This is a genomic window from uncultured Bradyrhizobium sp., assembly GCF_947648125.1.
GTDB lineage: Bacteria > Pseudomonadota > Alphaproteobacteria > Rhizobiales > Xanthobacteraceae > Bradyrhizobium.
Map to the genome: position 1 here is coordinate 113757 of NZ_CANSMR010000017.1, position 56045 is coordinate 169801.

The following is a 56045-nucleotide window of genomic DNA, read 5'->3' on the forward strand; positions in this document are numbered from 1 at the left end:
CCACAGGGTCTTGTTGTTCGAGGCGCTGGAGCCGCAGCCTTTTCTAACGACGACATCCTGTGGTTATGGGTCCCTGCTTTCGCAGGGACGACATTGAGTTTGTGCCGACTGGCGTGGCTTTCACCGCCAATGCAGCAAGCGCACTTCCATCCAGTTGATCAGTCTCCCGACCGCAAGCCCGAACAGCGACAGGATCACGACGCCGGCGAGCAGCTGATCGGTCTGCATCAGATTGCCGGCCTGCAGCACGAAGGCGCCGATGCCGTATTGGGCGCCGATCATCTCGGCGCTGACGACGAGCAACAGCGCAACCGACGAGGTGATGCGGAAGCCGGCGAGGATCGAGGGCAGCGCGCCCGGCCAGATCACGCGGCGTACGATGGCGGGGAACGGCACGTTGAAGCTCTGCGCCATCCGGATCAGATTGCGCGGCACGGCATCGACGCCGCTATAGACCGAGATCGCGGTCGAGAAGAACACCCCGAGCGCAATGGTCGCGATCTTCGGCTCCTCGCCGATCCCGAGCCACAGGATGAGCAGCGGCAGCAGCGCGATCTTCGGAATCGGGAACAGCGCCGAGATGAAGGTGATGCCGACCCCGCGCGCCATGGTCGACAGCCCGATCGCGAAGCCGACGATGACGCCCGCTGCCGTGCCGATGATCCAGCCGGTGCCGATCCGCATGATCGACCACGACAAATGCTGCCACAGCGCCCCCGACATCGCGAGCTTATAGATCGCAACCGCGATCGCCGACGGCGCCGGCAGGAACAGCGGATTGACCCATCCTGCGCTGCCGGCAAGCTGCCAGACCGCGATGACGAGCGCGAGCGCGATCCAGCCGGCATAACGGCTGCCGCCCGGCGTGAAGCCGGCGCCACGAAATCCGACCGGCCGCGTCGCTTCCGCCGATTGGTCTTTCGTCTGTTGCGGTGCGCGATCAAGCATGCTGGACCTCGCGCTCGGCATCGATCGCTTCCTTCCGGATCAGCGACCACAACTCGCCCTGCATGGCGGCCATCCGGCCGCGGGCATCCGCCGTGCCGCGCTCGGCGCGCGTCATCGGGATGGTCACGATCTCCCTGATGCGGCCGGGGCGGCGCGACAGCACCACGACGCGGTCGGCGAGCCGCACGGCTTCCTCGAGGTTATGCGTGACGTAGACCGCGCCCATCGCACCGTCGGCGAGCAGGCCGACAAAATCCTCCATCAGAAGCTCGCGGGTCTGCGAATCCAGTGCCGACAGCGGCTCATCCATCAACAGGATCGCAGGACGAACCGCGAGCGCACGCGCGATGCCGACACGCTGGCGCATGCCGCCGGACAATTGCTTCGGGTAGGCGGCGCGAAAATCCGTCAAGCCGGTGCGGCGCAGCGCGTCGTCGATCACGGCGCGGCGCTCGCCGGCGCCCAAGGCGGCGTGCAGCAATGGAAACGCCACGTTCTCCTCGACCGTATTCCACGGCAGCAGGGCAAAGTCCTGGAACACGAAGGTCAACGGATTGAGGCTGCCGGCCGGCGGCGCGCCGCGCAGCTCGGCGCCGCCCGCGGCTGGCCGCAGCAGGCCGCCGAGGATCGACAGCAGCGTGCTCTTGCCGCAGCCGGACGGACCGACGATCGCAACGATCTCGCCGGCGCGAACCGTGAAGGAGACATCGTCGAGCACGTCGAGCGCGCCGAAGCGATGGCTGATATGGTCGGCGATCAGGTCCATGGCGTTACGAACTCGCTACCAAATCCGTCACCCTGAGGAGCCGCGCAGCGGCGTCTCGAAGGGTCGACGGCCCGGATGCATCAGCGCGCCCGTGCATCCTTCGAGACGCGCGCAAGGGCGCGCTCCTCAGGATGACGGGGATGAGTTGGCGTGCGTGGCGCTGCATGGTCAATCCGCCTTCACATAATCCTTGGCGATGATCGTGCCGGCGTCAAAGCCCTTGTCGACAAAACCCTGCCCTTGCAGCCATTTGATCTGGTTGTCGACATTGTTCACGTCGAGCTTGCCGTCGGGATCGATATAGGCGCAGTTGCCGACCACCTGCTCGACCGGCAGGTTGGTGTATTTGGCGATGATCTCGAGCAGCGGTTTTGTTTTCTCGTTGATCGGCGCCACGCCGTCCTTGATCGCGGTCAGGATCACGTCGTGATATTCGTGGTCCGCGCGGGTGAGCGCGGTGAGCAGCCTTGTCACCAGCTGTGCATTGGCCAGCGTCTTCGGCGAAGCGAAGATGGCCCCGAGCTGCCACGGCGTCTCGTCGCCGACCCAGCCCAAAAGTTTCGCGCCGTTGGCATCCATCAGTGTTCGCGCGGTCGAAACCGGCAGCAGCGCGGCGTCGACGGTTTCACCCTTCAGCGCCGCGGCCGCGTTCGACAGCGATTGCAGCGGCACGATCTTAACGTCGGACAGCTTGAAGCCGTATTTGTCGGCGAGCAGGCCGAGCGAATAGTGGAAGCTGGAGCCGACCTGGGTTACCGCGACGCGCTTGCCGGCGAGATCCTTCGGGGTCTTGAGGCCGGCGGCATAGGCGTTGTTGCTGGCGAAATAGCCGATCAGGGGATAACCGGCCTTCTCGCGGCTCATGCCGCCGATCACCTTCAGCGTGCCCTTGCCGGCGAGATTGTAGAGGCCTGCGGTGACGGCAGTGACGCCGAAATCGACATCGCCTGACGCGGTCGCGACCGCGATCGGCTGCGCCGCGTCGAAGAACTTCAGCTCGACATCGAGACCGGCGTCGCGGAAATAGCCCTTGTCCTGCGCGATGAACACCGGCGCCGAGGACGACAGCCGCAAGACACCGATCTTCGCCTTCAGCAGATCATCGGCCCGCGCGATACCGCTCGCGGCCCACACCAGGAGACCCGCGAGTGCGAGCCGCGCCCAACCCTTCATTGTTGTCCTCCGCCAAGAGCCCATTCCGTTCCGACTAGATCGGAATGGGGCTCCAGATTCCTGTTCTGACGCATCTTCTTCACGCGAACCGATGTCCACTTCGCTTGAAAACGCTCTAGATTCCCTCGGGAACGGCCTGATCGCGGCCGATGAACGCGCCCTGCTTGCCAAGCTGTTGTTGCAACTTTTCGACGGAAATGTCGCGCGGAATCGTATTGCCCGACAGCGCCAGCGCCGCCGCGGTTCCCGCCGCCTCGCCCATCACGAAACAGGCACCGGAGACACGCGCTGCCGATTGCCCCTCATGGGTCATCGAAGCGCAGCGGCCGGCGACCAGCAGATTGTCGACGCCGTCAGGCACCAGCATGCGGTACGGCAATTCGTTGAAGCCGCGGCTTTCCGGGATCGGCGGAAACTCGAAGATCACGTCGCCCGGCACGTGGGATTCCTTCGGCCATCCATTGACGCCGATCGAGTCCTCGAACGAGGCGCAGCCCAGTACGTCCTCGCCTGAGAGCATGTAGCCGCCGATCACACGCCGCGTCTCGCGGATGCCGAGTTGTGGCGGCAGATCGACGATGTAGGAATTCTCGAAGCCGGGCACCGTGCGCAGGAACTTGAACGCCTCGACCGCCTGGCGGCGGCCCTCGATCTCGCCGCGGGTCATGTCGTCAGGGTCGATGCCCGAGATGGCGCCGCCGTCGCTTCGCGTCACCTGGGTGAAATTCACCCGCCATTCGATCTGCGATTTCTGCGGCCGCACGATCGCCGACTTGCGCGGGAATGTGTGCGTGCCGGCGGCCTCGGCCTCCGCCATCAGCGCCGGGATCGTCCGCCACGCATCGCCTGCTTTCGCCGGATCGATGCCGTTGAGACGGAACATCATCGAGGGGTAGAGCATGCCGCCCTTGTTGTCGCCGACCTCATAGGGCGCGCCGGCCCATACCGCGAGGTCGCCGTCGCCGGAGCAGTCGATGAAGATGCCGGCCCGCACGGCCTGCCGGCCGGCCTTGGTCTCCACCATCAGCGCGCGGATGTGTGCGCCATCCATGACGACGCCGGCGCCGAGCGCGTGGAACAGGATATCGACCTTGTGATGCGCGAGCAGATCGTCCGCGGCGATCTTGTAAGCCGCGGTGTCGTAGGCCTGCGCAAGGATCTTGCCGAGGATCAGATGCGGCGCGTTCAAGCCGCCGAGCCGGTCGATCCGCGCCAGCAAATCGGAGGCGATGCCCTGCACCACGCGGTGCATCTCGCCGAAGATGTTGGCGTGCAGCCCGCAGAAATTCGTCACGCCCGCCGCGGTGCCCATGCCCCCGAGAAAGCCGTAGCGCTCGATCAGCAAGGTCCGCCGCCCGGCGCGCGCCGCGCCGACGGCTGCCGCGATGCCGGCCGGACCGCCGCCAAGCACCACCACGTCATATTCGCCATAGACCGGGACCTGCCGCGCAGGTTCTTCGATCGTGCTCGCTCGCATCATTTCCGCCCTGAACAAAGTTGATTGGGCCAACTATGAATTGATGCGGATTGCAGTACAATCCACCAAATTATGTAATCAGCTTTCGCGAATCGAGAAAGGCGCTTGGGAAGAGCAGATGGATACGCTGGTCAACCTTGAAGCCTTCCTCGCCACCGCCGACGCCGGCGGCTTTTCCGCTGCGGCGCGCAAGCTCAACGTCGCGACGTCAGTCGTCGCCAAGCGCGTCACCCAGCTCGAGCAGCGGATCGGCACCGCGCTGTTCCACCGCTCGACCCGCCAATTGCGGCTGACCGAGGCCGGGCAGCAATATGTCCATCGCGCCCGCGGCGTCGTTGCCGATGTCGGCGATCTCCTGTCCCGGATGGGCGAGAAGCAGCGCGACCTCACCGATCATCTGCGCGTGAAGGCGCCGACCTCGCTGACGGTGGCGCGGCTCACCGATGCCTTCACGGTGTTCCAGAAACAGAACAGAAGCGTGAAGCTCGAGATCGTGATGATCGACCGCCCGGTCGATCCGGTGACCGAAGGCTTCGACATCGCAATCGGCGCCTTCCCGCATTCCTTCGGCGGCGTCGTCGACGAGCCGCTGTGCCGGCTGCCGCGGCTGTTGTGCGCCTCATCGGCGTATCTGAAGAAGCATGGCACGCCGAAACATCCGCGCGACCTGGTCGATCATCGCTGCCTCAGCTTCCTGCCGACCGGACCGGAATGGCCATTCGAGGGACCGCGCGGCCGCATCAATGTCCAGGTCCGCCCGATCCTCTCGTCAAACGAGGGCCGCGTGCTGACGCAAAGCGCGATCGCCGGCAACGGGATCGCGCTGCTCTCGCATTATCTGGTCGCGGACGCGCTGCGCGACGGCGCGTTGCAGCCGATCCTCGCCGAGTTTCCGATCCCGGAACTGTGGGTGAAGGCCGCCGTTCCCGAACGCCGCGTCAATGCCGCCGCGGTGCAGGCGCTGCTGAAGACATTGAAAAAGTCGCTGTCGCAATCGCTGTGATGCGAGATGGTCTTGCCCCTCGCATACGGACCTGAGACAAGGACGGATAAGGATCGCCCGCTTTGAAACTCCTGATGTCAGTGTCACTTGGTCTTATCATCGTAGCGACGCCCGCGGCGGCGGTCGAGACCTGCCGCTTCATCGAGGCCAAGACGGAGCGCGAGGCCTGCTACCATCGCCAGGAGCAGGATCTGGCGGCCAAGCGCAAGCCCGAGCCGACGATCACCCAGTCGAGCGAATCGAAGACGTTCGATCAGTTGCAGCAAATGCGCCGTGACGACGAAGAGGTCTATCGCAGCATGCGCGGCATCTGCCGCGGTTGCTGAGGCGCTGCCGATGAATTTGTAGGGCGGATTAGCGAAGCGTAATCCGCCGATCATCCAACGGGATGAGAGCGGCGGGTTACGCCGGAGCCTGTCATCGGGCCGCGCTCCGCGCGGACCCGGTGGGCTAACCCGCCCTACTGATTGCCACCGCCCCACCGCCCCGCACGCTTCTCGGCAAAGGACGCAAGTCCTTCCGCGGCCTCGGCGGTCTGCCGCTTCGCCGAGTGCAGATGGACGAGGCGCTTGTAGGCCTCATCGTCGACGGCCATGCCGCCGAACGAGCTTTCCATCGCCAGCTTCTTGGTCTCGGCCATCGCATCCGGGGCGTTGCCGAGCAGCTGCTCCACGACCTTGGCGCCGGCGCTCGCGAGATCGGCAAGCGGCACCACCTCATGGACGAGGCCGATGCGGCGAGCATCCTCGGCGCCGAAACGTTCGCCGGTCAGCGCGTAGCGGCGCACCTGGCGCACGCCGATGGCATCGCAGAGCTGCGGGATGATGATCGCAGCCGTCAGGCCCCAGCGCACCTCGGTGATCGAGAAAAGCGCATTGTCGGCCGCGATCACGATATCGCAGGCCGAGATCACGCCGGTGCCACCGCCGAAGCAGCCGCCCTGCACCAGCGCCACGGTCGGGACCGGCAGCGTGTTGAGGCGCTGCACCGCCTCGAAGGTGGCGCGCGACGCCGCCTCGTTCTCCTCCGATGATTTCGGCCGCACGCCGTTGATCCATTTCAGGTCGGCGCCGGCCTGGAAATGCTTGCCGTTGCCGTTCAGCACGACGACGCGCACCGGCTTGGTCGAGAGATCGTCGATCGCGGCCAGCACGCCCGCAATCAGCGCGCCGTCATAGGCGTTGTTGACCTCGGGCCGATTCAGCGTGACGGTCGCGACCCCGCGCGCATCGAGGCTCCACAGGACTGGGCTGGCCGACATGACGTTTCTCCCTCGTTCGGCATTGCTGTTGTGGCTTGTACTAACCTTGCACTATGGCGAGAGGAGATGGCTTGATCCATCACTTTCGAGCGCGCGCGACCGCGCCGCATGCATGGCGGGTTGCGCAATGCCCTGCGCTTGTGGAAACTGACGCGACTGGCTGCAAGGAATTGTTCCACCCATGCGTATTTGCATTTTCGGCGCGGGCGCTGTCGGCAGCCACTTTGCAGTTCGGCTGGCACGCGCTGGCCACGAAGTGTCCTGCGTGATGCGCGGGCCGCATCTCGACGCGGTCCGCTCCAACGGGTTGACGCTGAAGGTCGGCGACAGCAGCGTCACCGCGACGGTGAAGGCGTCGGCCGATCCTGCCGATCTGGGGCCGCAGGACGTCGTCATCAGCACGCTGAAAGCGACCGGCATCGCCGCGCTCGCAACCGGGCTGCCGCCGCTGCTTCACCGCGAGACATCAATCGTGTTCGCGCAGAATGGCATACCCTGGTGGTACGATCTCGGCCTGCCCCCGCGGCATCCCGCCATCCCTGATCTGGGCTTCCTCGATCCCGGCGGGCGCCTGCGCGGCGCGATCCCGAAAGAGCGGATCATCGGCGGCGTGATCTTTTCCTCCAACGAAGTGATCGCACCCGGCGTGGCGGCGAACCTGTCGCCGGACCGCAACCGCCTCCTGATCGGCGAGTGCGACGATCGCCGGAGCGAGCGCATCACCGCTCTGCGTGCGGCGCTCAACGACGCCGCGATCGAATCGCCCGAGGTCACGAAGATCCGCGAGACGATCTGGTCGAAGCTATTGACCAACATGTCGATGTCGGTGCTCTGCCTGCTGACGGGGCTGACCGCGCGCGCCGTCCGCGACGATCCTGCGATGCAGGACGTGATCCCGCGCCTGCTCGACGAGGCCAATGCGGTGGCGATGCACTACATTCCCGACGTCAAGCGCGTCACCCGCTCAGGACCGGCGCCGGACCACAAGCCGTCGATCCTGCAGGACTACGAGCTCGGCCGCGCCATGGAGATCGATGTGCTGGTCCGCGCCCCGGCGGCGTTTGCCCGCACGGCCGGCCTTGCAACACCGATGCTCGACCTGATGGCCGCGCTCGCGATCCAGAAGGCGCGTGACAAGGGGCTCTATCAGAGCTGACAATCCGAACACGACGATATCAAGCGGGAACATCGAACCATGCAAGTCAAGGACAAGGTCTGTGTCGTCACCGGCGGAGCGAGCGGGATCGGCGAGGCGGTGGCGCGGGCCTATGCGGAGGCCGGCGCGCGTGGCGTCGTGGTCGCGGACCTCAAGACCTCGCGCGACCGGCTCGCCAGCGTCGCCGGCGATATCGACGGGCTCGCGGTCACCGCCGATGTCGGGCTCGAGGAGGACGTCAAGGCGCTGATCGCCGCGGCCGAAGACAAATACGGCCCGGTCGACGTGTTCTTCTCCAATGCGGGACTTTCGCGCAAGGGACAGGAGACCGCGTCCGATGCCGACTGGGATGTGAGCTGGCGCGTGCATGTGATGAGCCACGTGTTCGCGGCACGCGCGCTGGTGCCCGGCATGCTCGCGCGCGGCTCCGGCTATCTGCTCAACACCGCATCCGCCGCCGGGCTATTGGCCTCGCTGAACTCGATGCCTTACGGCGTGACCAAGAACGCCGCGGTCGCGCTCGCCGAACATCTCGCCATCCAGTATGGCGATCGCGGCATCCGCGTTTCCGTGCTGTGCCCGCAATCGGTGCAGACGGGGATGACCACGCCGGGCCCGAGCGCGGCGCGCGTCGACGGCGTGCTGCAGCCCGGCGAAGTGGCAAGGATGGTGATCGAGGCGATGGCCGAGGAACGCTTCCTGATTCTCTCGCATCCCCAGGTGCAGGAATACATGCAGCGCAAGGCCACCAATCGCGAGCGCTGGCTGTCCGGCATGCGCCGCCTGCGCGATCGGATCTATGGCGGCGCTGCATCAGGCTGACGCGTAGCCCGGATGCAGCGAAGCGCAATCCGGGACGGTGTCACAGGAGGAAAAACCTGCCCCGGATTTCGCGGAGCCTGTCATCGGGCGCGCGTTCGCGCGACCCGTTGGCTCCATCCGGGCTACAAGGCTACAAGGCAAAGACTTCACCTGCTACGAATGCTTCGCGACCCAGGCCGCGAATGCGTCCAGCACCTCGGCGATCACCTCGCGGTCGTTGCGGCCGGAGCGCTTCAGGACATGAAAGGAGTGATCGGCCTCCTGCACCAGCTGGAGCGTCGCCCGCGCGCCGAGCCCCTTCACCACGGGCTCGAGCAAATCGAGCTCGGCCAGCGCATCGCGCGTGCCCTGCAGGAACAGCAAGGGGATCTTGACCTCGGCGAGATGTTTGGCCCGCTCGCTCGACGGCTTGCCGGCGGGATGCAGGGGAAAGCCGAGGAACACCAGCCCGCGCACGCCTTCGAGCGGCGCTTTGGCCTGCGCCTGCGAGGTCATGCGTCCGCCGAACGACTTGCCGCCGGCGAACAGCGGCAGTTCGCCGCAACGGCGCGCGGCCTCCGCGACCGCAGCGTGTACCGTCGCCTGCGCGACGGCGGGCGGATCGGGCCGCTTGCTGCCCTTCTCCATGTAGGGAAATTGATAGCGCAAGGTCGCGATGCCGCGCTCGGCAAGGCCGACCGCAATCGTCTCCATCGACGGATGCGTCATGCCGGCGCCGGCACCATGCGCGAACACATATGCGGCGCGCGCCTGCGCCGGGCGCAGCAACAGTGCGGACACTGAGTTGTCGCCCGAGACCGTGATCGTGAGCGGTTGTGCACTTGGCGCGTTCAAGATGACATCTCGAAGAATTGTTGCTCCGTCACTTCTAGCCGCAGGCAGCCATGCGCGCAAATGCCGCCGAGGCGAGCACGCAGCAAGTGAACTGGCTCACAGCCAACCAACATTTCTTTTGCGACATTTCCTTTGCAACATTTCCGTTGTTAGACCGAGAGCCGCCACTGTAGGATGGCACAAAGCGCACCACACGCTTAACGCGAACCTGTTTCGGCTATTTTTAGTATCTCATCAATATATGACGCGCGGGTACCGCGAATTGGGGGATGGGGCATGCCTCGCAAGACGATCTTCTTCATCGGGCTGCTGATTGTCGCCGGCGTCCTCTACCTCAAGGACGATATCGAGACGGTGGTGAGCGGCTTCCGTGTCAAGGTCGTCGACTACCAGCCGCCGGCAAAGACGGTGTGGCTGGATCAGAATGTCAGCGCCGAACGGCTGCGCTGGTTCTACCACGCCGACCAGGGCACGCGGACCTTCGGCATTCCCATCGAATGGTTCATGGCGCTGGAGCAGCCGACGGTCTGGCCGGTGCTCACCGCGGCACCGCGGCTCAGCGAGACCAATTATCTCGGCCGCTTCGGCTTTATTCCCGACACCGTGATTCCAGGCAGCCCCGATCCGCTGCCGATCGGCTTTGCGCCGAGCGGCCCGATGGCCGATGCCAACGGCGCGCCGTGGCGCAATCCGCATAGCAAGGCCGACATGAACGGGGTCGGGCTGACCTGCTCCGCCTGCCACACCGGAAGCTTCAGCTATCGCGGCACCGAGATCGTGATCGACGGCGGCCCGGCCAACACCAACCTGTTCGAATTCCAGAAGAGCGTCGGCGTCTCACTGCTGCTGACGCGGTTCTGGCCGGGCCGCTTCGCGCGCTTTGCCGAGGAGATCCTCGGCAAGGACTCCACCGTTGAGGAGCGCATGGCGCTGCGCGGCCAGCTCGATCTCGTGCTGAAGCAATACGCCAACATCAACGCGTTGGAGACCAAAGTCGCCCCCAACAGCGTCGAGGAAGGCTATGCGCGGCTCGACGCGCTCAACCGGATCGGCAACCAGGTGTTCTCGATCGATCTGAACAATCCGAACAACTACGCCTCGCATTCGGCGCCGGTGCATTTCCCGCGGATCTGGAACGCGCCGTGGTTCAGCTGGGTGCAGTATGACGGCTCGATCATGCAGCCGATGGTGCGCAATGCCGGCGAGGCGCTCGGCGTCAGCGCCGAGCTCAATCTGCTCGACGAGTCCAAGGGCCTGTTCAAATCGAGCGCGCGGATCGACGTGCTGCACGAGATGGAGCGGATGATCGCCGGCGAGCCGCCCAGCGAGGACAAGGGCTTTAGCGGCCTGGCGTCGCCGAAATGGCCGGAGAACATCCTGGGGCAGATCAACATGGATCTCGCGAAGAAGGGTGGCGAATTCTACAAGACGCACTGCCAGGGCTGCCATGGCCCGGCGATCGACAGCAAGGCGCTGCCTGCAAGCGAAGCCTTTGCGCTGTTCAAGGACAAGAAGCGCTGGATCAAGAACGACGCCGGCCAGCCACTGCTCGACGTCGAGATGATTCCGATCAGCCATATCGGTACCGACAGCGCGCAGGCCGAAGGCCTCAAAAGCCGCACCGTCGAGACGCCGGCCAATCTGAAGATCAAGGACGGCGGTTTCGGGCCCGCGCTCGGCGAACTGGTCGAGAAGACCGTCGACTACTGGTACGACCAGAACAAGACCCCGCCGGAGGATCGCAAGCGCATCAACGGCTACCGGCCGAACGAGATCCAGGCGCCGCTCGCCTACAAGGTCCGGCCGCTCAACGGCATCTGGGCGACCCCGCCCTATCTGCACAACGGCTCAGTGCCGTCCATCTACGCGCTGCTGTCGCCGGTGAAGGATCGGCCCCCAATCTTCTATCTCGGCAACCGGGAGTATGATCCCAAGGATCTCGGCTATGTCTGGAAGGACAACATCAAGAACGCCTTCGTGCTCGACACCAGCAAACGCGGCAACAGCAATTCCGGACACGAATTCTCGAACGAGAAGCGCCTCGGCGTGATCGGGCCGGAGCTGAAGGAAGACGAGCGCCGCGCCCTGATCGAGTTCATCAAGACGCTGTAGCGCTCGCGGTATAGATCAAGCGTCCTTCAACTTCGGCACGGGCTGACGGCGCGCCGGGCGGGTCATGGCTTCGAGCTCGAGCAGCTGGTTGAGCTGCTCCTCGGTCAGCAGCTTTTCCTCCAGCACGATGTCGGCGACCGAGCGGTTCTCCTTCAGCGCGCGGCGCGCCACGCGCGATGAGGCCTCGTAGCCAAGCGCCGGCGCCAGCGCCGTGATCAGGCCGATCGAGCCCTGCACCAGGCTGCGGCAACGCTCGCGGTCGGCTTCGATGCCGTCGACGCAGCGCTTGGTCAGCGTATCGATCGCCGCCGTCAGCATGCGCAGCGAGCTCAACACGCAATAGCCGATGGTCGGCTCGAAGGCATTGAGCTGGAGCTGGCCGCCTTCGGCGCACATCGTCACCGTGAGATCGTGCCCGATCACGAGGAAGGCGACCTGGTTGACCACCTCCGGAATCACCGGGTTGACCTTGCCGGGCATGATCGACGAGCCGGCCTGCACCGCAGGCAGCCTGATCTCGCCGATGCCGGTACGTGGCCCCGACGACAGCAGGCGGAGGTCGTTGCAGATCTTCGACACCTTCACCGCGACGCGCTTCAGCACGCCGGAGAACAGCACGAAGGCGCCGAGGTCGGAGGTCGCCTCGATCAGGTTCGAAGCCAGCACCATGGGTTGGCCCGACAGCCGCGACAGCTCCTCGACCGCAAGCGCCGCATAGCGCGGATCGGCATTGATGCCGGTCCCGATCGCGGTAGCGCCGAGATTGACCTCGCGGAACAGGCTTGAAATCTCGTTCAGCCGAGCGACGTCCTCCTTCACGGTGGCATGGAAGGCGTCGAACTCCTGGCCGAGTGTCATCGGCACCGCATCCTGAAGCTGGGTGCGGCCCATCTTCAGGACATCGGCGAACTCCACCGCCTTGCCCTTGAAGGCATAGGCAAGATCATCGAGCGCGCGCACCAGCGGCTGGGTGGCAAAGATCACCGCGAGCCGCAACGCGGTCGGATAGGCGTCGTTGGTCGACTGCGCCATGTTGACGTCGTCGTTCGGATGCAGCGTGTGATAATCGCCGGGCTTCTTGCCCATCAGCCGTAGCGCGACGTTGGCGATCACCTCGTTGGCGTTCATGTTGGTCGAGGTCCCGGCGCCGCCCTGGATCGCATCGACGACAAAGGACTCGGCATAGACCCTGTCGGTCGCGATCTGGGTGCAGGCCTTGTCGATCGCATCGGCCTTTTCCGGCGAGAGATAGCCGAGGCGCTTGTTGGCGCGGGCGGCCGCCTGCTTGACCAGCGCCAGCGCGCGGACGAATTCGGGGAAATGGCCGACCGGCACACCGGTGATCGGAAAGTTCACCACCGCGCGCTTGGTGTGGATGCCCCACAGCGCATTGGCCGGCACATCGTCCTCGCCGAGCAGATCGTGTTCGGTGCGGGACTGCGCCTGTTCGATCGGCACGGTGCGGACGGTCGCGATCGCGAGCTCGCTGACGCCGCCGCCATCGCCGGAGGGCGGCGCGGCGCCTGCAGTGTTGGCGGTCTCAACCTTCGATTCGGCCATCAGTCCCTCCGTTACCTGCTGCACATTTCATCGTCAGCGACACCAGCCATGATGCGCCGGACAGGCAGCGAAAGCCAATGCCTATCGGCAACGTCCTGCGCACCGGCGAACGAGAAGACGCGTCAAAACGGGATCGGCATGCGCGCCGCACCGGGAATCGAGGAGTTATCTTATCCGTCACGATAACAACAACTTATAGCTCTATGCCGCGGCTCGTCCGGCGCGAGATGCGGCTGCTTTCTCCGTCCCGTCATCGCGTGCTAGATCAGCATCGACTGGCGCAAGGGCGCTGCCGACACTGAACGAACCAAGGGCCAAAGCCGTGTCCAACAACAACGAAGCGATAGCGATCAAATTCCGCTGCCCGGCGGAGCTCGAGGGCAAGATTCCGCCGCCGGTGCCCGCGTCATTGGGTCTTCCCGGATGGCTCAAGGCGATGCCGACGCAGGCCTTCAATGCGATGAGCAATCGCGAGGAAGATACCGTCAAGCGCTGCCCGCCATTCGTCGACGCAATGACATCGGGTTTCCTGATGCCGCTGATCTGCGACCTCAAGATCGAGAATGGCGAAATGACATGGGACAACGACCTTCCGTCCGGGGGCGTGCTCGAATTCCCGCGCTCGCCGGTCGGCTTCCACGACGAAAGCCAGGTGATCGGCTCGCCGCTGTTCGAACCGGACCGCTTCGTCATCAAGTTCGTCAATCTGTGGACCATCGAGGCGCCGGCGGGCTACTCGCTGTTCTTCACGCATCCGGTCAATCGGTTCGACCTGCCGTTCACCACGCTGACCGGGATGGTCGATTGCGATCAGTTTCACGACAGCTGGATTCATTTCCCGGCGCGCTGGCACGACACCAATTTCAACGGCGTACTGCCCAAGGGCACGCCGGTTGCGCAATGCTTCCCGGTGAAGCGCGAAAACTGGGTCGCGCAGACCGCAGCGATGACGCCGGATGAAACATCGCGCGCACAGGAACTGTCGAACAGGATGGCCCGCGAGCCCGGACTCTATCGCCGCCAGTTTCGGACGTAGATCAGAGCGCAGGAGACGGCGTTACGGCGTGCCTCCCTCCATTCGTCGTCCCTGCGCAAGCAGGGACGACACCGAGTGTGTTGCGCCGCTTGTGAGTCATACACCGACACGATTTGCCCGAGCTTCGCTAGCTCAAAAACTTCGCAGCTGCGCTGGGACGGAAGAAGAAGCGGCCGTGCGATGCCATGGCCAGCGCGGACGTCGTGCGGCCGATCATTTGCGGCCGGCCGCGCAACGCCAGACGCAGATTGGCTTCGCCGGCAGCACGGTCGCCCATTTCCAGAAGACAGGCGGAGAAGCTGGTGCGCGTCAGGGGATCGTCGGGGCGCTGCGCCAGCACCTGACGGTAGAGATCCGCCGCAGCCGCGTATTCGCCATCGAGCAGCAGCACACGCGCGAGCGCGGCCAGGATATCGGGATGTCCCGGCGCCACAGCGCGGAGCTTCTCGAGAATCTCGCGCGCGCGGCCGCGCTCATTGCGATGGGGCAGGATCTGCGCGAGCAATAGCTGCAATTCGAGGCTCGCGGGCGCGAGAGCAAGCGCGCTATCGATGACGGCAACCGCCTCGTCGAAGCGGCCGGCGGCGGCCAATTGCCCGGCCAATTCCTGAAATGCGGGCAGGAACGGCGGCCGCCGCGCGGTGGTCCGCCGCAGCACATCGATCGCCTCGCTGCGGCGACCGGCACCGGCGAGCGCCGCGCCGAGCAGGGTCTCGACGCCGGGATCCTCGACGCGGCGCGCAGCACGCTCGAGCGGCGCGATCGCCTCCTCGTTGCGCCGCTGGGCCATGAGCGCCCGTGCCAGGATCGTGGCCGCGCCGACATCGGTCCGGTTTGCCTTCAACACCTCCGCCGCCAGCCGTTCGGCTTCGACGACTTGCCCCATCTGCAACGCGACCATGGCGCGTTGCAGAACCGGGGATGGGCTGGGCCCGCGATGGGAAGGAGGCGGAGGTTTCGGCATGCGGCCCGTCGTGAGATGATCTTGTCAGCCGTTATCACTGCCGCCGACAGAGCTCCAGTGAAAGTCGCATCCGGGCGGCACACGCTTGCGACATTGCAGCGCTGCGCCGACCGCAACTCCGCTGCCATGGTCCGCAATCTCGGAATCAGCCGTCGATTGGCGCAAGGAAGCTCCGAACAGACAGGATGCCGATCTGCGGAGCGGGCCAGGCGGAAAATGGCGATCCCGGGAAGAAGGCGACGATCCTTTCCTGGCAATGGCTTACGGCGACTAACGCCGCTAACAGCGCCTCACGTCATTAAAGGGCTTTTTCGGCCTGTGACTAACGGACTTGAAGGGGTTTCTCTGCGCGCGGGATTGAGCACATGACCGGAAATCCCTTGCCCGCCACTAACCGCCATCCCGCCGATCTCCGCGCGCAGATCGCCGCGCTGAAGGCCGCCGAGGCCGAGCTGCGCTCTGCACCAATTCGGTAAATCGGGAAGCGATATCTTCCGGTGTGCCGGTGTGATGACTATTTGAGGATTCGAGCGACCGCGACGCATCCGGGGACGGGCAAACGCAGGGGTCGCAATCCGCAGATCAGGAATCGAAAGGCCCTGCCAGCTTGGATAGGGCCGGCAGGGCCTGATTGATTTGAGCAACGGCTACCACCCCGTCGCTCGGCACCATCACAGTGAGAGGCTGTGACATGTCTGTATCTAAAAATCCGTCTCCCGACATTCAAGCATCCGCCGCCGCTAAGGGCGACAAATTCACCCGCGATCAGTTTGATTGGCTGCGACAGGTAGCACTCGACAGTGAGCTGCCACCTACGGCCACGCGCGTCGCGATCGCGCTGACAAAGTACTTCAACCGCGAGCATGACGGCTGGGCCTGGATGTCACAGGCCAAGTTGGCGCTCGATCTCGGCATGCCGGAGCGCACGGTCCGGTTCGCGCTGTCGGCCTTGATCAAGGCCGGCCACATGATCACCAAACGGCGCGGGCGGATGGAAACGAGCCTGTATCACCTCGCCTTGAAAGACGAGAGTGACCGGCAACCCATTGCCGATCATGACCGGCAACCCATTGCCACTCACTCCGGAGTGACCGGCAAAAATCAGCAGAGTGACCGGCAAAAACCTGCACGAGTGACCGGCAACCCATTGCCTACAAACCCTCTGAAAGAACCCTCTGAAGAATCCATTGAAGAAGAGTCAGACTCTCCTCGCCTCGATCTCGGTGAAGAAGGGCGGCGCGTCGTTCAGGAACAGACTCAGACCCTCGATGCCACCTTTGAGTCGTTCTGGAACCAGTACCCCCGCAAGGTCGACAAGGGCGCCGCCAAGAAGGCCTATACCAGCGTCATCAGGAACAAGCAGGCGACGCCGGCCGAGCTCTTGACCGGCGCCATGCGCTACGCCGCGGAGCGCATCGGGCAAGATCCAAAATACACCAAGCATGCGACAACCTGGCTGCACGCTGAGAGTTGGGCGAACGAGCCGGCCGCCACGCCGATCGCCGACACCATCGAGGACGGCAACCCGACAGCAGCGCCGCCACCGAACCGGCCACCATCCGGCAATCCCCACGAAGCCCGGCTCATGGCCCGACTCGCTGCCCTCGCCGCGAAGGGGAGCCAGCAATGAACCAGATCACCGAGACGACGGGCCAGCAGATCGTCACCGCCACCACCGGCAACAAGATCACCTTGCCGATGGTGTTCGCGGCGGCCAAACCGACAATCGAGGCAATCAAGATGATGTGGACGCCCCTGCAGTGGTGCGCGCAGCACCACGACAGGATCGGCAACGTTGTCGGTGTCGACGTGCTGGACACTCGAAAGGAGGCCTGCGCCAGAAACCGCGACGCGGCGCGGCAATGGTACGACTATATCCCAGATTGGCCGGTGCTCGATCAGGCCGAGAAGCTGTTCACCGCCGCCGAGAACACCCCGGCGCCGGCCGACTGGATGCCGATGGCCTTCGACGCCATGCTGATGGCCATGCCGAACGCCAAGAACATCTCCGAGCACACCGTCGCCGCCTACCTCGAAACGCTCGACGATCCCGAGACGTGGCAGGGATACGGGCCGGGCTTCTCGGCCGCCGTCGTGGTCCGCTCGATCCGTGAGACCATGCGGGCAAGCACCTACGTGGCAACCCCGTGCGAGCTGCTGCAGATGTTGCAGAAGCACCGCAAGCTGTTCAGGACCTGGCAATCCGATGTGCAGTGGCTACGCGATGCCCGCGACCGCGCCGAGGACATCTTGCTGAACCTGGGCGAGATCAAATTCGACATGCCCGACGATGACAGCCTGATCCCGTTCTGAGGAGCGCGCCGCCCCGAGCGGGCATGACCAAATGGAGTGCTCCGCTTGAGCAATAATTCATTCCTCGAAACCTGGCGTAGACTGCCCCTGCTCCCGCCGGGTTTCGCAAGCCCCCCTTTGAAGCCTGTGGAGCAGGCGACCCCGCCAAGCGGCCGCTCGCAAGACGGGGTCGCTGCGTGTCGGGCACCCTCAGAGCCGCCGGCCGCTACAAGCTGATCGAGCTGCGCGACTGCATCGCGCGCGTGCACATCAGCGGCGGCTGCTCCAGCACGTTGTCGCCGTCACCGACAGCATGCCTGGGTCGGATGACTGGTAGCGCTAGAGAGCGAACGCGCCGGTCCCACATCATGTCCCAAGGCACGTCGCGTGAGCGCATGACATGAAAATGACGTTGCCGAGGTATTCGTGGGTATGCCGTTCGTCACTAAAAGGTTGGGCGCCACCTGTGCAGAATCACACGCGTCCGGGAAATTGCCCGCCTCGGAGACGAAACCAGCGCCGCCAGCGATCATACTACGCTGGCCGGCGACTGGCCTCCGTAGCGCGCCGCCAGAGCGAGTGCGCGGCATCACCAGCATAAACGAAACCGCAATCCACCTCAGGGTCAGGATCGCCCACCGGCCAGCGCGGTAACGTGAACCTTCACGCCTCCGTAGCGGACCTATCCGTGGAATCCTGCGGAGACCCAAACCGGGAGGTGCAACATGCGCAAGCCTAGATCATTTGTTGCGATGGCGGCGTCTGTGGCTGTGCTGGGATTGATCGCGAGCAATCCGGCACAGGCTGATCGATTCGACGTTTGCATGAGTAATTGTACGAAGAGTCAGAACCCCGCTCACGCGGACAGCTGTGATCGTGCTTATGGTGCCTTCGCCATCGATGGTGTTAATCTGGACCTCTACTGGCCTTGTGAAGACCAGCTCCGGGACACTTGCCAACGCACCTGTGCACGTTATCTCGACGATCTCGGGCAGCCAAAGCGCGGCGGCAGTTACGGCAACCCTCGGCATTGGCAGCGGGAGGTGCTGCCGTCTGATTGGTACAAACCTGGGTGGGGGCCAGGCCGCTAACCCCCCGGGCCACCGCACACATCCCCATGTCGATTATTTTTCGATGGCCATCGAAGTGTGGCCGCGCCGCGATCGTCAGAGCATAACGCCAAACCACAGCACGAGCGCGAACAGCACCACCAGGGCGGCGGTGATGATCACTTCGCTCGTGGGGATCTTCATCGACCCGGCCTTCGCGTAAGGGACGGTGCAGCATATCACGGATGGCGCGGTCGGACTTACCGGGCCGGCGGGCTCGCCTTATGCTCGAAGTTGTAGTATTATCCTGAGATAAAACTACAAATATTGGTTAAGGCTATGTCAGATCAAGAGAAACGCCAGCGCAAGCCAGCCATCGGTTACACACGGACCAGCTCGGCGACCAACGCCGGTGAGGACAAAGACTCCGTGATCCGCCAGCGCAAGGCCATCCAGGCTTACGCCAACCGCGCCGGCTATCGCATCGTTGCTTGGCACGACGATCCCGCGGTCAAGGGCGCCGACGCGATTGACGCGCGGCCCGGCTTCGCCGCGGCGCTGGAGCAAATCGCCGGCAACGGAGTCCGCACCATCATCGTCGAGACCGCTAACCGCTTCGCCCGCGATCTCATCGTGCAGGAAACCGGATTCCGGCGCCTGCAGGCGGACGGCATTACTCTGATCGCCGCCGACAAGCCTGACTCTTTCGTCGATGATACGCCAACCGCGGTGCTGGTTAGGCAAATACTCGGCGCCGTGGCCCAATTCGACAAGGCCATGACGGTGGCGAAGCTGCGCGGTGCTCGTGAGCGCAAGCGGCGCACCGGTGCCCGCGTGGAGGGGCGGAAGCCCATCACCGAGAGCCACCCAGAGGCCGTTGCGATGGCCCGACAGTTGCGCGCGCAACAGCCGCGCATGTCACTGCGCGACATCAGCACCGCGCTCTCCGACGCCGGCATCGTCACCAAGCCCGGCAAAGGCAAGAAGCGGCCGGGCGGACAGCCCTATAGCGCGAGCGCGGTGCAGGCGATGTTGATCTAGGTCGCTCGCTCGACCTACGCGAAGCAAACGTTGCCCACGCAAGCTTGCTGCCACAGGATCGGAAGGGATCCCTCGCATAGGGTCATATGCCAGCCCATGGGCAGGACGTAATCCTTGCCTCCCACAATCTGCTCGAGTTCATCCATCGAAACTTCGCGCGGCTTTGCTTCCGCTCCGGTTTTGAGATTCGCCACAATAGGTCTCCTTTGGTTCTGCACAGCGATGGGTTCGAGCAGACTATCCCCCTGCGTTCACCCATTACGGTGACCCTGGTCACGCTCGATCGCCGAGCGCTATGCGTATGAGGTGGGCGAGGCGACGATGCACCGCGCGCTGAAGGCCGCCTGATTACATCCTCACCGTCAACCACCACCGGCCCGCCATGTGCGGGCCGTTTCGTTCGCCATTTAGCGCCACGATCCATCCGGCCCGAGCGGCAAATCTGGATGGTCGTCGCGGTTGTTCTTGTCGGGCTTCACCTTGAAACCCTGTCGAAACGCAAACCAAATGAAGCTGACCAACCCGACCACGCAAATCGGCGCGAGAATCCAGTCCGGCAAAATCGTGATCCTCCAATGGGGCCACCCCGATAGTTGGTCACCGCGACCTTGGGCCGAGTTCAACACAGATACCGGCACCCACTGCAGCCGTGGTCCTAGAGCGCGTCCGATCAGGACTGCGCCGCGGCGTCGTGATCGGCGTCGTGATCGCCAACGTGGCGCCTGATGGCGTTACGATCCGTGGCGATGAACATTGCGGCAATGGCCATCGAGACGACGGCCGCGGCGGCAAGCGCGAGATCGATCATTTGACGGCCCTCCGGGGAGTCCAGCCCCTATCGCGATATTGGCGACGGTCATCCCCGTTCGGGCAGTGTCTTTCGTCACTCAGGACGCGCGCCAGCCTCGCTCATGAGTTGGCGCGATGTCTGCCCCGACCGGACGACAAGCCGCTGTAGAGGTCTCTGGGTGGTTATCCGATCAGTAGCCACGCGATGCTGGCAAGAAGCGCAATGAACGACACCGCCACAGCGCTGGCTAGGGCAATCTCCACGCCGTCGATCCGAGCAGAATACAGCCGCATAGAAATCACCCTCCCAACGATAAGGGACCGACTGCTGCAACGGACCGGAAGTGTCCTAGTTCCTCGCAGCGGGCCGTCCATCGCGCCGCGCGATCCCGGCCGATGGGTCGGCACCGGCCGGACGGAAGGCCTCTCAGCCGCCACGGCTGGCGATCCTTGAGGCCATGCGGAACCTATGGGAGGGAACCTCCGGTTTCGCCATTCTGGTAAAAACACAAGTTCCATCAAAGGCTTATTGACTTTGATGCGGCCCGGTATATTTTAGAACGTATCGCGAACGACTCTTCGCATCGCCCCCCATCAACGCCGGCTCAACATGGGCGTGCCGCACAGTGAGAGTCTGTGCGGCGCCTCAGTGTGGCCGTGTGCCCGCGCAGCCGAGGCTATCATGCCCGCACCGCTTGGATCACGACTGCAGCCGCCTATCGGCACACGGGCGCATGAGCGAGCCAGCCGCAATCGGGACCGCGCTATCACCGTCGCACTTCGCCGCGCTGTGGCCGGTAACGCCGTCGCGGTGCTGGCTGTGAAGGCGTTGCGCCGCTGGCTGAAGCGCGCCGACGTGACGCTCGATCTCGCTGTGATCGAGGGAGTCGTGACGCTTGCCCTGCACCGGTCTCGGCATGTCGACAACGCCCTGCTCGCTCGGCTGGAACAGCTTGTCGGGCGCCTCGATCTCCACGCTGAGGCTGCTCGGCTGCAGATCAGGCCGGACGATCTCGCCGAGGTCCGCATGCTGGCCCGCGCCCTCGCCGGACAGCTGTTCACTGCTGCCTGAAGGGAACCGATTATGTCGGACATCACCACGCCGAAACTCGCCCGCGGCTGGAAGCGCCATCATGAGTTGAAGGCCGCCGACCGCGCAGCAAAGGCCGAGATCGAGGCCGGTTTGCTCATCGGGCTCGGCCGCACGCCGACGATGGCTGATCGGCTCGCATGCGAACAAATCGCCGCTCTTACGATCCTGGCCCGCGTGCTGGAACGGCGCGGCCGACTGGCGGCTGCTGGCAAAGTCAGAGACCAGATTGTCAGGGCGCAGCGCACCAACGGACTGAAGCCGGCTCCGATCGAGACGGCAAAGCCCGCTCCCGGTCAGGCGTTGCAGGACATCTTCGACAAGATCGCGAGTGAACGCGCATGAGCAAGGCGCCGACGATCATCGAGGCATTCAACAGCCCGGCGCTATTCGGCCGCTACTTCGCCGGGCCAAGCTGGGATTGCTGGCGCGCCATCCTGCACGGTGCCTTCGCCCTGCCGATGTCAGCGGCCGAGGCCGAGCTATTCCGCGACGTCACCGGCCGCGAACCGCCGGCCAAACGTGTCCGCGAACTAGACGTTGTGGCTGGCCGACGCAGCGGCAAGGACAGCGTAGCATCATTCATCGGCGCCTATGTCGCTGCGACGTTCCAACCGAACGGAAGGACGCGCCCCGGTGAACGCCCGGTGGTGCTGCTTCTTGGCGCCGATCGATCGCAGGCGCGCGGCCTCCTCAACTACGTGAAGGGATACTTTACCGAGGTGCCGGCGCTCGCCGCGCTGGTACAACGCGAGACGCAGGACGGCCTCGAATTGACTACTGGCGTCGACATCATCGTCGCAACCTCCGACTTCAGGCTGGTGCGCGGCCGCACGGTACTACTCGCCATTTTTAACGAGGTCTCCTTTTGGATGCAGGAGGGCTCGGCATCGCCCGACGTCGAGACGTTCCGCGCCGTCATGCCGGCAATGGCGACACTCGGCGACCAGGCCATGTTGATCATGATCTCCTCGGCCCATCGCCGCAGCGGGTTGCTCTATTCCAGATGGGAAAAGTTCTACGGCGTCGACAATCCGGATACCCTGGTCGTGCACACCAAGACCAGCCAGCTAAATCCGACGATCTCGCTCTCGATCATCGAGGCCGCAATGGCCGACGATCCGCAAAGCGCCGCTGCGGAATACAATTCTGTCTGGCGCGATGACCTGGCCGGGTTCTGTTCCAGAGACGATGTGCTGGCGTGCGTGGATCAAGGCGTCACCGTCCGACCACCACAGGCCAGCGTCCGCTATGTCGGGTTTCTGGATGCTTCGTCAGGCAAGGCCGACTCGACAACGCTTGGGGTAGCATCGCGTGATGGTGAGAGCGGCATCCTGCACTGCGCTCTCGAGATCCCGAGTCCTCACGATCCAATCGTAGCCCTCTCGACGATCGCGGCCACACTCAAGTCATACGGCTGCAGCGACGTCTGGGGCGACAAGTACGCCATCGGCTTCACCGAGGCCGAGCTGCGCCGTCACGGCATCAATCTGAGGCACTCCCCTAAGACGCGCTCGGATTTGTACCGCGAACTACTGCCCATGATCCGTTCGCGTCGGGTCCGAATGCTCGACATAGACCGCGCCGTCGTACAGTTCGCTGCGCTCGAACGTCGCGCGCTTCCTGGTGGTGGCGAGCGGATTGACCATCCTGCGCATGGTGACGCCAAGGACGATTTGAGCAACGCCATCGCGGGCGCGTTAGTGATGGCGACCGCCGAGGAAGGCAGCTGCCACGGCTGGATGCAATACATCGACAATGAAATGCGGAAGCACAGCGAGGCCGTCCGCGCAGTCCAGCATACCGATGAGCCGGAATTCGGCACGATACGGCCGGGACAGCGCAGCGATCTCGTCCGAGTCAGGCTGCCTGACGGCATGCAACCGGTGACAGTCTTTGGCGCCAGCGGATCCCAGTACACCGCCACACCGGAACAGGGCGGTTGGGCGTTTTGGATGTTGCCGGATGACGCGCACGACCTTCTGTCGGCGGTCTATGGCCCGCATAGCCAGTCGTGGCGGGCCACCAACCAAGAGCTAGCAGAATCCTTGCGGCGCACGAAACGCGCCGCAGCATTTGAGTAAAGGAGAGCAATATGACAACGGACATCGATGAATATCTGATCTTGGGCAATGGCGAATTTTGTTTGCGGAGTGCGGTGAGCGCCGCGCTACAGCGAGCGTACGACGACGCGATTCGATCCGGACCGGACGCCGTACTTAAGCGCGTTCGTGCGCAGATTCGCAGCGTCGCGCTGGGCAACACAAAAATAGTGTCTGACGCCGAATTGCGCGATAAGGCTGCGGAAATCGAGGCAGCTCGCACTGGTCGATCGCGTAGAGCCGGCGGGTGATCTCAACGCTACGGCTCTCGATGTTGAGTTCCGGCACAGATTTCGTTCGATCGACGAAGCTACCGCATCGCGTCGGACCTTGCTACCGCGCCGTGATCAGTTGATGCCGAGCTGCGGCGCGATTTCCCGCGCCAAAAATTCAGATCCAGCCTTAGTAAGGTGGACAATATCCCTCGCTGTTAGCGATTCGCCAATACGAGTGAGGCAATTATCCTTCTGACACATCGCATCTCTCGCTGAAACGTACTGGACGCCCAGCGCCGAGGCGACCCCGCGCATATTCGTATCGTCTTTGCCACGGTTGACGAACTCGGAGGTACGCTCAGGGATGACTTTCTCATTTCGCCTGTAGTAGGTTGCGGCGGCGTTGGGGAGACCTCCGCGCCAAACAGGTGCCGGCCCTACAATTACGATGCGAGCAACGCCAGCCGCGCGAAGGGCGTCGATGGTCGGCTTTGTAGTTGCGGCACTATCGTTCGCGTCCCATATGGCGTGCAGAACCACGACGTCAGGCTTTATGTCTGTTATGCGACGCACGATTTCGGCATTCTTCTCGAGGCAATAATGACTTGCCGAGTGAGCCGCAACCAATATCGGCGGACACGAGCTCACGGAGAGTTGTGCGAGACCAAATTCGTGACTCTCTTGCAGCTTCCTAAATCCGGGGATGAGGGCGGAAGCGGTCGAATCTCCCCAGATTGCGAGTAGTGGCCGCTTAGTTTCCGAACAACCTTCGAAGTCTCCTTGTTCGCCATCAACCAGCATGCATTGATGCAACCGCCAGCCGTCGAAGTCGGCCGGAGCGTTGATCATGGCTTGAAGTGGCGCAGGGAGGTCGGGTACCCTAACGAAGGCCGCGGATAATCCAAACGCTCCGACGACCGCCATCGCGATCCCAAGCTGCCATGCTTTGGCTTGGCGCCGCATTGGCCGCTCTATCGCAAAATAGGTTAGTACGGCCAGCGCGGCCGCCAGCGCGACGGCGACGAGCCCAAGAGTGTCGTTCAGAGGCCGGAAAAGATAGATCTGGAGGAAGACGAGAACCGGCCAATGCCAGAGATACAGCGAGTAGCTGATCAGCCCAACGCCAATGAGCGGCTTGAGCGAAAGGATGCGATTTACGAAGGCCCCTTCGGACATGATCAGCAAGGACGAGCCAGCGACCGGGAGCGCCGCCGCCCAACCGGGAAATGGCGTCGTTGCGTTGAAGAGGAAAAATGATGCCTCTATCGCTATGATACCGGCGAGTGCGGCCGTCTCCCTTATCGCCCTCGGCTGCTGGGGAAAAAAGGCAAGTAGTGCGCCGGCCATTAGTTCCCAGGCGCGTGTGAAGGGCAGGAAGAAAGTCGCGGCTGGATGATCTCCAACCAGGGCAATGTTCAGAACGAACGAAGAGACCAGACCAACAGCCGCAGCAATTGGCCTCCGACGGTGAGGTAAGACCCACATAATCAGCGGCCACACAAGATAGAATTGCTCTTCAATGCCCAACGACCAAAGGTGCAAGAGCGGTTTGAGATGCGCATCGACGTCGAAGTAATTGACCTCGGACAGTAACATCAAGTTCGCGACGAAAAGCGCGCTCGCTACCGCGTTCTTCCCAAGCGAATGGAGTTCGTCGAGAAGGAGTAGGCGCAGGCCAACAAACACTGTCGCGGCCAAGACGACAATCAGGGCTGGGAATATTCGCCTGACGCGCCTTTGGTAGAATGTGACCAGGTTGAAGGTTTTGGCTTGCAGATCGAACGCAACTATCCCAGTGATGAGGTACCCAGAAATAACGAAAAAGATGTCCACGCCGACGAATCCGCCAGGCATGAGTTCAGGGAACGCGTGGAATAGAACAACTGACGAAACTGCGACGGCTCTCAATCCGTCGATATCGGGTCTGTAAGCCACGCTCATGGCGGGACCCTATATCACGACCATGAGATGAATACACAAACTAGTAGAGCCACAGCTCGAGGGTCTTGGTGTTCACCCAAAGACTTGCACCGCGCCTACCCGGTGCTTGTCTCTTTTCTATCCGGATTGAAGACTTTCAGGGAGCCTCGATGCTGTTCCATCCTCCGGCGTAAGACGGATAGGATTCGGCGTGTGCTGTTGTATCGCGGCAGCTGCAAAGCCAAGCGCAATTAGCAACATGCTGTCTCTGCTCACGCGCCCATAGACGGCCGACATTAGCGTCTCAAAGATTAGGAAACAGTACGCAAATCTAGCGACTGGAAGCGTACGGGCCAGTGCGAAAGCTTGCGGTCTAAGTCCCAATGCTACCAGAGCAATTAACGCAAGGCCGGCAGGCCAACCGAGCTCTATGAGAGCCTGTAAAAATGAATTATGTACGGGGTAGCCCGGCAGACAACTCCTCGATTGGAAGCCATCGAAGCCAATGCCGGTGATGCCAGCGGATGGGAGCAAGGTGATTGCTTCTTCCAGAAGACGTTGTCGAATTTCGACTGAGTTACTCGTGCTAATCTCTGGACAACCCGGGCGTGGTCGCGGTGCGACGTTTGGTGCTCCAGGAGTATAGAGAGGGAGGGTTGGGTCCGAGTCCGGCGGCTCAAATGCCTTGCCTAGGTCGAGACCGAAGGTTTTCGCAGTTTGGCCAAAATAGACAGCTGTTGTTGAAGAGCGCCCTAACGCTCCAGCAAGCATTGCGATCATCGAAACTAGAATGACAAATCCCGTCGGGAGGCGCTGTTTGCGCGGCCCGATAAAAAAAACCGCAGTGAGGGCCGCCAACATTGCCAGCAATGCGAATCTGACCTGGCTGGCTGTGAACACCATCGTGGGGAGAGCAGTAGCGGCGGCGATCCAAATGGCTTTGCGGAGTGTCAGGTTTTGGCTCGTCAGGAATATCAGCAGAACGCTAAGCGTTGTCGCAAATTGGGTTGCTGCTGAATCGAACAAACCAAATACCATCGGCTTTCCGTGCCGAGAGGACCACTGCTCGACAAGCGCGACAAGAGTAACGATCGTGCCGATTGATACGACCACGATCAGAACAACTATCAGGACGCTGAACTTTACGTTCGACATCAGCCGGGCTGCTGGATAGCCCAACAGCGTTAGGACCAGAAGCGCAATTTCCTTGCGATCGGAGCCAAGCCCGTGGGCAGCAAATGACAGCGCAATGAATGTCAAAAGGATGGCGAAACCCGCATCATTTGCATTCGGCGAGAAGCGTTGCCAGGGGCCGGTGAGGATCAACGCTGCTGTGGTCGTCGAGAGAAGGGCGGCTGTCGTCATCGCGCCAGATCCCAAAAGACCATGAGCCAGTACGAAGATTGACCCGGCAGAGAGCAACAGCCCCAGCCAGAACGAACGGTCAAGTATAATCAAATTCGTCTCCCACTTCGGATAATGGGGTCTATTCGAAGAGCAACGGAGGGGTGCCAAAACTTAAGCGGGCATGCAAGTTCCATCCACCGAGTCTCTTGATAGGTCACTGAAAAACTCTAAGAATTTGCCAGAACACCTCAAAAGCTTCTGCTACTAGGTCTTTGGAAGTCTAGCCGGGCCATCCTGGTCATCTGACGATCCACGCTTCGCCGAACTCTGATTATTCGTAACAGGGATCAATGCAATTGGGAAAATGAGTCTTTAGACTTAGGAGTGGTTCAGCTTTGTTCCGCAGGTGGCGGATGACCGCCTGCACAAGGTTACCTCGCGTGTTAAAGGCAGGGCGGTGTTGGGAGGCATCTTGAATTTGGCTCTTTCGAAAAGCGGATTTTCGCTCGATCGGTTTGCGCGGATCTATCGCGTCATGACAGACTCGAAACCATGGCGCGCTGCCCTCGACTACTGTCCGATGTTGGTTGCCGTCGCGATGCCTTGGTCAACTACGGCTGTCCTATTGATTTGGGTCCTGTGGCTCTTTGCGATCTTTCCGAGACTTGATCGGTCCTTTGCAGATGCACTTCGGCATCCGGTGTCGATGTCAGCACTGGCGATGGTTGGCGTCGCCATTCTTGGCGTTTTCTGGGCGGACGGACCATGGTGGCCGAGGATCGCCGCGATCGGACCAACGATAAAGTTGCTATTTTTGCCGCTTCTATTTTACCATTTCCAGCGATCCGAACGAGCTAACTGGGTTTTCATCGGCTTTGCTGCGTCGTGTACTGTACTGCTAGCTTACTCGTACGTGGTCTATGTATACCCAACGTGGCGCTTTACTTCAGCACATGGGTTTGACACCACTGGGGTGCCGGTTCGGAACGCTATCGATCAGAATCAGGAGTTTGCGCTCTGCGCCTTTGGTCTCGCTGCCTCCACTATTGGAATGTTTCACCAACGTCGGTACGTCGCCGCTCTAACACTTGTTGGCTTGGCTGCATCGTTCCTCGCTAATATCGCGTTCGTCGCGTTCGCGAGAACGTCACTGCTCTACTGCGTTGTCTTGTCTCTACTGTTTGCGTGGAAGTTCTTCTCTCGCCGGACGGCGACAATTGTTCTGATGCTTCTGGCGATCTCGGCCTCTGCGGTTTGGGCGACGTCCGCGTATTTGAGGGAACGCGTCGAGCACATTGCCCTCGAGTATCAACAGTACCGCGATACGAACCGCCCAACATCTGCTGGTCAGCGATTGCAGTACTGGTCGAGTTCGGTTGAATGGATCCGCCAGGCTCCATTGATCGGGCACGGAACCGGATCAACAAAGCGTCTTTTCAATGAGGCAGCCGCCGGGAAAGAGGGGGCATGGGCTCAACAAATCGGTAATCCACATAACCAAGTGCTCTACATCGCGATCGAATGGGGGAGCCTCGGCTGTATCATCCTCTTCGGGATGTGGCTTTGCCACTATCAGTTCTTTCGTGCGGATGGATTGACGGCGTGGATCGGCACAATCGTTGTTGTACAGAACGTACTGAGTTCGATGCTCAATTCGCATCTGTTCGATTTTGCAGAAGGTTGGATTTACGTCGCCGGCGTTGGTGTTGCCGCTGGCTCAGTCTCAAGACGGGAGACACCGCAGAAGGACCTCCTGCCCGCGCCATCTCGATCAGCGACGCAGCAGTAAGCCTCTCCCCAAGATCATTTGAGATGATATTTTCTGCCGTTTGTGTTCGGGTCCGTATTGTCGCTTGTGGAGAACATCAAAGCTGGGCCACGATAATTCCAAGCGTCTCTGAGAAGTGCGAAGCGGCCCGCGCCCTTGTCGATGATCTCCTGTTCGACACTATTCGCCGGCCCGAGAAGCTTGTCATCTTCATATAGTCGCGCAGCATTAAGCTCGCCGTCGATGAATTTGACGGGGACGAGGTACGCATGTCCCTGGTAAGAGTGAAAGTTACCACGGAGCAAGCCTTTGTCGATCGGGCTCGGAGGAAGCAGGTAAAGGAATGCGCTCGATGCCAAAGCAAAAAGAGTCGATCCGATCACGACACGCGTATTAGCAGACATCATTAAACGATATTCTCTTCGGATGGTTGTTTGCCGACCGGTTCTACGCGCGAACTCAACCCATAGAGTAGATAGGAATCAGTCAGGCCTTGCTCGCGCCCGTCACGATAGCCGATCCGATAGGATATGCCCCCGCACAAGGCGAGTATTAGCACGATCCCCGAAGCGAGTAGGAATCCAGTTAGCATCGTGTCACGCGAGTTGTTGGTGACGGTTCAGTTCGCCGACTTATATAGCGGTTTAAGGGATCAATCTATATCCCACTTCATGATGGGCACGGCGCGGCGGTATCGCCTACAGGTCCCGGCGCGGGATTCGGCCGCGATATCGAGCGGACCAGGAGCGCCCGCCGAGTGCTCGCGGCTCTTGAGAGAGCGTCTGTCGTGCTAAGAGACCAACCAATGGAAAAATCAAAGGCCGCCTTCGGGCGGCCTTTTCGTTTGCGAAGGCTGAAATGACCTGGCGCGGATCATATCCGGCAGACACCCAATCGTGCTTTATCTGCTAGTATCCGCGCCAACTCTTGGGGCCTGTTGGTCGCGACCATATGGTGGGTAGCTATCTCGTGGTAGTGCCAAGCTGGTGAACCCTTCGCATGTCGGGCGGCCCGCCAGCGCGCCTCGTAGCCGGCATCACTTCCAGGCTCATCCAGTGTCGCCTTGATATGGGTTCTCGCGAACGGAAATGACTCCAGCGGTTGCGAAAGGAAAACAGGCTCCGTGAGACAGCCTTCCGGATGAGTTGTCACCCGTGCGCGCATCCACTCCGCCAGCGGCTCGGATTGAGCGCATCACCGCCCGCGGCTCGCAGGCCCAAGGCGTGCCATCCCTTACTGATTGCGGCGCCGCGGAGGCGCCGTACCCTATTGCATCAGCACCATCTGTGGCCTGCTAGAACGGAAGGTGCCAACCATGCTTCTGCAGAACGGCTGCGAAGCCTGCAGTCACTATCGCGACCAGGACCTTCCAGAAAACTGAGTCGCCGCGGGCAGCACTCACTGATCGCAGAAACAGGACGGCACCGACCGCCATTCCGTAGTTCTTGCGAAAATCTCCGTTGCGTTTCACTACTTCGATCAGGCTGATGTTCTTCAACTCATTCGACATGCGCACAGCCTCGCTCACCCGCGCGAGCGAGCGCCGGGCGGTTCAATTGGTCCGATTTCGGAATAACATCATTGGACCACTGAGTTGCCCGACGGCGCAAGTGATTTCTTCAAGGCTGGACTTTGGCGAACTTGCCACGCCTTCAGGCACGAAATCCTATCTTCAAGCCGTCGCTGTGTTGGAGTAAGTTGGTCCGGTCGGGGTGCCTATGACAAACGCGCTTACGATAAGGAAGGATCACCTTCCGCGAGGTGAACTGGAAAGGCGAGCGGCACAGTACGTCCGCATGTCCACGGAGAAGCAGGTCTACTCAATCGCAAACCAGATGACATTGATCGCGGCTTACGCCAGCGCGCATCATCTAGCGATCGTCGAGACTTATGCAGACGAAGGCAAAAGTGGCCTTCAAATCAAAAACCGACCCGGCCTGCAACGGCTGATAAGAGACGTCACAACGGGCGCAGCCGACTATGGCCAGCTTCTTGTCTACGACGTTAGTCGGTGGGGACGCTTTCAAGATCTGGACGAAAGTGCTCACTATGAGTTCCTCTGCCGGGATGCCGGCGTCAAGGTCGAGTATTGCGCAGAGGAGTTCAAAAACGACTTCAGCACAGCTTCCACTCTGGGCAAATACATCAAGCGAACGCTGGCGGCCGACTTCAGTCGCGATTTGTCCGCCAGGGTCCATGCCTGCCACTCTCGGGTTATTCGACAAGGATTTTCAGTAGGCGCTCCAAGAACCTACGGACTTAGGCGCGAGCTGGTCGATCAAAAGCAGCGTCCGAGGCAGATCCTGGAGAAAGGCGAAGTAAAGTTTCTGCAATCGGATCGCGTGAGGATTCGACAGGGACCGCCGCATGAGGTCGCTATCGTCAAATGGATCTTCGCGCAGTGTCTGAAGGGAAAGACTGATGAATGGATTGCGAGAGAGCTAAATCGTCGTGAAGTTGCGTCATCTACCGGCCATCCGTGGAACTCTGCCCTTGTTTATCGAGTTCTCAAGAACGAGGCTTTCATTGGAAACCTCGTCTACAATCGTATGTCGCGGAAGCTAAAGGGCCCCCGGGTCTTCAATCCACCTGATCAATGGATCAGGGTCGAAGGATGCATCGATCCGATAATCAGCACCTCCATCTTCGAGCGCGTTCAAAAGCTTCTCGCTAGCAGGCGCGTCGAAATATCAGAAACTGAAATGCTGGCTCGATTGCGCAAGACCCTTCGCAAAAGGGGGCGGCTGACTACTGGGATCATCAACAGCACCGTCGGGCTACCGTGTTTCCACACCTATATCCGTCACTTCGGGTCAATCAGAGAGGCCTTCCGCCTCATCGGCTACACTTCTGAGCGAGACCATACATACATTGATGCAAAAGAAAGTTGGGCAGAGGAGATTGCAACTCTCTGTCGAGAGATCGGAGCGCACCTCAAGAAGCTAGGAAGAAAAGCAAAAGCATCGGAGGACCAACTCTTCATCGGGAAGGAGGTATTGCTGAACTTTCGCGTCGCTCGCGCTTACCGCTATCCAGGATGTTTAAACCAGTACCGCATTCCATTCATTCGAAAGGTGGTTGGCCGGTGGGTAGTTGTCATCAGGCTAACCGACGACGCGAAGTCTGTGCTCGACTACGTACTGATCCCGAAAACAGGGTTAGTTAAACCAGATACGAGAGATGGTGTAAGATTCACTGATGCAGCTCGAGATCGCCTTGGTTTCGATATCTTCAATTCGCCACATGCGTTATCGATGGGGATACATCGAAAGCTTTCGCGGGGACGAACCAAGGCTTCCAAGGTCGCATAGGCGGGCGTAATTCTTGGTGAGAGTGGTAATCGTGAAGACCGGCCTGCTAACTTTGCGGTTTCATGCCCAAGCGTTGGCCGCAAATGCTGCCGTACATACCCACGACTCCGCCAAGGCCATATCCGGCGTTCGAATCCTCGGTGTTGAGCTGTTGGACAACCCCAGTCGGCGAGGTAATGACGCTCACCTTGCAATAGCGCGTGCTCGCCGTGCCCCAGCCTCGGTCGGTTTCGATGTCGGTCACGGAGGAGAGCTGCCAGACATAGGAAGACTGACCGCTGTTCATCTTAAATGTGCTGGTTGGCGGGCCAAACTGCACCACTAGTCTATCGATGTTCTGACCGATGTATTGATCGCCGAGCCTAGTCACCACCTCCTGCTTGGACGCAGCGCAGCCAGCCAACACCGCGCACGCGGCGACGATACCTAAAAATCTCATTTACAATTCCCCCCAGCCGACCGGACATTAACTGCAACGAAAGAGGAAGATCAACTGGGGGTAGTCGTAAGTATCATGTCACCACCTTGTCCTCTTGGCATCTCCGAGCATGGGTGATCACCGACACGATCAGCAGCAAGGTCAGCGGATCGGAGAGGTAGATGCGAATCGACATGACGGAATCGCTGCTGCCAGCATTCGATGAGTGGCGCAAGGGCGGCTCTACTCCGCTAGCGGGGGTGTGAATAAGCCTACTGCAACAATCGCAAAATTCTTGGCCGAAATTCCTGCAGCAACTCTGATGCTTTCATCGAGTGCAACTCGATGCCGTTAGCACTCATATTGAGATTCTTGCCGATGTGACTGGCAATCAATGAATGGTTGGTGCCATGGATGCCCAACACAGACCCGATTACCTGCGCGCCGCAGTTGCCGGTGGTGACCTTGATTACGTCCACATTTGTTGGGTGGTAGCCGAATCCCAAGATGATTATCAGCTTGGCTTGCGCCAGCGCCGTGCTCGCCGCCGCCAGATCATGCATCGGCTTCTGGTCAGTGTACGTTCCGAGAGTTTGCAGTCGCGAGAAGGGGTCGAAGTGGGCTGTTGTCCCAAAGGCGAATTGGTCACCGTAGTTAGGTACAAACCGCCCGATTGAACCATACGGCCGCAGCATGTTTAGATTCTCGACAATTTCTCTCGCTTCATCAGGCGTCGCGGATGCTCGCTCCTGGAGCGCAAAGTAAATGAACTGCTCAATCGCTCGGTCATAATTGAAGTTGATGAAGCTCGCGTGGCTGAAGATCGATTTCAGGTCCTTTCGCTGGGTCTGGGCGAGCGCCATCGAAAATAGCTCCGCAATCCAGCCATCAGGCAGATGCCCCGGTCGCCCGGTCCTCTGATCGAAGGCAAGTGAACTGCCTCGCTCAGCCTTCAGAATTTGGTCGACTATCGCAATCTTTCCCACCTCGACCGCTTCAGGCGAGTCACTCACGTAGTGCAACGCCTCGTCGATCGAAACGAAAGATGGGATCGCTCCGGCGAGCGCATTCGCTGCTCGGGTGTATTCGTTGGCTTTTTTGACGTCGCCCTTGACGTGACGGCGAATATGATCGAGCAGCTCTTGGCTACCACCTGTGAGGTAACTCCCGCCGTGCTCGAATCGAAAACGCACTCCTGAAGCGATGGCCTCCTTCAGATCGGAGCCGAGTGGAAAGTTGTATTCTCGGCTTGCGCCCGCGCCGACGATGAAAACGACCTTCTGATTGAACACGAATTCCTCTCATGATTTGCATCGAATCGATAGGTGTCACGATGGCACACGCGCACGGCGAGTCCTTGCAACTTTGGTTGCAATCCCACCTATTCACAGGGGACCTGCCCTGCCCCGTGGTGCGCCCTGCCCTCGCCGGGCAGATTTGTCCATCCGATGGGATTGAACGCACCGGCGCCCGCGGCTCGCGGGCCAGACACGCCCATCGGTGGGAGCAAAAGGAAAACCGCGCACCAAAGGGCTGCGATGGCGCGCGGCAAGGATTGCCCGCGGCAAGCTCGTTTCGGAGACGGCGCGATCACGCGATTTCACCAATTCGGTTTAATGTAAGTGCATGGTCATTTTCGTTGACCGTTTTCCAGATCGGTGAAATCCTGCTTCCGGGTTTCGCAGACCCTTCCCAAAGGAGACCAAGCAATTGATGCCGCCGGCGCACGCGCCGCCGCGAAATGCTTGCGTTCAACTCCAACGGAAGAGGCCAACATGGCGAAGAAGACCCAGACCACCAGGAAGACCCAGACCACCAAGACCACCAACAACCCCGAAGGCGAGTTGTTCGCCTTGCTCGGCGAACATGCCGCAGCCCGTCGCGCTGTTTGCACGGCAGCGGTACGCATCGACCGTTGCCGGGATGCTGGCGATCTCGCCGGCATGAGGCACCACGGCGCGACCTCGGACGCCTTTGTAAGAAAGCTGGTCGAGCTGGAGCCGCGCATCGCCGCGGCCAAGGCGTTCACGTCAGCTGGCTACAACGCCAAGAGCAAAATTATCGAACGGATCGATCCCGACGATCCAGAATTCCCAATCTATCTGTTCTTGTTGGGCGCCGACGCTCAGCGCGTCGGCATTGCCGAGCTCCCGCGATTCCTGACGAAACGACTAACGGCCGAGGCGCTGCGCACATACACCGAGCACGTCGCCAGCGCCGCCTAGGACGCCGACAGCACCATCACCATCATCGACAAGAGGCCGCCAACATGGGCGGCCTTTTTCGTTCTGCGGTGCCTAAACGTTTGTTCATGCGAGTTTGTGACATTGCGTTTCTTGTTTTCCGACAGTCGCCGACAATATTTGAACTATCAAAATGATTTTCGGCTTTTCGGGAACTTTCCAATGCACAAATCCAAAGATTGCGTGCCTATGATTATTCGCGTTCCGGCCGATGTCAGGTTGTGGCTCGAAGTTCAGGCGAAGCAAAACATAAGTTCGATGACATCCGAGATTGTCCGGGCGGTCAGGGACAGGATGCATGCGGTGCGCGAGCGCGAGCGGCTGGACCTGGAGGCGTGAATGATGAACCGCACCAAGCAACAGGTTAAAACCCATCGAACTACTACGACCAGGATCATGTCGTCACCGGCATTCGAGTTGGGTTTTTCAGACGTCCGGCGCGGCATTCCCTTCGACTGGCGCATCAGTGTCGATGCATGGGGCTATGAACGGGGCCGACTCTTTGGCCACCTTGCACCGCTGAACATGTCGCTCCGGATCGGCGGCAAGCTCAACCCAAAAGCTATTGCACTTTGCGATGCCGCCTTCAGTAGGAGGTACATCGTATGACTAAGCGAAAAAACCGATCGCTCGAAATCATTGCTGACGACATCCACGGGCTGGCGCGGACCAACATCTTCGACATCGGCGAGCTTCTGATTGAGGCCAAGGACCAGTGTGAACATGGGCAGTGGCTAGAATGGCTGGATAACGAATTCGACTATGCGGCAAGCACCGCCGAACGGTACATGAACGCGGCGCGGCTGAGGGTCAAATTCCCCACAGTGAGGAATTTGAAGCTGGCCGCGAGCACCGTCTACAAGCTGGCAGATTGCGCGGATGCGGACTACCTGCCGTCCGTCATCCGGGAGCTGGCGAAGCATGCTGCCGACAAGCGGCTCACGCACCCCGATGCAGATCGCGTGATCAAGATCGGCATTGGTCGACATCGCCACGGTGATCACCCAGACGCAACGCTTGCCAAGCTCGTTAAGCTTGACGAGTTCAATGAGGAATCTTGGCACCCGCAAGCTGTCGCAGATCTCCTGGAGCGTGATCCAGAAACCGACGAGATCGCTGAATCTATCGTCGACAAGATCGAGCAAGCGCACGAGGACACAGAGCGCGCGCAATGGGAAGCCGAGCAAGCGCGTAGGGAGGCGAAGTGGGAGGCAGAACGCAAAGCCGAGGACGAGGCCGAGTCTACCCTCGATGGGCCGATGCCGGAACTACCACCGGCAACCACGCCGCCGGAACCTCAGAAGTTTGACTCCGCCACACAATGGGCTGGCGCGGATGAGTTCTCCGATGCCGTTGAAACCCTCTCCGAGTTAAGCACGAAGCCGGCCAAGCGCTTCGTGGGCAAGGTCGACACCGACACGTTGCGCGGCGTCATCGACTTCTTGATGGCAGTGATGGGGGCCGAGGCTGAGGAAAAAAGAGCGAAGCCGAAGGAGACCATCACGCTAGAGACCGCGCCGGACACCTCCACCTCGTTGAACTGGTCGACCACCGTCGACGGCAAGGTCCACCTCACCACTACGCCGGCCGCTGAGTTCAAGATCACCGGCACCGGATCGAACTTCACGCTGTCCCGCAAGCGACCCGGCGAGTGCTGGTCACCCGACCATATGATGGGTTGTTTCGACACGCTCGACGCAGCCAAGGCTGCCGTCGAGCAGCACGGCAAGCCGAAGGAGACCAGCACCACGCCGACCACGACAGTGAAGACCGTGCCACTGACCTCGACGGAGCTAGATCGGCGGAAGGCAGGGGCGGCCTGATGAGCCGCGCTCGCCAGACCTTCAGGCAGTGCGACCTCGCCAAGGCAGTGAAGACCTTGGCGAAGGCCGGTTTGGCCGGGCGGATCGAGCTGGTTGACGGGAAGATCGTCGTGTACCTTGAGGCGCCGTCGGTTGTGCCCAAACCCCCGGATGCGATCGACTCCGAATGGGAGTAGCGGAGGCGCGGCCCATGGCCGAGATCAAGCTGGAGTACGTCAACAGCTTCACCGACAGCCGCGGCAAACGCCGACACGTTTTCCGCCGCAAGGGTCACAAGCGCACCTCGATCAAGGGCCGGCCCGGCTCCCAAGAGTTCATGGATCGCTACCATGAATTGGTCGCCAAGACCGGCGGCAGCCCTGCGGAGATCGGGAAGGGCAAGGCCAAGGCTGGCACGATAGATGCCGTGATGCTGGCATTCTTTAGAAGTGACGCATTCGAGAAAGCGCTGGCGCAAGAAACCCAGAACACTTGGCGCCCCATCCTTGAACGCTTCGCCGCGCACAAAACGCCCGCCGGTCGACGTTATGGCGATAACAGGATCGCCACCTTACGGGAGAAGCCGGTTCGCGACTTCCTCGCCGGCAAGACCGCCAACGCACAGAAAAACGCACTCACCGCGATCCGAGGCTTCATCCGCTACGCGGTCGCTCAGAAGTTCTTATCGTCAGATCCAACCAAGGAGATCGAGGTCCTCAAAGTCGACGGGCCGAAAAGCATGGGGCACATGACCTGGCTCGAGCCGCAGGTTGAACAGTATCGAAAGCGCCACAGGCTTGGCACTGTGGCCCGGCTCGCTCTGGAGCTCCTACTAAACATCGCCGCGCGACGGCTCGATGCACACCTGATCGGGCAGCAACACATCAAGCGCACCGAGAAAGGCGACAAGCTGGTCTGGCGACCGAACAAGACTAAACGCAGCACCGGCAAGCTGCTCTCGATCAAGATCATGCCGACGCTGCAGGCAGCGATCGATGCGATCCCTAACAAGACCCGCGCCGATGGCGTGCTGACGTTCATCGTGAACGAATACGGCAAGGCGTTCGCCTCCGCCGCCGCCTTCGGTAATTGCTTCGCCCGGTGGTGCCGTGCTGCCGACCTGAAGCCGGTCTTGTGTGATGACGGCAAGGTCCGCAACTTCCGCGCCCATGGTCTGCGCAAGGCGGCGCTGCGGATGCTGGCGCACGCCGGCTGCACCGGTGTCGAGATGATGGCCGTCAGCGGTCATAGCAGTCTCGACCAACTGCAAGAATACCTGGAGGAGGTTGAGCAGGAACGCGCCGCCGACGCCGCGATGTCGAAGCTGGCGAACAGCGCGGGAACAGTAGAGTGACTAACGCCCGGCCATCGTGGTGACTAACGCAACATTAAGCTATTGAAAAATATGCAAGACCATTTTGGTATGGCGATCCCGGGAAGACTCGAACTTCCGACCTACGGTTTAGGAAACCGTCGCTCTATCCGGCTGAGCTACGGGACCGCACCGCCCGCAGCGAAGCACATGCGGGCGCCGCCATCCCATAGCAGAGGCGCCGGGTGATCGCCAGCCCGCGCCGCACTAGAGCGTGTTCGAGCGAAGTGGGCACCGGTTCGCGTGAAGAAAACGCGTCAAAACAAGAAGCTAGAGCAGCGGTTCTGACCGCTGCTCGAGGCGCGCGCGAAGTTGAGCGGATTTGTTCGTGTCGTCGTTACGCCACCTGCCGGGCCGGCTTCGCGCCAGCATCGGCCGTGCTGGCCCGACGCGCCGGCAGAAACTCGATCGCCTCATCCTTCAGCGAGCCGAAGCGCAGCGTCATGATATCGAGCGCATAATTCTGGTAGAGCCGCCACGGCCGGCGCGAGCCCTGTTTGGGGAACCTGGCGGCGGCGCGCTGGATATAGCCCGAGGAGAAATCCACCCAGGGCAGCTCGGTCACGGTCGGATCGTTCCGCCGCGGCGTCACTTGCGCGTAGCCGTGCGCCTTCATGTGGTTGAGCATGCGGCAGACATATTCGCAGGTCAGGTCGCATTTCAGCGTCCATGACGCGTTGGTGTAGCCGAACGCCGCGGCAAGATTCGGCACGCCCGAATACATCAGCCCCTTGTAGTTCATGGTCTTCGACAGATCGACCGGCGCGCCGTCGACCTTGATCTCGAGCCCGCCGAGCACCTGCAGATCGAGGCCGGTCGCGGTCACCACGACGTCGGCGTCGAGGACATTGCCGCTCTTGAGCTTGATGCCGCCGGGCGTGAAGGTCTCGATCTGGTCGGTCACGACAGACGAGCCGCCGCTGCGCAGCGATTGAAAGAGATCGCCGTTCGGCACCAGGCAGAGCCGCTGGTCCCACGGATTGTAGCTCGGCGTAAAATGCGTGGCGACGTCGTAGTCCGGGCCGAGCGCATGGCGCACGCCGCCGAGGATCAGCTTCTTGACGCGCTCGGGATCGCGCTTGCAGAGCCGGTAGAAATACATGCCGAACAGCACGTTCTTCCAGCGCGTCAGGCCGTAGGCGAGTTTTGCCGGCAGCCGCGCCCGCAGCCAGTTGGCGACCTTATCCTCGTCCGGCCGCGCCACGACATAGGTCGGAGAACGCTGCAGCATCGTGACGTGGGCGGCGGTCTTGGCCATTTCCGGCACCAGCGTCACCGCGGTCGCGCCGCTGCCGATCACCACGACGTTCTTGCCGGCATAGTCGATGTCGTCGGTCCACTTCTGCGGATGGACGACGCGGCCGGCGAAATCGGCAATGCCGGGGAAGTCCGGCGTGTAGCCGTGCTCATATTTGTAGTAGCCGCTGCACATGAACAGGAAATTGCAGGTAAGACGCTCGATCGTCTGCTCCGGCCCGCGCTCGACCTCAACTGTCCATTGCGACTCGGCCGACGACCAGTCGGCACGCACGACGCGGTGGTTGAAGCGGATCTTCTTGTCGATGCCGTACACGCGCGCGGTCTCGCGCACATAATTCAGGATCGACGGGCCATCGGCGATCGCCTTCGGCTCGGTCCACGGCCGGAACGAATAGCCGAGCGTGTACATGTCGGAGTCGGAGCGGATGCCGGGATAGCGGAACAGGTCCCAGGTCCCGCCGATGCAATCGCGGCCTTCGAGAATGGCGTAGCTGCGGTCCGGACAATTGGTCTGCAGATGATAGCCGGCACCGATGCCCGACAGCCCGGCACCCACGATCAATACGTCGAAATGAGCAGACATGCCCTGACCCTCCCGCGGCAGAATTGACAATTCGTATTGTCAGATAACTTGACATCTGACAATGGCTCGTGTCAATACACTTTTCATGGCAAGCAGCCGGAAAGCCCGCCTCTATGGCGGTATGGACGCCGAGGAACGCCGCGCCGAGCGGCGGCTGAAGCTGATCGACGCGGCGATCGAGGTCTACGGCGAGGTCGGCTATCGCGGCGCGACCGTGAAAGCGATCTGCGAGGCGGCCGAGCTCACCGAACGCTATTTCTACGAATCCTTTTCCAACAGCGAAGCCCTGCTGATCGCCGCCTACAACCATGTCGTCGGCCACCTCCACGAGGAGATGACGGCAGCCGCGGCGGCGGCCGGCGACGATGCCGAGATGAGGCTGCGCGCCGCGCTGACGCTGTATTTTACCCGGCTGAAGGAGCACCCGAAGCCCGCGCGGGTCTTTCTGCTCGAGATTTCCGGCATCAGCCCGGCGGTCGATGCCGTCAAAGTCGACGCCCTGCACGTCTTCAGCGACATCCTGGTGCCGCCGACGCTCGATCCCAAACACGGTGACAAAGCCGCGGCTGCCACGCTGCTCTCGATCGGCATGGTCGGCGCGGTCATCTCGATCGCGCTGCGCTGGGTCTCGAAGCAATATCCGCAAGCCGTCGCGGACGTCGTCGCGATCGCCGCCAGCTTCTGCCGCGTGGCATTGACCGAGGCCGATCGCCGCCAGGATTTGCGCTCGGCGTAGCAGCGGCCGGATCGGGCGGCCGGCCGAACCCGCCGATTTTCGATGATGTTTCGCCAGGGTTTGCAGGCCGGGCGCTTGGCCGCACCGTCGATTTCGCTTGCATGTCGGGCGCGCCGGGTTCTCTTATGCACGGTACCGGGCGAAAGCAGGCGCGACCTGTTTCGCTCTACGAAACAACCGAACTCTGCATAGGGCGGAGCTGAGCCTTTGGTCGACCTGCACAGGCTTGACGATGTGACCGCGCGCCTCGGCGACGTGGTTCTCGATCCGACGACCTGGCCGTCCTTCATGGACGAGGTCTGCGGCGCGGTCGGCGCGACCGGGGCTGCGATGCTTCAGAGCGATATCCGCACCGAAGACATTCCGCGCTCGGAATCGATCTCCGACTATTTCACCAAGACCTATTTCCCGCACAATCTTCATCTCACCGACATCCGCGCGGCACGCGGCGTGCCGCTGATGCACGCCGGCGTCGATATCATCACCGATGCGGACCTGTTCGAGTCCGAAGCCGAGATGCTGCGCGATCCGCTTTACGCGACGCTCGGCGAGTTCGGGCTGAAATGGTTTGCCGCGATCGGCTTCCGCGCCGGCCCGGCATTGTGGGCGCTGAGCATCCAGCGCTCACCGAAGGAAGGCATGTTCGATGCCGACGAGGTCAAGGCGCTCTCGCGCGTGTCGGCGCGGCTCACTGAAGCCGCGACGCTGTCCACCGTGGTCGGCCGCTCTGCGCTCTCGGGCATCACCGGCGCGCTCGACCTGATCCAGGTCGCGGCGATTGCCGTCGGCCGCTTCGGCGCCGTCATCGGCATGAACGGCCAGGCGGAAGCCTGCCTCGGCCATGACCTTGCGATCCGCAACAACCGCCTCACCCTGCTCGACCGGCAGGCCAATGCCGATCTGGCCAGGCTGATTGATCTGCTGGCCCACAGCTCGGACCTGCATCCGCTCCCGACATCGCCGATCGTGGTGCGCAGGATCGACAAGCGGCCGATCGTGATCCAGATGCAGCCGGTGCCTCCCGCCGCACGCTCACCGTTCCTGGGCGCGCGCGCGATCCTGTTGATCCGCGATCTCGAGGGCAACGCCGCGTTCGATCAGGCGCTGCTGGCGGCGGCGTTCGAGCTGACGCCGGCGCAGGCGCGCCTCGCCACGCGACTTGCGCGCGGCGATTCGGTTGAGGCGGCCGCACAGGAAGCCGGCATTGCCCTCGCCACCGCGCGCAATCAGCTCAAGACGATTTTCCAGAAAACCGGCACGCATCGGCAGGCGGAACTCGTCGCATTGCTGCATAGAGTGAAATGAACTATTCGAGGCGAATTGTTCCAATTTCCGGCGCGCCGTTACGGCAAGAATTCTTGAAACATTGCAATTGCGTACAGCGATTATCGATCAGGCCAAACGGCCGATCTGCGACTTAAATGATCAGGGAAATCGTCCGGTTCCAGGTGACAAGCGTCTCTAAAATGGCGACAATCTGCTCACTCTGTGTCGTTCGGATTTGGTTGCAATGTCCGTGATGCCGTCACGATCATCGACGTTGGCTGTTGCCACTTTCGTCGCCGCGTTCGCGCTGGCGCCGTTGAGCGCGCACGCGCAATGGTGGCGCAGCGCGCCGAAGGATTTCGAGGATTGCGCCGACCTCGCCGAGAAGGCGAAGTCCAGGGAAGACAAGACCGCGCAACTCGCCGACTGCAATGCCAAGTTTGCCGGACGCCGCAAGCCCGGCGGCGGCTACACCTACTACGACTTCATGCAGGATCGCAGCTTCGACATCGCCGGCCCCAATCCAACACCGGACGAGCAGAAGAAGATCGACCAGGAATATACCGGCTATCTCGAGAAGGAGCGTCGCTCCAGCATCGTCGCGGCGTTCAATGCCAAGCAGCTCGAGCGGCAGGAAAAGCAGCCGGTGCGGCCGCCGCAGATCCAGCAGGCGTCATTGCACAATGAGCCGGCGCGCCATGAGACTGCGAAAGTCCCCGCCGCACGCCCAGCCAAGCCGCGGGTTGCTGCTGCCCCCCTTCCCAGGGTACGGCCGCAGGCGGCGAGTTGCGTAAAGGGTACGTTCTCCTGCGAATGGCCGCGGCTTTCCGAAGGATTGGACGGCCTGAAGAAACTGTTCACGCCGGCATCTCCGCCGCCGACCAAGATTGCGAAGCGAACCGACGTCAATCGGTAATCACCATCGCCCAGAACCTGCGGTACGGCGACTTCGGGTTGTCGACGAAGGCCACACCCACGCGCTTTGCGCCTGGCATCAAGAGATTCTCGCGATGCCCCGCCGAGTTCTCCCACTGCTTCAGCATTTCGGCGAAGGCGATAAAGCCGGCGCCGATATTTTCCGCGGCGCGCTGCTTCTTCAGCGGAGCGATGCGGGTGAAGAAGCTGCCGCCCGCGGAGTGGCTGACCGATCCGGTCGCCGACATCGCCTGCGCCTGCTTCAGCGCCATCGCATTCAGCTTCGCGTCGAGCTTCACCGCGGGCATATGATTGGCGCGCCGGTAGGCACTAATCGAACCGGAATAGTCGGCGGCGCTTGCCGCCGTCGTGATGCCGAGCACGAAGGTGAGCGCGAGGAACAGCAGCTTCATCTGAGGTCTTCTCTGCGATGGATCAGTGCGCGCGACCGCGCTTGTGGTGTCGAGGCGTAACCGGTTTGTGCGCAGGCCCAGCCGATCGGCTCGATGCCGCGGCCGCCGCGCGCTGCTCCTGCAGACGCGCATCGTAGCCCGGCGAAGGCGTCACGGTCGGCGGCGCGGCGCTAACCGGGCCGGCTGCGAGCGCAGCAAGCGTGAGCAGCATGATGCAGGATCGTTTCATGATGTCACCTCCTCGGTTATCCGAACGATATGCCAGACGATCGTCGGCGCTCATGGTCAACGGCCATCGCGAATCTGTTCCGGCGTCAGCCCCGGCGACCCTTTGCCGTCGGCCTCCGCCTTCCGGATCAGCGCGATGATACGTCTCGACAGCGGCGCCTCGAGGCCGTGGCGATCCGCGATCGCGATGATCACGCCCTGCAGATAGTCGATCTCGGTGCGCCGGCCACGCTGAAGATCCTCCCACATCGAGGAGCGCGCTTCGGGATCGATCTTCATGGTGCGGCCGAGCAGCATGTCGAACAGCGCGTCCGGCAGCCGCAACAATGTCGGCATCCAGCTCGAAGGCAGCGGCGTCGGCGACACCGGCGCAATCCCTTCGGCGCGAATCGCGGCCAAACCCTCGGCCATCTGGTCGGCGAATAATCGTCGCCAGCCGCGCAGTGCGAGCTGCTGCCGCAGCGGAATGTTGGACAGCGCATTGAGCGCGTTGTTGAGATTGACGATCAGCTTGCCCCACTGCACGCCGTCGATGTTGGAGGTCGCCTTCATCGCAAGGCCCGGCACCGAGAGCCGCGCGGCGGTGCCGACATCATCCTGCGCGATCACGATGTCGCCGGAGGTCGAGCGATGGAAGCGACCGTCGCCGAGCGCGACCACGTTGAACGGCACCATGCCGCCGAGCACCTTGCGGCCCGGCAGGCGGTCGCGCAGCAACGGCACATTGCCGACGCCATTCTGCAGGCTGATCACCGCGGCATCGGCGGCGGCGTGGCGCGCGATCAATTCGGCGATCTCGGCCGTATCGGCGCTCTTCACCGTCACCAGCACCGTCTCGACGTCGCGCAGGATCGACGGATCGTCGGACAGAACGAGCCGGTCCGCGGATACCATCCGCTCCGAACCGTCGAAACTGCTGACCCGCAAGCCGTGGCCCGCGATTTCCTGGATCAGCCGCGGCCGGGCCAGCAGCGCGACGCGGCGGCCGGACGCAGCCAGCATGCCGCCAACGAAGCAACCGATGCTTCCGGCGCCCGCGATGCCGATCGGCCGGTCTGCGTTCATTTGGCTAAACGTCCGTTCATCAGGGCTCGATAGCAGACCTCGATAGCAGAACTGCGGTTGCCTGCCTATTTCCACGCCCCGCCGCCCGGGTGGCCCGCCTTGTAACCGTCATGGGCCGAAGCTATGTTTCCGGCTCGGGGCACGGTTGCGGCAGGAGACGATCATGGGTTTACTCGACGTACTCAACGGCATGCAGAACGGCCCCCGCGGTCCAAGCGCGCCAAGCACCCCATCCGACAGCTCAAGCGGCGGCGGAATGTCGCCGATGACCATGGCGATCCTGGCGTTGCTCGCCTGGAAGGCGGTCAAGCATTTCTCCGGCGGCCAGCCGGGCGCGACCGCGCCTCAGCCGACACCGGCGCAGGCGCCATCACTCCCCGGCAACGTCACCGCGAGCCTGCCCGGCGGCGCCGGCGGCGGCGGACTTGGTGATCTGCTCAAGGGCGGCCTTGGCGGCCTGCTCGCCGGCGGCGCAGCCGGCACCGTGCTCAGCGGCGGCCTCGGTGATCTGCTCAATCAATTGCAGCAGAAGGGCCATGGCGACACGGCCAATTCCTGGGTCAGCAACGGCCCCAACAAGCAGATCGCGCCCGGCGATCTCGCCAACGCGCTCGGCGCCGACCAGATCGACTCGCTGGCGTCGCAGAGCGGCATGTCGCGCGACCAATTGCTGCAGGGCCTGAGCCAGTATCTGCCCGACGCAATCAATCATCTGACGCCGGACGGCCGGCTGCCGAGCGGCGACGAGCTGAGCGGCCGGCTCTAGCGCCAGCGTTGATTCCATCTGAGGAGGACGACAGTCATGGGCGGCATCATCTGGGTCATCATCGTCGGCTTTGTCGCGGGGATCATCGCGCGATTCCTGTCACCGGGCCCGAATAATCCAAGCGGCTTCATTCTCACCACCGTGCTCGGCATCGCCGGCGCGTTTCTCGCGACCTTCATCGGCCAGGCCATCGGCCACTACGGCCCTGAACAGGGCGCCGGCTTCATCACCGCCACGATCGGCGCGCTGGTGGTGCTGTTCATCTGGAACCGGCTGGTCGCGGCACGCGTGATCCCGGATATCGGCAACAGGTGACGCCGAAGCCGAACACTGGTTCAAAATCAAAATGCCCGGGCCTGGCCCGGGCATTTTCGTTTCTGCAGCGGCGCTGCGTCACTGAATGAGATGCATGCCGGCGTCCATGCGGACGAATTCGCCGGTCATGTTGCTCGACGCCGGGCTCGCCAGGAAGCAGACGAGATTGGCGATATCTTCGGCAGTAGACGCGACCTTCAGCGGCACGCGTGCGATCACAGTATCCCGCACCTGCTTTGCTTGCACCTCGCCGCGGCCCTTGGTGAACCAGGGCGTATCGATATAGCCCGGGCACACCGTGTTGACGCGGATCAACGGCGCCAGCGCACGCGCCAGCGACTGCGTCATGGTGTTGAGCGCGCCCTTGCTGGCGGCATAGGCGACCGACGAACCGCCGCCGGAAATGCCGGCGACCGAGGACACGTTCACGACCGCCGACGGACGACCGGATGCCTTCGCGCCGGCTTCGAGCAGCGCCCGCGCGGCGCGGACCATCTGGAACGGGCCGATGGTGTTGACGGCATAGATGCGCTGGAAATCCTCCGCCGTCAGGCCGTCGAGATCGTGATGCGGCACATGCTTGGTGGTGCCGGCATTGTTGACCAGCACGTCAAGGCGGCCCCAGCCCTGCGCAGCGGCTGCGACCTTCTTGCAATCCTCATCGCGCGAGACGTCGCCCTGCACCACCAGCACCTCGGCACCCTGCTTGCGGCAGGCTTCCGCGGTCGCTTCGGCTTCCGCCTTGCTGCTGGAGTAGTTGATGATGAGGCGCGCGCCCTGCGTGGCGAGGATTTGCGCGGTGGCGGCGCCGAGTCCCGATGCCGACCCCGTCACGATCGCGCACAAACCATCCTTGGACATCTGCATTTTCCTTGTTGTTGTGAGCCAGATGAACTCCGGCGGCGGCACACCATATCGCGCAGAACGACATCTGCAAACCGCGCCACAGCCTCAGGCGCAGGTCCTCACGTATATGCGTTCAGGCCCTTCTGCAGACTGGCCCACTGCGCTTCGTCATGACCGCAGATGATCTTGACGCCGGACGCCTCGAGCCTGGCGATCTCGTCGAGCGAGTTCAGGAATTGGTCGACGTCGAGGCTGTTCCTCGGTGAGGTCCGCTGATCGAGATTGGCGCGCACACTGAGCGCATCGGACGCGAGCAGGTATTCACCGCTCTGATCCAGCTTAGCCAGCGCGCCGGTCGTCCCCTTCGAATGTCCCGGCAGCGGCACCAGCGTCAACTTGCCATCGCCGAACACATCCATCTGCCGATCGAAGATCTCCATCTTCAGCGGATGATCCCAATCCGCCTTGACGTATCCGCGATCGAACGCGTTATCCGCGTTCGCGGCCTCGACCTCGAGCGCATGGACGAAGATCGTCGCCTTCTTGAAGAAGGCGTTGCAGCCGCAATGATCGGTGTGCAGGTGAGAGCAGATCACCACATCGATATCGTCGGGGCCAAGGCCAACCGCCTTCAGGCTCGTCAGCACATGATCGTCCGCCGGCATGATCGGCTGCATGTATTTGGCAAGCGTGCCGAGCCGTCCTTCGGGATCGGTCGCGACATCGGGATGGCATCCGGTGTCGAACAGCACGTTGCCCTGCGTGTGCCGCAACAGCACGCAGGCGACCGGCAGATCGATCATCTCGCCGCGCGCCGCATCAGGCAGATAGGTCCGCCTGGACATCCGCAGACGTCCGCCCGACAGCATATGCATCTTCATCTCGCCACCTCCAATTTTTGGTCCCAAACTACATATGAGTTTTTTGGAAACTCATAATAAATTTGACAGCACATTACTCGCCCTTATAGCTTCCGCGCAACGCCGCGATCGCGGCAACGCGCTCAACGAAGCGGCTCTCTTGGACCGGCATCGTTGACATCGACCTGCGGCCGCCAAAGGGAAGCTTCGCCACGATGTACACCGTGTTCAGCGTGTTCGCTGCGACTGCAGATGCGGCAGCGTTCAAACCCTTCCTCTGCATTCCCGCGCGTTCCGACCGCGGCTATTTTCCCGATGGCGTCGAACTATCCTATGGCGACATTGCGCGGCAGGTCTGCGCGTTGCGCGAACAATACTGCGCAGCTGGCTTCGGGCATGGACACCGCGCCTGTCTGTTGCTGGAGAGCCGGCCTGATTTCATCGTGCATTGGCTGGCGCTCAACGGTCTCGGGGTCTCGATCGTTCCGATCAACCCGGCCTATCGCACGGCGGAGATCGAGTATCTCATTGCGCATGCCGAGCCCGACCTGGTCGTCACGCTGTACGACCAGAAGGAATTGCAGAAGGCGCTGACCGGCAGGGTGCCCGTGCTTGAAGTATCCGGCGACGATCTCGGCGCGAGCGTGACGCAGATTCCGCAAGCCCTGAGGCCGCCGCCGCGCGCCGGCGAGCCGGGAAGCGAGACCGAGGCCGCGCTGCTCTACACGTCAGGCACGACGGCGCGTCCGAAGGGCTGCATCCTGACCAACGAATACGTGGTCTCGACCGGCCGCTGGTACGTCAGCCACGGCGGCGAGGCGACGTACCATGCCGGCACGGAGCGCCTCTACAGCCCGCTGCCGCTGTTCCACATGGCCGGCCTGACGCTGACCCCGATCGCGATGATGCTGACCGGCGGCTGCCTGATCCTGCCGGAACGCTTCAACGCCAAATCGGCCTGGCGCGACATTGTCTCCTGCCGCGCCAGCGTGCTGCATTATCTCGGCGTGATCGTCGCGGCCCTGCTTGCGCAGCCGGAGACGCCGGACGAGAAGGCCCATGCGTTGCGCTTCTCGATGGGCGTCGGCGCCAATCCCGAGCAGCGCGCACGAGCCCGCGAGCGCTTCGGCATCCCCTTCGTCGAGGGCTGGGGCATGACGGAGACCGGACGCAGCCCGTTCAACACGGTCGAGCCGCGCCATCTCGAGACCAACACCATCGGCCGCAGCGTACCCGGCCTCGAAATGACGATTCTCGATGCCGACGAAAATGCGCTGCCGCCGGGCGCGGTCGGCGAACTCTGCGTGCGTCATTCGGAAGCGACGCCGCGGCGCGGCTTCTTTTCCGGCTATCTGAAGGACCCTGAGGCCACTGAGCAAGCCTGGCGCGGCGGCTGGTTTCACACCGGCGACAGCGCCTGGCAGCACGCGGACGGCGCGTTCGTGTTCGTCGACCGGCTGAAGCACCTGGTGCGGCGCGCCGGCGAAAACATTTCGGCGGCGGAGGTCGAAGCCGTCTTGACGACGTCGCCTCTGGTCAAACAGGCCGCGGTCGTTGCCGCGCGCGATCCGATCCGCGACGAGGAGGTTGCGGCCTTCATCGTGATCAACGACGGCGGCGCCGCCTCGCGCGAACTCGCGCAGGAGATCTTCCACTTCTGCCGCGAGCGCCTCGCGCCATTCAAGCTGCCGGCGTGGATCGCCTTCGTCGGCGAGCTGCCGCTGACCTCGACCAACAAGGTCCAGAAGCACACGCTGCTCGGCCCTGACAAGGATCCGCAGTCGCATCCCGACATGATCGACCTGCGGCAAGAAAAGACCAACGCCATAAGGCAATCGAACTAGAGGAAACCAGGGACAATGACATCGAGTTACGGATGGCTCGCCGCGAGCGTTGCATTGCTGACCGCCGCCTTCGCCACGCCATCGCACGCGCAGATTTCCGACGACGTGGTGAAGATCGGCGTGCTGACCGATCAGGCCGGCCTCTATGCCGACGCTGCCGGCCCCGGCGCGGTCGAAGCGGTGCGGATGGCGATCGCGGATTTCGGCGGCAAGGTTTTGGGCAAGCCGATCGCGATGGTCGATGCCGACCATCAGAACAAGGCCGACATCGGCGCCGGCATCGCGCGGCGCTGGTATGAGCAGGAGAATGTCGACGTCACCGTCGATTTCGCCAATTCCGCCGTCGCCTTCGCCGTGCTCGAACTCACCAAGCAGAAGAACAAGGCGATGCTGGTGTCGTCGGCCGGCTCATCCGACCTCACCGGAAAGGGCTGCTCGGCCAATTCAGTGCAGTGGACCTATAACACCTATGCGCTTGCCAACAGCACGGTTCGGGCGCTGGCCAAGGAAGGCGCCAAGAGCTGGTATTTCGTCACGGTCGACTACGCCTTTGGCCACGCGCTGCGCAACGACGCGGCCAAGACCGTGGAGAAGGTCGGCGGCAGCATCGTCGGCGACGTGCGGCATCCGCTCAACAGCATGGATTTCTCATCCTATCTGCTCCAGGCCCAGAGCTCGAAAGCGGACGTGATCGCCTTCGCCAACACCGGCGGCGATCTCGCCAATTCGATCCGGCAGGCGCAGGAATTCGGGCTGGCGCAGAAGCAGAAGCTCGCAGCCTTCCTGATGCAGACCAGCGACATCCACGCGATCGGCTTGCAAGCCGCCCAGGGCTTGCAGCTTGCGACCGCCTTCTATTGGGATCTCGACGACAAGACCCGCGATTTCGCCGCGCGCTTCATGGCCAAGACCAACAAGCGACCGACCATGGTGCAGGCCGGTCTCTACTCCGCTGTCATGAACTATCTCAAGGCGATCGAAAAGTCCGGCACCGATGACGGTCCCAAGGTGATCGCGCAGATGAAGGACATGCCGATCGACGACTTCTTTGCCCGCAATGCGTTCCTGCGCGAGGACGGCCAGCTGATCCACGACATGTACCTCGTGCAGGTGAAATCGCCGGCGGAATCCAAGGGGGCCTGGGATTACGAGAAGCTGGTTCAGGTCATCCCGGGCAAGGAGGCATTTGCGACGCCAGAGGAGAGCGCATGCCCGCTGCTCAAGAAATGATGCTCTCACAAATTCGCAAGACCACAGGCAAGAAACCACAAGCAAGGCTGGACATCGCATGACCGAACTGCCGCTGCTCTTCACCCCGCTGCAACTGCGCGACCTCGAACTGAAGAACCGGATCATGGTCTCGCCGATGGCGACCTATTCGGCGCAGGACGGGCGCGCCACCGATTGGCACACCGCGCATATCGGCAAGCTCGCCGCCGGCGGTGCCGGTCTCGTGTTCGTCGAGCAGAGCTCGGTGAACACCCAGGGACGCATCACCCACGGCTGCCTCGGCATCTGGGATGATGCGCACATCGCGGACCATGCCGCCCTCGCCGCGCTGATCCACAGCTTCAACGCCAAGGCCGCGATCCAGATCGCACATGGCGGCCGGAAGGGCTCATCGCAGCGGCCGTGGGAAGGCGGCAATCCGCTCGGTGAAGCCGACATCAAGGCGCGCGGTGAAGGCCCCTGGCAGATCGCGGCCTCGAGCGGCATTCCGTTCGACGACGGCTGGCCCGCACCGCAGATGCTGACGTCAGAGCAGATCGATGCTCTGGTTGACGACTACCGCCAGGCGTTTCGCCGCGCCAGGGCCGCCGGCTACGACGTCATCGAGCTGCACTGCGCACACGGCTACCTGATGCACTCGTTCCTGTCGCCGCTCGCCAACAACCGCAACGACGAGTATGGCGGGTCGCGCGAAAATCGCATGCGTCTGCCGCTGCGGATCGCCGGCATCATGCGCGAGGAATGGCCGGACCTCCTGCCGGCGTTCGTCCGCATCTCGTCGGTCGACGGCGTCGACATCGGCTGGGGAATCGAGGACTCGATCGCGTTTGCGACCGAGCTGAAGGCGATCGGGATCGACATGGTCGACTGCTCGTCGGGCGGCATGAAGCTGCCGCGCGGCAATTCATTGGTGTCGCGCACCCCGGGCTTCCAGGTGCCCTTCGCCGAGCGGATCCAGAAGGAAGCCGGCATGCCGACGGTTGCGGTCGGACTGATCCGCGAGCCGGACTACGCGGAAGCCATCTTGCGGGACGGCAAGGCGACGCTTATTGCACTCGGCCGTGAACTGCTGTGGAATCCGAACTGGCCCGCACAGACGGCACTTGCGCTCGGATGCGATCCCGAGTGGACGAGCTGGCCGGAGCAATATGGCTGGTGGCTGAAGCGGCGGGTGGCACAGCAGGGACAATAGGGATGCCGGTGGCGAAAAAGGAAGCAGCGAAAGCCGGCGCGGCTGCCGGCGCGCGGTCTTTCGACGGCCCCGATTTCCCCGGTGATACCTCGCGCGACCTGCCGAAGATGGACAATGCGGTCAAGTCGGCGCGGCGCGTGTTCGACGTGCTCGAATTCTTTGAGGAGCACCAGCGCGCCGCCTCCGCCATCGAGGTCGCCGCCGCCTTGAAATTCCCGCAGTCCAGCACCTCGGCGCTGATGCGGACGATGACCGCGTTCGGCTATCTGCATTACGACACCAGCCGCCGCACCTATATCCCGACGCCGCGGATCTCGATGCTGGGGCACTGGTTGAGCCCGGCGCTGTTCACGCGGGGGCGCCTGATCAATCTGATGAACGAGCTCTCCGAGAAGACCGGTGAGACCATCATGCTCGCGGTGCGCAACGGGCTCAGTGCGCAGTATGTCCATATCATTCAGGCCCGACTGCCGATGCGGCTGTATGTCAAGGCCGGAACGCTGCGGCCGCTGGCGCGATCCGCATCGGGTTACGCGCTGCTGTCGGCCTATCCGGACAAGGAGGTACGCCGCCTGGTGCGCCTGATCAACGCCAACGAGCCGCGGCCCGATCGGCAGATCGACATCAAGGCGTTGCTGCTGGAGCTGAACAAGGTCCGCGCCAAGGGACATGCCTTCTCGCTCGGCCTGGTCACGCCGGGCGCCGGCGCCGTCGCCAGGAACCAGCCGCCAACAGCGGAAAAGAACGAGCCCCGGGTGCGGTTCGTGGCCGGACTGAACGACGCGCAGGTCACCCCGGAGACCGAGTTCGCTGACCTGATGCGGAAGGCGATCGAGTTTCATCTGGCGGACTGAACTTATGTCGCCGGCCAATTTACTTCCGCGCGCGGCATACAAACCGAGGCGGTCGAAAGTTCACTATGCGGAATTCATGCGTCGCGTCCGGCTTCATGCCATCCGCGCAAGTGGCCCTGCGGGCAGCGCTTGTCACGGCTATGGCTTTTCCGCATCATTGAGCGCAAGACAACATCGCAAGCAGGTCACGGCCGAACGGCCAGCCCAAGCCAATCAACACGAGGAACGCTGTGGCGGAGAGTGAGAACATCGTCGCCGAGACCGCCGAAAAGATTTTCGCCGATCTCGCGGATGCCCAAACCATCAATCACGACAAGCAGGGCGCATGGAAGGCGCCGCTCTGGCAGGCACTGACCGAAGCCGGCCTGCCGCTCTCCTGGGTGCCCGACGATCTCGGCGGTTCCGGCGCCAGTCTCGCCGAAGGTTTCAGCGTGCTCAACGTCGCTGGGCGGCATGCGATCGCAGTTCCGCTGGCCGAAACAATGCTGGCCGGCTGGCTGCTCACGCAAGGCAAGATCGCCTCCCCGGAAGGCGAGATGACAGTTGTCCCGGCGAGCCCGAAGGACCGTGTCACGGTCGGCGCTGACGGCTCGCTCTCGGGTCGTGCCCGCGGCGTGCCGTTTGCCAAAGACGCAAAACATTTCGCGGTGCTGGCTGAAAGCAATGGCGGCATCTCGATCGCGCTGGTCGATGCCGCAAAGTGCCGGATCGAATCCGGCATCGGGCTCGGCGGCGATCACAACGACACCGTCACGTTCGACAAGGTGCAGCCCATCATCACCAAGCCGGCGCCGAATGGCTTTGACCGGACCACGCTGATGCTGATGGGCGGCGTGGTGCGGTCGCTCCAGATCGCCGGCTCCCTGGAATCGATGCTCGACATCTCCGTGCGCTATTCCAACGAGCGCGTCGCGTTCGAGAAGAAGATCTCCAAGTTCCAGGCGGTGCAGCACAACCTCGCCCGCCTCGCCGGCGAGTCGGCGGCAGCACTGGCCGCCGCGACGTCGGCGGCCGACACCATCGCCAACGCCAAGTCGCTCGACAATGACGCGGTGTTCCTCGAAGCCGCGGCGGCCAAGATCCGCTGCTCGGAAGCCGCCGAGAAAGGCAGCGGCATCGCCCATCAGGTGCACGGCGCGATCGGCTTCACCAACGAGCACATCCTGCACCGCTATTCGCTGCGCGCATTGGCGTGGCGCGACGATTTCGGCTCGGAGAGCTACTGGGCCGTCGAGCTCGGCAAGCTCGTCGCCGAGCGTGGCGCCGACGAATTGTGGCCGCTGGTGGCTTCGCGCTGAGATCAGGCAGAAAGATCAGGACTGGACATCATGACTGCAGCCCTTCGTTTCGATCCGATCCGCCTGCCGGAAAAGTGCGAGCAGCTCCGCAAGGAAGTGCGCGCCTTCCTCGCCGAGGAAATCGCCGCCGGCACCTTCGATCCCTACGCGCCGAACCGCGAGGACAATGACGCGCCGGAATTCTCCCGCCGCGTCGGCGCCAAGGGTTGGCTCGGCATGACCTGGCCGAAGAAATACGGCGGCCAGGAACGCTCATTCCTCGAACGTTACGTCGTGACCGAGGAGATGCGGGTGGCGAACGCGCCGACCCGGCGCTTCTTCGTCGCCGACCGCCAGAGCGGGCCGGTGCTTCTGAAATACGCGCCCGAGCACATCAAGATGGACATCCTGCCGCGGATCTGCCGCGGCGAGGTCTGCTTCGCCATCGGCATGAGCGAGCCGAACTCCGGCTCCGACCTGTTCGCGGCGAAGACCCGCGCCACCAAGACCGATGGCGGCTATCTGATCAACGGCACCAAGATCTGGACCTCGTCGGCGCATATCGCCGACTACATGATCGCGATCTTCCGCACCTCGCCGCCGACCAAGGAAAACCGCCGCCACGGCCTGACCCAGTTCCTGGTCAAGATGAAGCAGCCGGGCATCCAGGTAAATCCGATCGGCCAGATCACCGGCCAGTTCGAATTCAACGAGGTGGTGTTCACTGACTATTTCGTGCCCGACGATCACGTGCTGGGCGAAGTCGACGGCGCCTGGAAGCAGGCGACGTCCGAGCTCGCCTATGAGAGGAGCGGCCCCGAGCGTTTCCTCGAGACGTATTACGTGCTCACCGAGCTGGTGCGTGCGGTCGGCAAGAACCCGGATACCCGCAGCGCCGAGGGCATCGGCCGGCTGGTCGCGCAGGTGCACACCATGCGCCGCATGTCGGTGTCGGTCGCCGGCATGCTGCAGGCCGGCAAGGAGCCGGTGGTGGAGGCCTCGATCGTCAAGGACATCGGCACGGTGTGGGAGCAGCAGCTGCCGCATCGCGTCCGCGATCTCGCGGCGTTCGTCGAAGAGACCGCGACCAATCGCGAGACGCTGGAAAAGCAGCTCGACTTCGCCATCAAGACCGCGCCCAAGCTGACGATCCAGGGCGGCACAACGGAAGTGCTGCGCGGCATCATCGCCCGCGGGCTTGGTTTGCGCTAGCCGCGCGGGCTCGGCCTACGCTAATTCAACGAGGAAAGATCATGACCAAGTATACTGATATCGGCGTCGAAACTCATGGCCATGTCGGCCTGATCGAAATCCGCAAGCCGCCGCTGAACTTCTTCGACGTCGCGCTGATCAACCAGATCGCCGACGCGCTGGAGGAGTTCGACAACAATATCGAGATCCGCGCCTCGGTGCTCGCCGCCCAGGGCAAGGCGTTCTGCGCCGGTGCCAATTTCGGCGATCCGGTTCGCCAGGAGCAGGAGGAACGCGCCAAGAGCGATCCGGCCTCGAACCTGCCGATCAACCATCTCTATGTTCAGGCGGTGCGCATCTTCCGCAACAAGAAGCCGATCGTCGCGGCGATCCACGGCGCCGCGATCGGCGGCGGCCTCGGCCTTGCGGTGTCCGCCGACTTCCGCGTCGCCTGCCCCGAGGCGCGCTTCGCGGCGAACTTCACCAAGCTCGGCTTCCATCCGGGTTTCGGCCTGACCACCACGCTGCCGGAGCTGATCGGCAAGAACAATGCCGAGCTGATGTTCTACACCAGCCGCCGCGTCACCGGCGAAGAGGCCTATCGCTGGGGCCTTGCCAACGTGCTGGTGCCGCAGGACCAGGTGCGCGCCGAGGCGATGAAGCTCGCGCAGGAGATCGCCGAATGCTCGCCGCTCGGCCTGGTCTCGACCCGCGCCACCATGCGCGCCGGCCTCGCCGACCGCGTGCTCGCCGCGACCAACCATGAACTGGAAGAGCAGACCAAGCTGCGCGCGACCGAAGACTTCAAGGAAGGCGTCAAGGCCACCGCCGAGCGTCGCGTCGCGAACTTCAAGGGGCGGTAGCTCCTCGCGCTCGTCTCTCTCAACACGGTCGTCCCGGCGAAAGCCGGGACCCATAACCACCGATGCGAGTGGCGAGACAAGCCGTCTCCCCTTGTGCCCTTTCCGCGGGCCGCAGCGTATGGGTCCCGGGTCAAGCCCGGGACGACGGTGGGGAGATAGCTCGCTAGCCTTTCGGCACCACCAGCGCATCGACGATCGTCACGCCCTGCCCCTCAGGGTGCACCAGCACCGGGTTGACCTCGATCTCGGCGACCTCGCTTCGGTGCTGCGCTGCCAGCACCGAAATCTGCGAGATCAATTGCGCGAGCGCCGCAACATCCGCCTTCGGCGCGCCACGGAAGCCGTGCAGCAGCGGCGCGGCTTTCAGCGTCTCCAGCATCGTGGTCGCCTCAGCCCGACTCACTGGCGCGGGACGATAGACCACGTCCTTGAACAGCTCGGTCGTGATGCCGCCGAGGCCCACCATCACC

57 protein-coding genes and 1 tRNA gene (1 of these 58 only partly in view) are annotated in these 56045 nt (G+C 62.5%); 34 read left to right on the forward strand and 24 right to left on the reverse strand.

The genetic code is table 11. From position 1 onward, the window contains the following. Window positions 1–120: 120 nt before the first annotated feature. The 4 genes from Q0030_RS26670 to Q0030_RS26685 form a co-directional block, all read right to left on the reverse strand. The gene (locus Q0030_RS26670; protein ID WP_298373751.1) at window positions 121–948 is read right to left on the reverse strand and encodes an ABC transporter permease; all 828 of its coding nucleotides are present in this window, start codon (window positions 946–948) and stop codon (window positions 121–123) included. Then, window positions 941–1714 (reverse strand): ABC transporter ATP-binding protein, encoded by a 774-nt coding sequence (locus tag Q0030_RS26675; protein WP_298373754.1) that lies wholly within the window; start codon window positions 1712–1714, stop codon window positions 941–943. The genes Q0030_RS26670 and Q0030_RS26675 overlap by 8 nt, the downstream gene beginning before the upstream one ends. Window positions 1715–1882: 168 nt before the next feature. After that, the gene (locus tag Q0030_RS26680; protein WP_298373757.1) at window positions 1883–2887 is read right to left on the reverse strand and encodes an ABC transporter substrate-binding protein; all 1005 of its coding nucleotides are present in this window, start codon (window positions 2885–2887) and stop codon (window positions 1883–1885) included. A gap of 115 nt (window positions 2888–3002) precedes the next feature. Further along, complete coding sequence (locus tag Q0030_RS26685; RefSeq protein ID WP_298373760.1) at window positions 3003–4364, reverse strand: FAD-dependent oxidoreductase; 1362 nt, start codon at window positions 4362–4364, stop codon at window positions 3003–3005. Between the two features lie 118 nt (window positions 4365–4482). Between Q0030_RS26685 and Q0030_RS26690 the strand changes: the two genes are divergently transcribed. Both Q0030_RS26690 and Q0030_RS26695 read left to right on the forward strand, forming a co-directional pair. Beyond that, window positions 4483–5367, forward strand: coding sequence for a LysR family transcriptional regulator (locus Q0030_RS26690; protein ID WP_298373762.1), 885 nt, complete (start codon window positions 4483–4485; stop codon window positions 5365–5367). Window positions 5368–5441: 74 nt separating this feature from the next. Continuing rightward, window positions 5442–5693 carry a hypothetical protein gene (locus tag Q0030_RS26695; RefSeq protein ID WP_298373765.1) on the forward strand — a complete coding sequence of 84 codons (252 nt, stop codon included), beginning with the start codon at window positions 5442–5444 and terminating at the stop codon, window positions 5691–5693. Window positions 5694–5827: 134 nt separating this feature from the next. On the opposite strand, the gene Q0030_RS26700 is transcribed toward Q0030_RS26695, so the two are convergent. Next, window positions 5828–6628 (reverse strand): enoyl-CoA hydratase-related protein, encoded by an 801-nt coding sequence (locus Q0030_RS26700; RefSeq protein ID WP_298373766.1) that lies wholly within the window; start codon window positions 6626–6628, stop codon window positions 5828–5830. Between the two features lie 181 nt (window positions 6629–6809). Here Q0030_RS26700 and Q0030_RS26705 point away from each other — a divergent pair, with 181 nt between their 5' ends. Both Q0030_RS26705 and Q0030_RS26710 read left to right on the forward strand, forming a co-directional pair. Further along, window positions 6810–7784, forward strand: a complete 975-nt coding sequence (locus tag Q0030_RS26705; protein WP_298373769.1) for a ketopantoate reductase family protein — start codon at window positions 6810–6812, stop codon at window positions 7782–7784. A 39-nt stretch (window positions 7785–7823) separates the two neighbouring features. After that, window positions 7824–8606 (forward strand): SDR family oxidoreductase, encoded by a 783-nt coding sequence (locus Q0030_RS26710; RefSeq protein WP_298373772.1) that lies wholly within the window; start codon window positions 7824–7826, stop codon window positions 8604–8606. 153 nt (window positions 8607–8759) lie between these two features. On the opposite strand, the gene Q0030_RS26715 is transcribed toward Q0030_RS26710, so the two are convergent. Further along, entirely contained in the window at window positions 8760–9440 is a 681-nt protein-coding gene (locus Q0030_RS26715) for an alpha/beta family hydrolase (protein ID WP_298373775.1), read from the reverse strand. A gap of 276 nt (window positions 9441–9716) precedes the next feature. On the opposite strand from Q0030_RS26715, the gene Q0030_RS26720 reads away from it, so the two are divergent. Continuing rightward, the gene (locus tag Q0030_RS26720; protein ID WP_298373778.1) at window positions 9717–11552 is read left to right on the forward strand and encodes a di-heme-cytochrome C peroxidase; all 1836 of its coding nucleotides are present in this window, start codon (window positions 9717–9719) and stop codon (window positions 11550–11552) included. A 15-nt stretch (window positions 11553–11567) separates the two neighbouring features. Here Q0030_RS26720 and Q0030_RS26725 read toward each other — a convergent pair whose 3' ends face one another. Continuing rightward, a complete protein-coding gene (locus Q0030_RS26725; RefSeq protein WP_298373781.1) occupies window positions 11568–13112 on the reverse strand; it encodes an aspartate ammonia-lyase in 1545 nt (514 codons plus the stop codon). A 322-nt stretch (window positions 13113–13434) separates the two neighbouring features. Here Q0030_RS26725 and Q0030_RS26730 point away from each other — a divergent pair, with 322 nt between their 5' ends. Further along, a complete protein-coding gene (locus Q0030_RS26730; protein ID WP_298373784.1) occupies window positions 13435–14148 on the forward strand; it encodes a hypothetical protein in 714 nt (237 codons plus the stop codon). Between the two features lie 127 nt (window positions 14149–14275). Here Q0030_RS26730 and Q0030_RS26735 read toward each other — a convergent pair whose 3' ends face one another. Beyond that, complete coding sequence (locus Q0030_RS26735) at window positions 14276–15049, reverse strand: tetratricopeptide repeat protein (protein WP_298373787.1); 774 nt, start codon at window positions 15047–15049, stop codon at window positions 14276–14278. Between the two features lie 754 nt (window positions 15050–15803). On the opposite strand from Q0030_RS26735, the gene Q0030_RS26740 reads away from it, so the two are divergent. The 4 genes from Q0030_RS26740 (at window position 15804) to Q0030_RS26755 (ending at window position 19494) form a co-directional block, all read left to right on the forward strand. Further along, complete coding sequence (locus tag Q0030_RS26740; protein WP_298373790.1) at window positions 15804–16742, forward strand: helix-turn-helix domain-containing protein; 939 nt, start codon at window positions 15804–15806, stop codon at window positions 16740–16742. Further along, window positions 16739–17425 (forward strand): hypothetical protein, encoded by a 687-nt coding sequence (locus Q0030_RS26745; RefSeq protein WP_298373793.1) that lies wholly within the window; start codon window positions 16739–16741, stop codon window positions 17423–17425. The genes Q0030_RS26740 and Q0030_RS26745 overlap by 4 nt, the downstream gene beginning before the upstream one ends. A 1113-nt stretch (window positions 17426–18538) precedes the next feature. Next, window positions 18539–18676, forward strand: a complete 138-nt coding sequence (locus Q0030_RS26750) for a hypothetical protein (protein WP_298373796.1) — start codon at window positions 18539–18541, stop codon at window positions 18674–18676. 116 nt (window positions 18677–18792) lie between these two features. Further along, complete coding sequence (locus Q0030_RS26755; RefSeq protein WP_298373799.1) at window positions 18793–19494, forward strand: recombinase family protein; 702 nt, start codon at window positions 18793–18795, stop codon at window positions 19492–19494. Between the two features lie 14 nt (window positions 19495–19508). On the opposite strand, the gene Q0030_RS26760 is transcribed toward Q0030_RS26755, so the two are convergent. Beyond that, window positions 19509–19688 carry a hypothetical protein gene (locus Q0030_RS26760; RefSeq protein ID WP_298373802.1) on the reverse strand — a complete coding sequence of 60 codons (180 nt, stop codon included), beginning with the start codon at window positions 19686–19688 and terminating at the stop codon, window positions 19509–19511. 476 nt (window positions 19689–20164) lie between these two features. After that, a complete protein-coding gene (locus tag Q0030_RS26765) occupies window positions 20165–20302 on the reverse strand; it encodes a hypothetical protein (protein WP_298373804.1) in 138 nt (45 codons plus the stop codon). Between the two features lie 663 nt (window positions 20303–20965). Here Q0030_RS26765 and Q0030_RS26770 point away from each other — a divergent pair. Genes Q0030_RS26770 through Q0030_RS26785 form a run of 4 tightly spaced genes read left to right on the forward strand, consistent with a single transcriptional unit; the run spans window position 20966 to window position 23726 of the window. Next, on the forward strand, window positions 20966–21355 hold the full coding sequence (locus tag Q0030_RS26770) for a hypothetical protein (RefSeq protein WP_298373806.1): 390 nt from the start codon (window positions 20966–20968) through the stop codon (window positions 21353–21355). A gap of 12 nt (window positions 21356–21367) precedes the next feature. Further along, complete coding sequence (locus Q0030_RS26775; protein WP_298373809.1) at window positions 21368–21718, forward strand: hypothetical protein; 351 nt, start codon at window positions 21368–21370, stop codon at window positions 21716–21718. Continuing rightward, window positions 21715–23457 (forward strand): hypothetical protein, encoded by a 1743-nt coding sequence (locus tag Q0030_RS26780; protein ID WP_298373812.1) that lies wholly within the window; start codon window positions 21715–21717, stop codon window positions 23455–23457. The genes Q0030_RS26775 and Q0030_RS26780 overlap by 4 nt, the downstream gene beginning before the upstream one ends. An 11-nt stretch (window positions 23458–23468) precedes the next feature. Beyond that, window positions 23469–23726, forward strand: coding sequence for a hypothetical protein (locus Q0030_RS26785; RefSeq protein WP_298373815.1), 258 nt, complete (start codon window positions 23469–23471; stop codon window positions 23724–23726). Window positions 23727–23822: 96 nt separating this feature from the next. Here Q0030_RS26785 and Q0030_RS26790 read toward each other — a convergent pair whose 3' ends face one another. Both Q0030_RS26790 and Q0030_RS26795 read right to left on the reverse strand, forming a co-directional pair. Continuing rightward, entirely contained in the window at window positions 23823–25631 is a 1809-nt protein-coding gene (locus Q0030_RS26790) for an acyltransferase family protein (protein WP_298373818.1), read from the reverse strand. A gap of 117 nt (window positions 25632–25748) precedes the next feature. Continuing rightward, window positions 25749–27068, reverse strand: coding sequence for an O-antigen ligase family protein (locus tag Q0030_RS26795; RefSeq protein WP_298373820.1), 1320 nt, complete (start codon window positions 27066–27068; stop codon window positions 25749–25751). 361 nt (window positions 27069–27429) lie between these two features. Here Q0030_RS26795 and Q0030_RS26800 point away from each other — a divergent pair, with 361 nt between their 5' ends. Then, the gene (locus Q0030_RS26800) at window positions 27430–28746 is read left to right on the forward strand and encodes an O-antigen ligase family protein (protein ID WP_298373823.1); all 1317 of its coding nucleotides are present in this window, start codon (window positions 27430–27432) and stop codon (window positions 28744–28746) included. Between the two features lie 14 nt (window positions 28747–28760). On the opposite strand, the gene Q0030_RS26805 is transcribed toward Q0030_RS26800, so the two are convergent. Both Q0030_RS26805 and Q0030_RS26810 read right to left on the reverse strand, forming a co-directional pair. Continuing rightward, window positions 28761–29129, reverse strand: a complete 369-nt coding sequence (locus tag Q0030_RS26805) for a hypothetical protein (RefSeq protein ID WP_298373826.1) — start codon at window positions 29127–29129, stop codon at window positions 28761–28763. 890 nt (window positions 29130–30019) lie between these two features. Beyond that, window positions 30020–30235: a hypothetical protein gene (locus Q0030_RS26810; RefSeq protein ID WP_298373828.1), complete on the reverse strand. Its 216-nt coding sequence runs from the start codon at window positions 30233–30235 to the stop codon at window positions 30020–30022. Between the two features lie 208 nt (window positions 30236–30443). Here Q0030_RS26810 and Q0030_RS26815 point away from each other — a divergent pair, with 208 nt between their 5' ends. After that, entirely contained in the window at window positions 30444–32036 is a 1593-nt protein-coding gene (locus Q0030_RS26815; protein ID WP_298373831.1) for a recombinase family protein, read from the forward strand. Window positions 32037–32082: 46 nt separating this feature from the next. Here the strand turns inward: Q0030_RS26815 and Q0030_RS26820 are convergent, their stop codons facing one another. Continuing rightward, the gene (locus Q0030_RS26820; protein ID WP_298373834.1) at window positions 32083–32475 is read right to left on the reverse strand and encodes a hypothetical protein; all 393 of its coding nucleotides are present in this window, start codon (window positions 32473–32475) and stop codon (window positions 32083–32085) included. A gap of 251 nt (window positions 32476–32726) precedes the next feature. Continuing rightward, window positions 32727–33746: a hypothetical protein gene (locus Q0030_RS26825; protein WP_298373837.1), complete on the reverse strand. Its 1020-nt coding sequence runs from the start codon at window positions 33744–33746 to the stop codon at window positions 32727–32729. A 483-nt stretch (window positions 33747–34229) separates the two neighbouring features. Between Q0030_RS26825 and Q0030_RS26830 the strand changes: the two genes are divergently transcribed. From Q0030_RS26830 to Q0030_RS26855, 6 genes are all read left to right on the forward strand, one after another. Further along, the gene (locus Q0030_RS26830) at window positions 34230–34679 is read left to right on the forward strand and encodes a hypothetical protein (RefSeq protein ID WP_298373838.1); all 450 of its coding nucleotides are present in this window, start codon (window positions 34230–34232) and stop codon (window positions 34677–34679) included. 180 nt (window positions 34680–34859) lie between these two features. Then, window positions 34860–35036, forward strand: a complete 177-nt coding sequence (locus Q0030_RS26835; protein ID WP_298373841.1) for an Arc domain-containing protein — start codon at window positions 34860–34862, stop codon at window positions 35034–35036. Next, on the forward strand, window positions 35037–35306 hold the full coding sequence (locus Q0030_RS26840; RefSeq protein WP_298373843.1) for a hypothetical protein: 270 nt from the start codon (window positions 35037–35039) through the stop codon (window positions 35304–35306). Then, window positions 35303–36520 (forward strand): DUF3102 domain-containing protein, encoded by a 1218-nt coding sequence (locus Q0030_RS26845; protein ID WP_298373846.1) that lies wholly within the window; start codon window positions 35303–35305, stop codon window positions 36518–36520. The genes Q0030_RS26840 and Q0030_RS26845 overlap by 4 nt, the downstream gene beginning before the upstream one ends. Then, window positions 36520–36696 (forward strand): hypothetical protein, encoded by a 177-nt coding sequence (locus Q0030_RS26850; protein WP_298373849.1) that lies wholly within the window; start codon window positions 36520–36522, stop codon window positions 36694–36696. The genes Q0030_RS26845 and Q0030_RS26850 overlap by 1 nt, the downstream gene beginning before the upstream one ends. 14 nt (window positions 36697–36710) lie before the next feature. Further along, the gene (locus Q0030_RS26855; RefSeq protein ID WP_298373852.1) at window positions 36711–37853 is read left to right on the forward strand and encodes a hypothetical protein; all 1143 of its coding nucleotides are present in this window, start codon (window positions 36711–36713) and stop codon (window positions 37851–37853) included. Window positions 37854–37923: 70 nt separating this feature from the next. Here Q0030_RS26855 and Q0030_RS26860 read toward each other — a convergent pair. Further along, window positions 37924–38000 (reverse strand) — tRNA-Arg (locus tag Q0030_RS26860). A 208-nt stretch (window positions 38001–38208) separates the two neighbouring features. Further along, window positions 38209–39714, reverse strand: a complete 1506-nt coding sequence (locus Q0030_RS26865; protein ID WP_298373855.1) for an NAD(P)/FAD-dependent oxidoreductase — start codon at window positions 39712–39714, stop codon at window positions 38209–38211. 85 nt (window positions 39715–39799) lie between these two features. On the opposite strand from Q0030_RS26865, the gene Q0030_RS26870 reads away from it, so the two are divergent. The 3 genes from Q0030_RS26870 to Q0030_RS26880 all read left to right on the forward strand — a co-directional run bounded on the left by Q0030_RS26870 (window position 39800) and on the right by Q0030_RS26880 (window position 42632). Further along, window positions 39800–40450: a TetR/AcrR family transcriptional regulator gene (locus Q0030_RS26870; RefSeq protein WP_298373857.1), complete on the forward strand. Its 651-nt coding sequence runs from the start codon at window positions 39800–39802 to the stop codon at window positions 40448–40450. Window positions 40451–40657: 207 nt separating this feature from the next. After that, complete coding sequence (locus Q0030_RS26875) at window positions 40658–41755, forward strand: hypothetical protein (protein ID WP_298373859.1); 1098 nt, start codon at window positions 40658–40660, stop codon at window positions 41753–41755. Between the two features lie 214 nt (window positions 41756–41969). Next, a complete protein-coding gene (locus Q0030_RS26880; RefSeq protein ID WP_298373912.1) occupies window positions 41970–42632 on the forward strand; it encodes a hypothetical protein in 663 nt (220 codons plus the stop codon). On the opposite strand, the gene Q0030_RS26885 is transcribed toward Q0030_RS26880, so the two are convergent. Genes Q0030_RS26885 through Q0030_RS26895 form a run of 3 tightly spaced genes read right to left on the reverse strand, consistent with a single transcriptional unit; the run spans window position 42622 to window position 44337 of the window. Continuing rightward, window positions 42622–43044: a CAP domain-containing protein gene (locus tag Q0030_RS26885; RefSeq protein WP_298373861.1), complete on the reverse strand. Its 423-nt coding sequence runs from the start codon at window positions 43042–43044 to the stop codon at window positions 42622–42624. The genes Q0030_RS26880 and Q0030_RS26885 overlap by 11 nt on opposite strands. Window positions 43045–43066: 22 nt before the next feature. Next, window positions 43067–43273: a hypothetical protein gene (locus Q0030_RS26890; RefSeq protein ID WP_298373863.1), complete on the reverse strand. Its 207-nt coding sequence runs from the start codon at window positions 43271–43273 to the stop codon at window positions 43067–43069. 56 nt (window positions 43274–43329) lie between these two features. Further along, a complete protein-coding gene (locus tag Q0030_RS26895; protein ID WP_298373864.1) occupies window positions 43330–44337 on the reverse strand; it encodes a 2-dehydropantoate 2-reductase in 1008 nt (335 codons plus the stop codon). Between the two features lie 163 nt (window positions 44338–44500). Here Q0030_RS26895 and Q0030_RS26900 point away from each other — a divergent pair, with 163 nt between their 5' ends. Continuing rightward, a complete protein-coding gene (locus Q0030_RS26900) occupies window positions 44501–45103 on the forward strand; it encodes a YidB family protein (protein ID WP_298373866.1) in 603 nt (200 codons plus the stop codon). Between the two features lie 36 nt (window positions 45104–45139). Beyond that, window positions 45140–45418, forward strand: a complete 279-nt coding sequence (locus tag Q0030_RS26905; protein ID WP_024582682.1) for a GlsB/YeaQ/YmgE family stress response membrane protein — start codon at window positions 45140–45142, stop codon at window positions 45416–45418. A 78-nt stretch (window positions 45419–45496) separates the two neighbouring features. Here Q0030_RS26905 and Q0030_RS26910 read toward each other — a convergent pair whose 3' ends face one another. Beyond that, a complete protein-coding gene (locus tag Q0030_RS26910; protein ID WP_298373868.1) occupies window positions 45497–46279 on the reverse strand; it encodes an SDR family oxidoreductase in 783 nt (260 codons plus the stop codon). A gap of 104 nt (window positions 46280–46383) precedes the next feature. Continuing rightward, complete coding sequence (locus tag Q0030_RS26915) at window positions 46384–47145, reverse strand: N-acyl homoserine lactonase family protein (RefSeq protein ID WP_298373871.1); 762 nt, start codon at window positions 47143–47145, stop codon at window positions 46384–46386. Between the two features lie 194 nt (window positions 47146–47339). Here Q0030_RS26915 and Q0030_RS26920 point away from each other — a divergent pair, with 194 nt between their 5' ends. The 7 genes from Q0030_RS26920 (at window position 47340) to Q0030_RS26950 (ending at window position 55575) form a co-directional block, all read left to right on the forward strand. Then, on the forward strand, window positions 47340–48968 hold the full coding sequence (locus Q0030_RS26920) for an AMP-binding protein (protein ID WP_298373874.1): 1629 nt from the start codon (window positions 47340–47342) through the stop codon (window positions 48966–48968). A 15-nt stretch (window positions 48969–48983) separates the two neighbouring features. Continuing rightward, window positions 48984–50198 carry an ABC transporter substrate-binding protein gene (locus tag Q0030_RS26925; protein WP_298373876.1) on the forward strand — a complete coding sequence of 405 codons (1215 nt, stop codon included), beginning with the start codon at window positions 48984–48986 and terminating at the stop codon, window positions 50196–50198. 58 nt (window positions 50199–50256) lie between these two features. Further along, the gene (locus tag Q0030_RS26930) at window positions 50257–51390 is read left to right on the forward strand and encodes an NADH:flavin oxidoreductase/NADH oxidase (RefSeq protein ID WP_298373879.1); all 1134 of its coding nucleotides are present in this window, start codon (window positions 50257–50259) and stop codon (window positions 51388–51390) included. A 2-nt stretch (window positions 51391–51392) separates the two neighbouring features. Further along, window positions 51393–52244 carry a helix-turn-helix domain-containing protein gene (locus Q0030_RS26935; protein WP_298373882.1) on the forward strand — a complete coding sequence of 284 codons (852 nt, stop codon included), beginning with the start codon at window positions 51393–51395 and terminating at the stop codon, window positions 52242–52244. 230 nt (window positions 52245–52474) lie between these two features. Then, a complete protein-coding gene (locus tag Q0030_RS26940) occupies window positions 52475–53542 on the forward strand; it encodes an acyl-CoA dehydrogenase family protein (protein WP_298373885.1) in 1068 nt (355 codons plus the stop codon). Between the two features lie 30 nt (window positions 53543–53572). Beyond that, a complete protein-coding gene (locus tag Q0030_RS26945) occupies window positions 53573–54733 on the forward strand; it encodes an acyl-CoA dehydrogenase family protein (protein ID WP_097671039.1) in 1161 nt (386 codons plus the stop codon). Window positions 54734–54774: 41 nt separating this feature from the next. Then, entirely contained in the window at window positions 54775–55575 is an 801-nt protein-coding gene (locus Q0030_RS26950; RefSeq protein WP_212311886.1) for an enoyl-CoA hydratase/isomerase family protein, read from the forward strand. Window positions 55576–55738: 163 nt separating this feature from the next. On the opposite strand, the gene Q0030_RS26955 is transcribed toward Q0030_RS26950, so the two are convergent. Then, a protein-coding gene (locus Q0030_RS26955; protein ID WP_298373893.1) for an acetate--CoA ligase family protein crosses the window boundary here: on the reverse strand, window positions 55739–56045 show its end. Its footprint extends 1808 nt past the window's final position; the window shows 307 of its 2115 coding nt (coding positions 1809–2115); its start codon lies beyond the right edge, outside the window; it ends in the stop codon at window positions 55739–55741.

Bases quoted from the DNA above. Each gene is read 5' to 3' on its own strand.
- Q0030_RS26705 (WP_298373769.1), top strand. From the start codon at position 6,810: ATGCGTATTTGCATTTTCGGCGCGGGCGCTGTCGGCAGCCACTTTGCA.
- Q0030_RS26910 (WP_298373868.1), bottom strand. From the start codon at position 46,279: ATGTCCAAGGATGGTTTGTGCGCGATCGTGACGGGGTCGGCATCGGGA.
- Q0030_RS26810 (WP_298373828.1), bottom strand. From the start codon at position 30,235: ATGTCGAATGAGTTGAAGAACATCAGCCTGATCGAAGTAGTGAAACGC.
- Q0030_RS26685 (WP_298373760.1), bottom strand. From the start codon at position 4,364: ATGCGAGCGAGCACGATCGAAGAACCTGCGCGGCAGGTCCCGGTCTAT.
- Q0030_RS26750 (WP_298373796.1), top strand. From the start codon at position 18,539: ATGGCCATCGAAGTGTGGCCGCGCCGCGATCGTCAGAGCATAACGCCA.
- Q0030_RS26690 (WP_298373762.1), top strand. From the start codon at position 4,483: ATGGATACGCTGGTCAACCTTGAAGCCTTCCTCGCCACCGCCGACGCC.
- Q0030_RS26865 (WP_298373855.1), bottom strand. From the start codon at position 39,714: ATGTCTGCTCATTTCGACGTATTGATCGTGGGTGCCGGGCTGTCGGGC.
- Q0030_RS26930 (WP_298373879.1), top strand. From the start codon at position 50,257: ATGACCGAACTGCCGCTGCTCTTCACCCCGCTGCAACTGCGCGACCTC.
- Q0030_RS26700 (WP_298373766.1), bottom strand. From the start codon at position 6,628: ATGTCGGCCAGCCCAGTCCTGTGGAGCCTCGATGCGCGCGGGGTCGCG.
- Q0030_RS26835 (WP_298373841.1), top strand. From the start codon at position 34,860: ATGCACAAATCCAAAGATTGCGTGCCTATGATTATTCGCGTTCCGGCC.
- Q0030_RS26915 (WP_298373871.1), bottom strand. From the start codon at position 47,145: ATGAAGATGCATATGCTGTCGGGCGGACGTCTGCGGATGTCCAGGCGG.
- Q0030_RS26815 (WP_298373831.1), top strand. From the start codon at position 30,444: ATGACAAACGCGCTTACGATAAGGAAGGATCACCTTCCGCGAGGTGAA.
- Q0030_RS26945 (WP_097671039.1), top strand. From the start codon at position 53,573: ATGACTGCAGCCCTTCGTTTCGATCCGATCCGCCTGCCGGAAAAGTGC.
- Q0030_RS26790 (WP_298373818.1), bottom strand. From the start codon at position 25,631: ATGAGCGTGGCTTACAGACCCGATATCGACGGATTGAGAGCCGTCGCA.
- Q0030_RS26670 (WP_298373751.1), bottom strand. From the start codon at position 948: ATGCTTGATCGCGCACCGCAACAGACGAAAGACCAATCGGCGGAAGCG.
- Q0030_RS26950 (WP_212311886.1), top strand. From the start codon at position 54,775: ATGACCAAGTATACTGATATCGGCGTCGAAACTCATGGCCATGTCGGC.
- Q0030_RS26755 (WP_298373799.1), top strand. From the start codon at position 18,793: ATGTCAGATCAAGAGAAACGCCAGCGCAAGCCAGCCATCGGTTACACA.
- Q0030_RS26870 (WP_298373857.1), top strand. From the start codon at position 39,800: ATGGCAAGCAGCCGGAAAGCCCGCCTCTATGGCGGTATGGACGCCGAG.
- Q0030_RS26920 (WP_298373874.1), top strand. From the start codon at position 47,340: ATGTACACCGTGTTCAGCGTGTTCGCTGCGACTGCAGATGCGGCAGCG.
- Q0030_RS26905 (WP_024582682.1), top strand. From the start codon at position 45,140: ATGGGCGGCATCATCTGGGTCATCATCGTCGGCTTTGTCGCGGGGATC.
- Q0030_RS26785 (WP_298373815.1), top strand. From the start codon at position 23,469: ATGACAACGGACATCGATGAATATCTGATCTTGGGCAATGGCGAATTT.
- Q0030_RS26900 (WP_298373866.1), top strand. From the start codon at position 44,501: ATGGGTTTACTCGACGTACTCAACGGCATGCAGAACGGCCCCCGCGGT.
- Q0030_RS26735 (WP_298373787.1), bottom strand. From the start codon at position 15,049: ATGGTCGCGTTGCAGATGGGGCAAGTCGTCGAAGCCGAACGGCTGGCG.
- Q0030_RS26840 (WP_298373843.1), top strand. From the start codon at position 35,037: ATGATGAACCGCACCAAGCAACAGGTTAAAACCCATCGAACTACTACG.
- Q0030_RS26770 (WP_298373806.1), top strand. From the start codon at position 20,966: ATGCCCGCACCGCTTGGATCACGACTGCAGCCGCCTATCGGCACACGG.
- Q0030_RS26775 (WP_298373809.1), top strand. From the start codon at position 21,368: ATGTCGGACATCACCACGCCGAAACTCGCCCGCGGCTGGAAGCGCCAT.
- Q0030_RS26880 (WP_298373912.1), top strand. From the start codon at position 41,970: ATGCCGTCACGATCATCGACGTTGGCTGTTGCCACTTTCGTCGCCGCG.
- Q0030_RS26820 (WP_298373834.1), bottom strand. From the start codon at position 32,475: ATGAGATTTTTAGGTATCGTCGCCGCGTGCGCGGTGTTGGCTGGCTGC.
- Q0030_RS26845 (WP_298373846.1), top strand. From the start codon at position 35,303: ATGACTAAGCGAAAAAACCGATCGCTCGAAATCATTGCTGACGACATC.
- Q0030_RS26855 (WP_298373852.1), top strand. From the start codon at position 36,711: ATGGCCGAGATCAAGCTGGAGTACGTCAACAGCTTCACCGACAGCCGC.
- Q0030_RS26695 (WP_298373765.1), top strand. From the start codon at position 5,442: ATGTCAGTGTCACTTGGTCTTATCATCGTAGCGACGCCCGCGGCGGCG.
- Q0030_RS26780 (WP_298373812.1), top strand. From the start codon at position 21,715: ATGAGCAAGGCGCCGACGATCATCGAGGCATTCAACAGCCCGGCGCTA.
- Q0030_RS26885 (WP_298373861.1), bottom strand. From the start codon at position 43,044: ATGAAGCTGCTGTTCCTCGCGCTCACCTTCGTGCTCGGCATCACGACG.
- Q0030_RS26745 (WP_298373793.1), top strand. From the start codon at position 16,739: ATGAACCAGATCACCGAGACGACGGGCCAGCAGATCGTCACCGCCACC.
- Q0030_RS26830 (WP_298373838.1), top strand. From the start codon at position 34,230: ATGGCGAAGAAGACCCAGACCACCAGGAAGACCCAGACCACCAAGACC.
- Q0030_RS26850 (WP_298373849.1), top strand. From the start codon at position 36,520: ATGAGCCGCGCTCGCCAGACCTTCAGGCAGTGCGACCTCGCCAAGGCA.
- Q0030_RS26765 (WP_298373804.1), bottom strand. From the start codon at position 20,302: ATGATCGATCTCGCGCTTGCCGCCGCGGCCGTCGTCTCGATGGCCATT.
- Q0030_RS26805 (WP_298373826.1), bottom strand. From the start codon at position 29,129: ATGTCTGCTAATACGCGTGTCGTGATCGGATCGACTCTTTTTGCTTTG.
- Q0030_RS26710 (WP_298373772.1), top strand. From the start codon at position 7,824: ATGCAAGTCAAGGACAAGGTCTGTGTCGTCACCGGCGGAGCGAGCGGG.
- Q0030_RS26890 (WP_298373863.1), bottom strand. From the start codon at position 43,273: ATGAAACGATCCTGCATCATGCTGCTCACGCTTGCTGCGCTCGCAGCC.
- Q0030_RS26680 (WP_298373757.1), bottom strand. From the start codon at position 2,887: ATGAAGGGTTGGGCGCGGCTCGCACTCGCGGGTCTCCTGGTGTGGGCC.
- Q0030_RS26935 (WP_298373882.1), top strand. From the start codon at position 51,393: ATGCCGGTGGCGAAAAAGGAAGCAGCGAAAGCCGGCGCGGCTGCCGGC.
- Q0030_RS26720 (WP_298373778.1), top strand. From the start codon at position 9,717: ATGCCTCGCAAGACGATCTTCTTCATCGGGCTGCTGATTGTCGCCGGC.
- Q0030_RS26895 (WP_298373864.1), bottom strand. From the start codon at position 44,337: ATGAACGCAGACCGGCCGATCGGCATCGCGGGCGCCGGAAGCATCGGT.
- Q0030_RS26675 (WP_298373754.1), bottom strand. From the start codon at position 1,714: ATGGACCTGATCGCCGACCATATCAGCCATCGCTTCGGCGCGCTCGAC.
- Q0030_RS26925 (WP_298373876.1), top strand. From the start codon at position 48,984: ATGACATCGAGTTACGGATGGCTCGCCGCGAGCGTTGCATTGCTGACC.
- Q0030_RS26725 (WP_298373781.1), bottom strand. From the start codon at position 13,112: ATGGCCGAATCGAAGGTTGAGACCGCCAACACTGCAGGCGCCGCGCCG.
- Q0030_RS26740 (WP_298373790.1), top strand. From the start codon at position 15,804: ATGTCTGTATCTAAAAATCCGTCTCCCGACATTCAAGCATCCGCCGCC.